This window comes from Streptococcus mitis (assembly GCF_001579045.1).
Classification (GTDB): domain Bacteria; phylum Bacillota; class Bacilli; order Lactobacillales; family Streptococcaceae; genus Streptococcus; species Streptococcus mitis_D.
This window is the reverse complement of record NZ_KQ970262.1, coordinates 61,714-106,092: the sequence shown is the minus strand read 5'-3', so window position 1 is coordinate 106,092 and position 44,379 is coordinate 61,714. Positions and strand designations below refer to the sequence as shown.

Annotated in this window: 45 protein-coding genes, 3 pseudogenes and 1 other annotated feature; of the genes and pseudogenes, 4 read left to right on the top strand and 44 right to left on the bottom strand. The window is 39.8% G+C overall.

The features are described 5' to 3' along the window. Positions 1–38 precede the first annotated feature (38 nt). The 29 genes and pseudogenes from sdbB to SMIDD28_RS03325 all read right to left on the bottom strand — a co-directional run bounded on the left by sdbB (position 39) and on the right by SMIDD28_RS03325 (position 26,036). On the bottom strand, positions 39–596 hold the full coding sequence (sdbB, locus tag SMIDD28_RS03470; protein WP_061424736.1) for a thiol-disulfide oxidoreductase-associated lipoprotein SdbB: 558 nt from the start codon (positions 594–596) through the stop codon (positions 39–41). A gap of 10 nt (positions 597–606) precedes the next feature. Then, the gene (ccdA2, locus tag SMIDD28_RS03465; protein ID WP_061424734.1) at positions 607–1,314 is read right to left on the bottom strand and encodes a thiol-disulfide oxidoreductase-associated membrane protein CcdA2; all 708 of its coding nucleotides are present in this window, start codon (positions 1,312–1,314) and stop codon (positions 607–609) included. 105 nt (positions 1,315–1,419) lie between these two features. After that, entirely contained in the window at positions 1,420–1,800 is a 381-nt protein-coding gene (locus SMIDD28_RS03460) for a lactoylglutathione lyase (RefSeq protein ID WP_061424732.1), read from the bottom strand. 58 nt (positions 1,801–1,858) lie between these two features. Further along, positions 1,859–2,218: a 50S ribosomal protein L20 gene (gene rplT / locus SMIDD28_RS03455; protein ID WP_000124834.1), complete on the bottom strand. Its 360-nt coding sequence runs from the start codon at positions 2,216–2,218 to the stop codon at positions 1,859–1,861. A 51-nt stretch (positions 2,219–2,269) separates the two neighbouring features. After that, the gene (gene rpmI / locus SMIDD28_RS03450; protein ID WP_061424731.1) at positions 2,270–2,470 is read right to left on the bottom strand and encodes a 50S ribosomal protein L35; all 201 of its coding nucleotides are present in this window, start codon (positions 2,468–2,470) and stop codon (positions 2,270–2,272) included. A gap of 32 nt (positions 2,471–2,502) precedes the next feature. After that, the gene (gene infC / locus SMIDD28_RS03445; protein WP_000848180.1) at positions 2,503–3,033 is read right to left on the bottom strand and encodes a translation initiation factor IF-3; all 531 of its coding nucleotides are present in this window, start codon (positions 3,031–3,033) and stop codon (positions 2,503–2,505) included. Positions 3,034–3,048: 15 nt separating this feature from the next. Further along, positions 3,049–3,180 (bottom strand) — a sequence feature (ribosomal protein L20 leader region). A gap of 160 nt (positions 3,181–3,340) precedes the next feature. Then, positions 3,341–4,525: a hypothetical protein gene (locus SMIDD28_RS03440; protein WP_061424729.1), complete on the bottom strand. Its 1,185-nt coding sequence runs from the start codon at positions 4,523–4,525 to the stop codon at positions 3,341–3,343. Between the two features lie 3 nt (positions 4,526–4,528). Continuing rightward, positions 4,529–5,116 carry an ATP-binding cassette domain-containing protein gene (locus SMIDD28_RS03435; RefSeq protein WP_061424727.1) on the bottom strand — a complete coding sequence of 196 codons (588 nt, stop codon included), beginning with the start codon at positions 5,114–5,116 and terminating at the stop codon, positions 4,529–4,531. A gap of 376 nt (positions 5,117–5,492) precedes the next feature. Then, positions 5,493–7,733 (bottom strand): DNA internalization-related competence protein ComEC/Rec2, encoded by a 2,241-nt coding sequence (locus tag SMIDD28_RS03425; RefSeq protein WP_061424725.1) that lies wholly within the window; start codon positions 7,731–7,733, stop codon positions 5,493–5,495. Next, positions 7,717–8,367: a helix-hairpin-helix domain-containing protein gene (locus tag SMIDD28_RS03420; protein ID WP_061424723.1), complete on the bottom strand. Its 651-nt coding sequence runs from the start codon at positions 8,365–8,367 to the stop codon at positions 7,717–7,719. Before SMIDD28_RS03420 ends, SMIDD28_RS03425 begins: the two co-directional genes overlap by 17 nt. Before the next feature lie 68 nt (positions 8,368–8,435). Further along, positions 8,436–9,005: pseudogene (locus SMIDD28_RS03415) on the bottom strand (GNAT family N-acetyltransferase). A gap of 211 nt (positions 9,006–9,216) precedes the next feature. Continuing rightward, positions 9,217–10,221: a PhoH family protein gene (locus SMIDD28_RS03410; protein WP_050252902.1), complete on the bottom strand. Its 1,005-nt coding sequence runs from the start codon at positions 10,219–10,221 to the stop codon at positions 9,217–9,219. An 84-nt stretch (positions 10,222–10,305) separates the two neighbouring features. Next, positions 10,306–10,521 carry a YozE family protein gene (locus tag SMIDD28_RS03405; RefSeq protein WP_001232083.1) on the bottom strand — a complete coding sequence of 72 codons (216 nt, stop codon included), beginning with the start codon at positions 10,519–10,521 and terminating at the stop codon, positions 10,306–10,308. 8 nt (positions 10,522–10,529) lie between these two features. Further along, the gene (gene cvfB / locus SMIDD28_RS03400; protein ID WP_049511759.1) at positions 10,530–11,384 is read right to left on the bottom strand and encodes an RNA-binding virulence regulatory protein CvfB; all 855 of its coding nucleotides are present in this window, start codon (positions 11,382–11,384) and stop codon (positions 10,530–10,532) included. Between the two features lie 59 nt (positions 11,385–11,443). Next, positions 11,444–12,001, bottom strand: a complete 558-nt coding sequence (gene frr, locus SMIDD28_RS03395; RefSeq protein WP_033684986.1) for a ribosome recycling factor — start codon at positions 11,999–12,001, stop codon at positions 11,444–11,446. Positions 12,002–12,009: 8 nt separating this feature from the next. After that, positions 12,010–12,747, bottom strand: coding sequence for a UMP kinase (gene pyrH, locus SMIDD28_RS03390; protein WP_031222472.1), 738 nt, complete (start codon positions 12,745–12,747; stop codon positions 12,010–12,012). An 83-nt stretch (positions 12,748–12,830) separates the two neighbouring features. Next, a complete protein-coding gene (gene trmFO / locus SMIDD28_RS03385; protein WP_061424721.1) occupies positions 12,831–14,165 on the bottom strand; it encodes a methylenetetrahydrofolate--tRNA-(uracil(54)-C(5))-methyltransferase (FADH(2)-oxidizing) TrmFO in 1,335 nt (444 codons plus the stop codon). 284 nt (positions 14,166–14,449) lie between these two features. Continuing rightward, positions 14,450–15,328 (bottom strand): 16S rRNA (cytidine(1402)-2'-O)-methyltransferase, encoded by an 879-nt coding sequence (gene rsmI / locus SMIDD28_RS03380; protein WP_061424720.1) that lies wholly within the window; start codon positions 15,326–15,328, stop codon positions 14,450–14,452. Between the two features lie 2 nt (positions 15,329–15,330). Then, complete coding sequence (gene yabA / locus SMIDD28_RS03375) at positions 15,331–15,648, bottom strand: DNA replication initiation control protein YabA (protein WP_000358227.1); 318 nt, start codon at positions 15,646–15,648, stop codon at positions 15,331–15,333. 39 nt (positions 15,649–15,687) lie between these two features. After that, complete coding sequence (locus SMIDD28_RS03370; protein WP_061424718.1) at positions 15,688–16,578, bottom strand: DNA polymerase III subunit delta'; 891 nt, start codon at positions 16,576–16,578, stop codon at positions 15,688–15,690. After that, positions 16,575–17,213: a dTMP kinase gene (gene tmk, locus SMIDD28_RS03365; protein WP_061424716.1), complete on the bottom strand. Its 639-nt coding sequence runs from the start codon at positions 17,211–17,213 to the stop codon at positions 16,575–16,577. The genes SMIDD28_RS03370 and tmk overlap by 4 nt, the downstream gene beginning before the upstream one ends. A gap of 228 nt (positions 17,214–17,441) precedes the next feature. Then, on the bottom strand, positions 17,442–18,239 hold the full coding sequence (gene proC, locus SMIDD28_RS03360) for a pyrroline-5-carboxylate reductase (RefSeq protein WP_061424715.1): 798 nt from the start codon (positions 18,237–18,239) through the stop codon (positions 17,442–17,444). 3 nt (positions 18,240–18,242) lie between these two features. After that, positions 18,243–19,505 (bottom strand): glutamate-5-semialdehyde dehydrogenase, encoded by a 1,263-nt coding sequence (locus tag SMIDD28_RS03355; RefSeq protein ID WP_061424714.1) that lies wholly within the window; start codon positions 19,503–19,505, stop codon positions 18,243–18,245. A 9-nt stretch (positions 19,506–19,514) separates the two neighbouring features. After that, the gene (gene proB, locus SMIDD28_RS03350) at positions 19,515–20,624 is read right to left on the bottom strand and encodes a glutamate 5-kinase (protein ID WP_061424713.1); all 1,110 of its coding nucleotides are present in this window, start codon (positions 20,622–20,624) and stop codon (positions 19,515–19,517) included. Positions 20,625–20,724: 100 nt separating this feature from the next. Then, complete coding sequence (gene cbpE, locus SMIDD28_RS03345; RefSeq protein ID WP_061424712.1) at positions 20,725–22,608, bottom strand: phosphorylcholine esterase CbpE; 1,884 nt, start codon at positions 22,606–22,608, stop codon at positions 20,725–20,727. Between the two features lie 5 nt (positions 22,609–22,613). Then, positions 22,614–23,681: pseudogene (locus tag SMIDD28_RS03340) on the bottom strand (MBL fold metallo-hydrolase); the annotation flags it as partial. A 111-nt stretch (positions 23,682–23,792) separates the two neighbouring features. After that, entirely contained in the window at positions 23,793–24,680 is an 888-nt protein-coding gene (locus tag SMIDD28_RS03335) for an RluA family pseudouridine synthase (RefSeq protein ID WP_061424710.1), read from the bottom strand. After that, positions 24,670–25,131, bottom strand: a complete 462-nt coding sequence (lspA, locus tag SMIDD28_RS03330; protein WP_061424708.1) for a signal peptidase II — start codon at positions 25,129–25,131, stop codon at positions 24,670–24,672. The genes SMIDD28_RS03335 and lspA overlap by 11 nt, the downstream gene beginning before the upstream one ends. Next, positions 25,128–26,036, bottom strand: coding sequence for a LysR family transcriptional regulator (locus SMIDD28_RS03325; RefSeq protein WP_061424706.1), 909 nt, complete (start codon positions 26,034–26,036; stop codon positions 25,128–25,130). The genes lspA and SMIDD28_RS03325 overlap by 4 nt, the downstream gene beginning before the upstream one ends. On the opposite strand from SMIDD28_RS03325, the pseudogene SMIDD28_RS12080 reads away from it, so the two are divergent. Next, positions 26,029–26,103 (top strand): annotated as a pseudogene (locus tag SMIDD28_RS12080) (AraC family transcriptional regulator); the annotation flags it as partial. The gene SMIDD28_RS03325 and the pseudogene SMIDD28_RS12080 overlap by 8 nt on opposite strands. A 175-nt stretch (positions 26,104–26,278) precedes the next feature. Here SMIDD28_RS12080 and SMIDD28_RS03320 read toward each other — a convergent pair. The 3 genes from SMIDD28_RS03320 to SMIDD28_RS03310 form a co-directional block, all read right to left on the bottom strand. Further along, the gene (locus tag SMIDD28_RS03320) at positions 26,279–26,689 is read right to left on the bottom strand and encodes a DUF5301 domain-containing protein (protein WP_061424705.1); all 411 of its coding nucleotides are present in this window, start codon (positions 26,687–26,689) and stop codon (positions 26,279–26,281) included. A 297-nt stretch (positions 26,690–26,986) separates the two neighbouring features. Continuing rightward, the gene (locus SMIDD28_RS03315) at positions 26,987–27,262 is read right to left on the bottom strand and encodes an HU family DNA-binding protein (protein ID WP_001284637.1); all 276 of its coding nucleotides are present in this window, start codon (positions 27,260–27,262) and stop codon (positions 26,987–26,989) included. A 107-nt stretch (positions 27,263–27,369) separates the two neighbouring features. Further along, positions 27,370–28,209: a DegV family protein gene (locus SMIDD28_RS03310; protein ID WP_061424703.1), complete on the bottom strand. Its 840-nt coding sequence runs from the start codon at positions 28,207–28,209 to the stop codon at positions 27,370–27,372. 141 nt (positions 28,210–28,350) lie between these two features. On the opposite strand from SMIDD28_RS03310, the gene SMIDD28_RS03305 reads away from it, so the two are divergent. Continuing rightward, complete coding sequence (locus tag SMIDD28_RS03305) at positions 28,351–29,199, top strand: YitT family protein (RefSeq protein ID WP_061424701.1); 849 nt, start codon at positions 28,351–28,353, stop codon at positions 29,197–29,199. 90 nt (positions 29,200–29,289) lie between these two features. Here SMIDD28_RS03305 and SMIDD28_RS03300 read toward each other — a convergent pair whose 3' ends face one another. From SMIDD28_RS03300 to SMIDD28_RS03280, 5 genes are all read right to left on the bottom strand, one after another. Further along, positions 29,290–30,207 (bottom strand): bifunctional riboflavin kinase/FAD synthetase, encoded by a 918-nt coding sequence (locus SMIDD28_RS03300; RefSeq protein WP_000587437.1) that lies wholly within the window; start codon positions 30,205–30,207, stop codon positions 29,290–29,292. 215 nt (positions 30,208–30,422) lie between these two features. Then, the gene (locus tag SMIDD28_RS03295; RefSeq protein ID WP_061424698.1) at positions 30,423–31,283 is read right to left on the bottom strand and encodes a methionyl aminopeptidase; all 861 of its coding nucleotides are present in this window, start codon (positions 31,281–31,283) and stop codon (positions 30,423–30,425) included. A gap of 15 nt (positions 31,284–31,298) precedes the next feature. Beyond that, positions 31,299–32,576, bottom strand: a complete 1,278-nt coding sequence (spxR, locus tag SMIDD28_RS03290; protein WP_061424696.1) for a CBS-HotDog domain-containing transcription factor SpxR — start codon at positions 32,574–32,576, stop codon at positions 31,299–31,301. After that, positions 32,569–33,120, bottom strand: a complete 552-nt coding sequence (locus SMIDD28_RS03285) for a GNAT family N-acetyltransferase (RefSeq protein ID WP_061424695.1) — start codon at positions 33,118–33,120, stop codon at positions 32,569–32,571. Before SMIDD28_RS03285 ends, spxR begins: the two co-directional genes overlap by 8 nt. Before the next feature lie 15 nt (positions 33,121–33,135). Next, on the bottom strand, positions 33,136–34,395 hold the full coding sequence (locus tag SMIDD28_RS03280) for a UDP-N-acetylglucosamine 1-carboxyvinyltransferase (protein WP_061424691.1): 1,260 nt from the start codon (positions 34,393–34,395) through the stop codon (positions 33,136–33,138). Positions 34,396–34,537: 142 nt separating this feature from the next. Between SMIDD28_RS03280 and SMIDD28_RS12075 the strand changes: the two genes are divergently transcribed. Beyond that, positions 34,538–34,708, top strand: a complete 171-nt coding sequence (locus tag SMIDD28_RS12075) for a hypothetical protein (RefSeq protein ID WP_231075128.1) — start codon at positions 34,538–34,540, stop codon at positions 34,706–34,708. A gap of 170 nt (positions 34,709–34,878) precedes the next feature. Here SMIDD28_RS12075 and eno read toward each other — a convergent pair whose 3' ends face one another. Then, complete coding sequence (eno, locus tag SMIDD28_RS03275) at positions 34,879–36,183, bottom strand: surface-displayed alpha-enolase (RefSeq protein ID WP_000022821.1); 1,305 nt, start codon at positions 36,181–36,183, stop codon at positions 34,879–34,881. Between the two features lie 163 nt (positions 36,184–36,346). On the opposite strand from eno, the gene SMIDD28_RS03270 reads away from it, so the two are divergent. Next, positions 36,347–36,793 (top strand): DUF1694 domain-containing protein, encoded by a 447-nt coding sequence (locus SMIDD28_RS03270; RefSeq protein ID WP_061424689.1) that lies wholly within the window; start codon positions 36,347–36,349, stop codon positions 36,791–36,793. Here the strand turns inward: SMIDD28_RS03270 and SMIDD28_RS03265 are convergent. Genes SMIDD28_RS03265 through glgB form a run of 6 tightly spaced genes read right to left on the bottom strand, consistent with a single transcriptional unit; the run spans position 36,790 to position 44,237 of the window. Next, entirely contained in the window at positions 36,790–37,905 is a 1,116-nt protein-coding gene (locus SMIDD28_RS03265; RefSeq protein WP_061424687.1) for a glycerate kinase, read from the bottom strand. The two genes, SMIDD28_RS03270 and SMIDD28_RS03265, sit on opposite strands and share 4 nt — an antisense overlap. Positions 37,906–37,914: 9 nt before the next feature. Beyond that, the gene (gene serB / locus SMIDD28_RS03260; protein ID WP_061424683.1) at positions 37,915–38,559 is read right to left on the bottom strand and encodes a phosphoserine phosphatase SerB; all 645 of its coding nucleotides are present in this window, start codon (positions 38,557–38,559) and stop codon (positions 37,915–37,917) included. 58 nt (positions 38,560–38,617) lie between these two features. Then, entirely contained in the window at positions 38,618–40,051 is a 1,434-nt protein-coding gene (gene glgA / locus SMIDD28_RS03255) for a glycogen synthase GlgA (RefSeq protein ID WP_061424681.1), read from the bottom strand. Next, entirely contained in the window at positions 40,048–41,187 is a 1,140-nt protein-coding gene (gene glgD, locus SMIDD28_RS03250; protein ID WP_061424679.1) for a glucose-1-phosphate adenylyltransferase subunit GlgD, read from the bottom strand. The genes glgA and glgD overlap by 4 nt, the downstream gene beginning before the upstream one ends. Continuing rightward, positions 41,177–42,319 carry a glucose-1-phosphate adenylyltransferase gene (locus tag SMIDD28_RS03245; protein ID WP_061424677.1) on the bottom strand — a complete coding sequence of 381 codons (1,143 nt, stop codon included), beginning with the start codon at positions 42,317–42,319 and terminating at the stop codon, positions 41,177–41,179. Before SMIDD28_RS03245 ends, glgD begins: the two co-directional genes overlap by 11 nt. Further along, positions 42,309–44,237, bottom strand: a complete 1,929-nt coding sequence (glgB, locus tag SMIDD28_RS03240) for a 1,4-alpha-glucan branching protein GlgB (RefSeq protein ID WP_061424675.1) — start codon at positions 44,235–44,237, stop codon at positions 42,309–42,311. The genes SMIDD28_RS03245 and glgB overlap by 11 nt, the downstream gene beginning before the upstream one ends. Positions 44,238–44,379: the final 142 nt, after the last annotated feature.

The following is a 44,379-nucleotide window of genomic DNA, read 5'->3' as shown; positions in this document are numbered from 1 at the left end:
AAAATCTGACTACATCTTGTAATCAGATTTTATCAATTCTAGTTCATTTCTTTAAAGGCTGCTTCTGCATCCGCATTGCTGATAGCACCAAATTGAATCTTCCCAATCTTTCCTTGGCTATCAATTAAATATTCTGTAGGAATGCTTCGAATTTGATAAGCTTGGAAGGTGGTTGCTTTGGTATCATAAAGCACTGGGATATCCTTATAACCTTGATCTTGGAACCATTGGGGGAATTGCTCAACAGTTTTTTCACCTTGAATTCCTGGTGCAATGACACTAAGAATTTCGAAATCGCGATCTGGTTTCGCCGCTAGTTCCATCAACTCAGGCATACTTTTCTTACATGGACCACACCATGAAGCCCAAAACTTCAAATAGACTTTTTTACCCTTATAATCAGATAACTTAACTTCTTTACCATCCATGGATTGTAAGGTGAAGTCTGGAGCTTCTTTTCCAACAGCGATTTGTTGTACAGTCGTTTCTTGTTTTGGCTGTTGTGGGGCTTGAGTTTTTTTAGTCTCTTCCTCACCACAGGCCATCAATACAACTATTGACAAGAGGCTTAAGGCAGCAAACATTACTTTTTTCATTTGTTCTCCTTTATTCAAAAATTCCAGCTAGAACATTTACTTGTCCCAGTATTAACAAAATTCCCATTAAAATAATGAGCAAACCACCAATTTTCTTCAGTAGCATCATATGACGCTTGATTTTACTAAAATATGGCATGACTACTCCTGATGCTAGCGCCAAAACCAAGAAAGGAATGGCCATCCCCAGAGTGTAAATAAGAGTATAGATCGCTCCTTGCCAAGCACCATTGCCCCCAGAAGCCGCAAGCGCTAAAACAGAACTTAAAACTGGACCGATACATGGCGTCCAACCGAAGCTAAAGGTAAGACCGAGTAAAAAGGCAGACCAATAACGATTGGCTGCTGATTTTTTGAAAGTAAAGCTTTTTTGAACCTCTAATTTCTTAAAATGAAAAATTTCCATCTGGTGAAGGCCCAAAATAATGATAATCGTACCCATGGTATAGCGAAACCAATTTGCATAGAGAATATGACCAAAGTAACCAGCACCAAAGCCTAGAATAAAGAAAATGAGAGAAATACCTGCGATAAAGCAAAGTGTTCGAATCAAACCCGACCAGAGAACCTTTCTCCCATACAAGGAAAAACTTTTTGCACTTTCCTGATCATCCAATAAAATTCCAGTATAAACAGGTAATAGAGGAAAAATACAAGGAGAAAAAAAGGATAAAACACCTGCTAGAAAAACGGAGATTGAAAATACTAGCGTTTCCAATAAAGAACCAACTTTCTTAAGATTTCTAATCCTATTTTACTATATTCAATTTTATTTGTAAGCTTTCTGCTACACAAATTGAATTATCCTGTATTTGAAAGAGCCTTATTTTTCACGAATGACTTCGACCTTGTAGCCATCAGGGTCTTTGACAAAGTAATAGTTAGGTGCAGTTCCTGGTAAACCATTTGGCTCAGTAACTTCATAGCCTTTGGCACTATGCTCTTGATGAAGCGCCTCAAGATCAGGTGTACTTAGGGCGATATGGGCAAATCCATCTCCAACCACATAAGGACCATGATCATAGTTATAAGTCAACTCCAACTCATAGTCGTCACCCTCAAGACCTAGATAGACAATCGTGAAGGCATGGTCTGGAAAATCTCTACGACGCAATTCTTTAAAAGCAAAAGCATCTTGATAAAATGCGATTGATTTTTCAAGATTTTCTACTCGTAAGCAAGTGTGTAGCATTTTTGAAGCCATATTTTTCTCCTTTATTTTTAAAAAGACTGGGACAATCCTGTTCCAGTCTTATCTGTTATTATTTACCAAGTTTTGCTTTAGCTGCATCTGCAAGAGCTGTGAAAGCTGCTGCATCGTTAACAGCCAAGTCAGCAAGCATTTTACGGTTAACTTCGATCTCAGCCAATTTCAAACCATGCATCAATTGTGAGTATGAAAGTCCGTTCATACGAGCTGCCGCGTTGATACGAGTGATCCACAATTTGCGGAAGTCACGTTTTTTCTGACGACGGTCACGGTATGCATAGTAGTAAGAGTTCATTACTTGTTCTTTTGCAGTACGGAACAAGATGTGTTTAGCTCCATAGTAACCTTTTGCTAATTTAAGAATACGTTTACGACGTTTGCGTGATACAACGCCACCTTTAACACGTGCCATGTTTTATTTCCTCCAAATATTTCCTAGAATTGTTTACTTACAGTCAAGCTATTATTTCAAGCGAGTAAGCATTGCTTTGATACGTTTGTAATCTCCTGAATGCACCATAGATGCTTTACGAAGATGACGACGTTGTTTCTTAGTTTTTCCGTGGAAACGGTGAGAAGTGTAAGCACGGAAACGTTTAAGTCCACCAGAACTTGTACGTTTGAAACGTTTAGCTGATGCGCGGTGTGTTTTTTGTTTTGGCATGATTTTTTCTCCTTTATTTAACTTTCTGACAATTATTTTTTGTCAGTCGCTGGCGCCAATTGCATGAACATTTGACGTCCATCCATTTTAGCACGTTGTTCGATGATGGCAATATCTTGAGTTGCTTCAGCAAACTCGGCTAAAACTTTTGCACCAATCTCTTTATGGGTAATCATACGACCCTTAAAGCGAATAGATACCTTAACTTTATTTCCTTTTTCAAGGAATTTGCGTGCATTGCGAAGTTTTGTATCAAAGTCACCCTTGTCAATCGTTGGACTTAGACGAACTTCTTTCACAGTAACAACACTTTGTTTTTTACGTTGTTCTTTTTGCTTCTTCTGGTACTCAAATTTGAACTTACCGTAGTCCATAATTTTTGCAACAGGTGGTTTGGCTTGGGGTTGAATCAATACTAGGTCAACATTAGCGTTATCAGCCAAAGCTTGCGCTTCACTGAGTGGCTTGATGCCTAGCTGTTCTCCTTCAAGACCAATCAAGCGAACTTCACGTACACGAATCTCATCATTGATGAATAAGTCTTGCTTTGCTATGGTTTTCACCTCTTTTGTTTTATTAGAGAAAAACAATAGCGGACTCGTAAATATACAAGCCCGCACGTTATGATAGCGTTTCTTAGAAACTTTTCATCCGTAGGGCCAGGCAACTTAATGTCACAAGGCGAGAAGCTCTCACTTCTGCTTTTCTCAACTTTTATATGATACCAAGTTTTCTAGCTCTTGTCAAGATAAAAAGTTATTTTTTTGAAAAGTTTGTGTTTATATTTTGACTTGGTTTTCGAATCAAAAAGAGAGAATCAAGTTGATTCCCTCTCTATGTTAGTTTTTACTTGTTTTCCGTATAGGAATGCTAGAATCTATTAAAAACTTCCCTTTTACGTGAACTTCCCCATCTTTCGATAAATAGGATCCCCACTAACAAAAGGATAATCAAGCAAGGAAGTAAGACTAGCCCCATACCCCAATTCAGATTGACATTATCAATTTGCTTAGGTAATCTTCCAGACAAAATCTCCACTGAGCGCAAGTAAGTAAAGGGAATCAGATGTGCAATCCTTTGAAGAGGCTGAATTGTTTGGATTCCAAACAATAAGCCAACAATCCCAATGAGTGAAAGAAAAAGGACAGGCATTTTTTGCTTGAAAAAGTAAGCAATCAAGTACACTACTTCCACAATGACGATAAAGGATAAGAAAGCTAAGAACAAGCCAGGAAATAACACATCTTGTATCTTTCCAATAGTTACCTCTTGATTCACTAAGCTATAAATCGGGTAGGGATAATCTAACTGTCCAAAACCACTTATCAGACTTCCCACTAGAAAAGAAAATCCGCTGATTCCGATAAACAGCACAGTTACATAGCCCACTCCAACTCCAAGGGAGGACATGGCAAATGCCACTTTTGAAAAAGGATATAATTGAGCTGTATCCAGATGATTTTGATATCTTTCTGCAAATAGTTGCGTTAGCATAAAAATAATAGCAACCACAAGCAAGCTTGGGATGATAACCTCTAAAATCCAGACAATCTGATCAATACCGTGGGTCGGATAAACTAAATTGTGCGCTTTTATGTTCAAGGGATACAGGGCTTGGTAAATCTTTCGTTGGCGGTCAACCGCCATTTTAAAGTCAGAGCTAGCAGTCGGTTCATTTGACATAACTTCATAATTCTTCTCTTCATCCTGCCACTGCAAATAGTAGGCTTCTTTCCAGCGTCCTTCTTTTAACAAAGCCAGAATTTCTTTCTTTTGAGTCAAAAGATTTTTTTGCGATTCTAAATTAATTTTAGCAATCTGGTATTCCTCCGAGTTGGTATCAGATATTTGGGAGAGATTCTCTTCATATTCATTGATGACTCTCTCATCTTTTACAAGACGGGTTTCCAACTCGCTCTCCAAGCTGACGGAGTTTGCAGTCTGACTATTAAAATAAAAGGTAACACCGAGTCCAGATACAAATAAAGCTAAGATAATCCAGTTTAAGCGACTTTTGAAAACTTTTTTTAATAAAAATAGACTAACATCTTTCATAAACTAAACCTCTTCTATCTGCCCCTGATGAATGGTTACTACTCTATCGCAGACATCAACCAACTCTTCCTTATAGTGGGAACTTAAAAGAACCAGCTGTTCTTGTCCATCGATTTGTGCTAGCCTATCAAAAAACTTCTGTCGATAATACTCATCTAAGCCATTTGTAATCTCATCCATAAGCCAGCATTTCGCCTGACTGAGGAAATACATGGCAATGACCAAGCGTTGCTTCATGCCTAAGGAATACTTGCGAATGGGAAGGCTGATATAGTCAGACATTTCCCAATAGGCAATTTCATCCCCCAAGTTCATCCCTGACTTCCAGATGTTTTTGATAAGACGAAGGTAGTCCATCCCACTTAAGTTTCCATCCAGCCATTCAATACTCTCATAATAAAACAAAGAAGGAGAGACTGCGATATTTCCGCTACTTATAGGAATTAAATTGCTAATGGCACGGAACAGTGTCGTCTTTCCAGAGCCATTTATAGCAAGAATACCATAAATCCTACCCTTTTCAAATGTAAAATCAACATCTTGTAAGATGACTTGTCGCGTTTTTAAGGTCACATGAGTAAGCTGCAACATATCTAGCCCTCCTTTTTATCACTCTTGAAAGATTAACAACCACCGTTGTAATAATTTATGTCTCTAAAAAATCGTAATTTCAACCACCATCAATGTTATACTCATATATATATTATAATGATACTGTGATAGTTCGTACTATATTCTCAAACAGTATTCCAATCATACCGATAAATTTTAAGGACGCTCACAGCAGATACACTGGACTGAAAAAGACCAACAATCAAAAATTAACTAATTAAACGACTTTTGAAAATTTTTAATGGTTTCATTGCATTTATATAATCGATATTGTAAACACTTTCATTGTATCGTATTTATCATTATTATGCAACAAATTTTCAGTTTATTTTAATATTCTATAACATTTTTCTTCCTAACGAACACTTTCGATTTTCCAACTATTCCACCCTTTAAAGCGTATAGCTCCATGCTGGTCAGTTCGATAAACTTTGCTATTGATACCTTGCAGTCGTGTCAAGGTTTCCTGATGGGGGAGTTTCGTTCGATTGCTCTTTCCAACTGAGATAAGAGTAAGCTCTGGTTTGAGTTTTTCTAGAAAGGCTGAACTTGATGATTTTTTAGAGCCATGTTGACCAGCTTTCAAAACATCCACCTCTAGGTCTGAATAGTGCTTCAGCAAATCCTTCTCTCCTTTCTCCTCCAAATTTCCTGTGAAAAGAAAATATTTATCCAAAAGTTTCCCATACAGAACCAAGGAATCTTCATGCCCTCCATCTCCAATTTTCCTTGGATATAGGACTTCTAACTGACTTCCGAAAATTGGCAAATTCTCTCCCACTATCACACTACGCACTTTAGTTTGAGTCGCCTGTAGTTCTGCTACAAATTCCTTCTGTTTCAGACTACCTTTTGACACTAAAATTTCGCCTACATGGAATGCCTTGCTAACCTCCAACAAATCTCCAATATGTTCCTTGTCCGTGTTGGTCAAAATCAGCTGGTTAATCTTGCTCACTCCTCGACTTTTAAGATAGGGTATCAAGCTTCTCTGGGCATTGCTGGTCGTCGCCTTTTCTTGCCATTTTTCGATTTTCTTATCAGATTCTGCCTTGCCACCAACATCTATAAGAATGGTTTTCCCAGTTACATCCCTTAGGAAAATACTTTCCCCTTGCCCAACATCCAGCATGGTAATTTCATTTTCCAGTGGATGCTTGGTCAAGAAAAAGAGCCCTGTAATCAACAAGCTCAATACTGCTAGCCTTTTAATGTTTTTCCTCAAATCATAAACTAAAGCCAAAGAAATTAACAATAAAATTAAAAGCCACGCATTAGGTTGTCCAAAGACAAGCGGTCTACTTGCCACCTGTGATACAAAGCGAATCATTCCCTCCAACCACTCAAAAAGAAAATTAAGCTGAATGACTGGATAGAGAAAGGAAAGGGCAAATAAAATAGACAAGAGCGGTAAGAAGACCAAGTCAAATAGAAAGGAAAAGACAAAGGTCAAAAGGATGGACCAAGGTTGAAATTCCGCAAAATAGAAGGACAGAATGGGCAGTATTCCCAAGGAAATGACTAGACTTTCTCTAGCAACAGCCTTAAGCCCCTCCTCTTCTTTGCTGGTCATAGTCAAGATAAAAGCATAAGCACATGACAAAACTCCTCCTGCTGTCAAGAAAAAGTTGGGCATGATAATAAAGAGGACAAGAACCGTCAAGGCAAAATTATCCAAGCCCTTAACACCATGTTGAGCCAGTAACTTTTGCAAGAGACTGCGAATGACTGATGCTGAAAATCCTGTTAGCCCTGAATAAATAAGAGAAAAAGGATAAATCAGCCATTTCAACTTTTCTTGGGTCAAGCCCAATCGCAAGAGAAGTTTCTTAAATCCATCCATGAAAAAACCTACCTGCATGCCTGATAAGGCAAATAGGTGGATAATTCCTAGACTAGAATAAAGCTCATTCATCTCCTCAAAGTCTGTATCCAGATGTCCTAATAGAAGCCCCGTCATGTAATTGCGCATAGGGTCTGGAAATTGTGTCTTAATCCAAACTACAGCCTTACGGCGTAAACTGGACAGGTTTTCACCTATATCCCAACTACCAACCTTTTGAAGTGACTTGATTTTTTTGATATTGAGAGTCTGGTAAATTCCCTGAGTCTTCAGATAGGCTTGGTAGTCAAAGCCACCAAAATTTCTCTGCCCTTCTGGCTCCGAAAGTTTTCCTTCAAGTTCTATCTCATGAAGGTTTGTTAAGGCTTGAAATTGCTCTTTCTCCTCCTCGGACTGGAGTTTATAATAAACTTGAAAAATGCGTCCATCAGACTTGCCACGAAAGGATAGACTGTCACCATTGACCTTAATAGTGTCTGGTAAAATCCGTACCCTTTCAACAGAATCCGCCAAATTTTGACTCGCTTGACTCTGTTGCCAAGTTTGAAACAGAAACCAGAAGGCAAAGATTCCGCAAATAACTAGAACTTTTCCAGCAAGTTTCCAAGGAAATTGGAAAAAGAGACAGACTAGCAGAAAAACGAAACCCAACAGCGCTAGATAGGACGCTGAGAAAATAGCGTAGTAAAGCCAAAGCAACAGAAAACTCAGGTAAATTAGGGGAAGGGGGAAATTCTTAATCCACTGTAACATAATCTTTTAGCTTTTCTATGGTCTTGGCACCAATGCCAGAGACTTTCTTGAGTTCATCAACCGACTTGAATTTCCCATTTGATTCACGATGGTCGATAATGTCCTGAGCTCGTTTTCCTCCCAGTCCCTTGACCTGTTTAAGCTCTTCCAGACTGGCCTTGTTAATATTTACCTTCTTTTCCTTGCTTGTTGAAGAAGCCGTCCCCGAAGCAGTCTGCTGACTAGCTACTTCTTCTCCCTTAGTTGGGACGTAAACCAGAGCCTCATCACTAACTTTCTGAGCTAGATTGAGCGACTTGCTGTCTGCTTGCTCATTCAATCCACCAGCTTTCTGAACAGCATCATTGACCCGACTACCTACTGGCAAGTCATAAATCCCTGGCGATTTGACAGCACCTTTGACATCTACTGTGATCAAATCTTGTTCAAGGGGTTCGTCCTTCTCTTCCTTTTTTATTTCCTTTTCGGATAATGAATCCTTAGAAACAGCTGCAACTTCTACCTGTAAATTCGTTTCTTTGACAGGTGTTTGTGGAGCTGGTTTTAGTAGGAAAAATCCACCAACAAGCAAGCCCAGACCAGTACAGATGACAATGATTTTATACTCTTTGATTTTCTCGATAATTGCTTCCATATTTTCTCCTCTCTTAGATTATTCGTAAGAGGAAGAAAAAAACAGTCGAAAAATTTCTTTTCAACTGCTTATTTATTTGCAAAATAGTCTTCCTTGGTCAAGACATAATGAACTCTTGTAACGATTCGGCCTTCTTCATGCTGGTCCATACAAGCATATGGTTCTGCATGAGAAAAACGCATGCCTGATTTCTCCATGACCTTTCCAGATGCAGGATTGTCCTTATCGTGTAAAGCAACTAACTTATTCATTCCTATCTTCTCAAAAGCTAGCTCAATTACGGCACGATTGGCTTCTGTCGTTAATCCTTGATTCCAATACTATTTATTGATAATGTAGCCAATAGCTGCCTTCTTAAGAACAGAATCAATCTTGTGCAAGTCAATGGTTCCAATAAATTTGCCATTGCATTTCAGTTCTATTCCCCAGCGTCCTAAGGGATTGACCAAGTAGAACTGGGCAATATTATTTTTGGTTTCTTCCAAGCTTTGATTGGTTGGAAAAGTGTAACGTGTATTATCCTTATCCGAGGCATACTCAAACATAGCTTCCGCATCATCCAAGGTTACAGGTCTAAGCAATAAACGCTCTGTCTCGACTATGGGATACTGAGCTAGTTTTAAAAAGATTGATTCCATATATTTCTTCCACTTGAAACCTTTCTAATCTAATACAAGGATATTGAATAAAACATTTAAAAGCAAACTTATAGTAGATTGAAATAAGATATAAACAAATCAATCAGGAAAGTCAAATTAATTTCTAGAAATGTTTTAACAGTCACAACGTACTATTCTAGCTTCAATCTACTATAGAGTTAGCATTGAGATAACTTTAAGTACAAAAGAACTATCCTTCAGATAGAGGTTGAGGATCTAATTCTTCACTCTCTTCTTTTTTAACCGGTGCTGGTTCATAAGCTCGGATAATCTGAGCGACAACTGGATGGCGAACCACATCCTTGGCTGAAAAATGAACAAAGTCAATCTGGTGAATGTTCTTGAGCTTTTCTTGGGCATCAATCAAACCGGACTTGACGTTACGCGGAAGGTCAATCTGACTGATATCTCCATTGACAATCATCTTAGAATTAAAACCTAAACGCGTCAAAAACATCTTCATCTGCATAATGGTCGTATTTTGAGCCTCATCGAGAATGACAAAGGCATCATCCAAGGTTCGTCCACGCATATAGGCAAGGGGCGCAATTTCAATAATTTCACGCTCCATGAGACGAGTCGTTTGGTCTTTTCCCAGAATCTGATACAAGGCATCATAAACAGGTCGAAGGTAAGGATCGACCTTTTCCTTTAGATCACCCGGAAGAAAACCTAGACTCTCTCCTGCTTCCACTGCTGGACGAGTTAGGATAATTCGCTTGACTTGCCCACGTTTAAGGGCAGTCACGGCCAAGGTCACTGCAAGGAAGGTCTTCCCTGTCCCTGCAGGTCCGATTCCAAAGGTCACATCATGCTGTTTGACACTGTCCACATAAAGTTTTTGACCTAAGGTTTTGACACGGATAGGCTTTCCTGTATTATCTTTGATGATTTCTTCTTCGTAAAGGGCGACAAACTTGTCAATTTCATCGTTTTTGACCATGCTAATCGCAGTCACCACATCTGGTGTACCGACAGTCATCCCACGGTTCACCAAGACCATGAGAGCTTGAATAACCTGACGAGCTTCCTCACAGGCAGTCTCTTCTCCCAAAACCTGCACAATCTCTGTACGGGCATGAATCACCACATCAAGCTCTTCTTCCATCAAACGAAGATGGCGTTCATTGGAACCAAAAAGATGAAATAAGTCATCTGGATGACTCAGTTGAATGTCTATTGAATGTTCCTTCAAATAAAGAACCTCTCTAATTCTTTTATTTCTTTTTATTATAGCAAAGGGCTAGAGAAATTACTAGCCCAAACTCAGTGAATCATGCTAGTGTTCTATGTATTCTTGCCAGATAGCGTCAAAGTCTCCTAAGTTGAAAGAGAAACTGGCATGCTCCTCTAAAAAGCGACTCACCTCATCAAAATCATCTGTGTGTTTTGGAAAGGCTGACTCTTCAAAAGCTAGGTCTGCCAAGATTGCTTTGGGACTGTTACTTTTAGGATTGCGCTCGGTCATGAGCCAAGTGTAAAATGATTTTCTCATAAATCTCCCTAAATCAACTCTGTCCCAAACTGGTCTTGCTTGATTTTACCAGCCTTCATAAGACCACCTAAAGCTTTCTTGAACTGACCTTTAGAAATGCCAAAGGTTGCCTTGATATCCTCAGGGGATGACTTGTCATTCAAGGTCATGAAACCGCCATTACTTTCCAAGTAAGTCAAAATCATCTGGGCATCATTTTCCAACATTTCAAAAGAACGTGGTTTGAGGGAGAGATTCAAGGTACGGTCCACTTCACGGAAACCAATGACACGCGCATCTAAGACTTGACCCAAACGTGGCTCTGCATAACGCTCGCTAGGATGAATAAAGCCAAGCATGTTGTTTTCTGGCAGATAAACAAAAGTTCCTGACAGCTTGAGGCGGTAAACAATGGCTGGCCAGTTTTGGTTCTGCATGTTGTTGTAGGCAGGACGAGCCAGACGTTGGAAGTCTTCTTGATAGGCCAATAGTCCCCAGATACGGTCTTTCTTGTCCACTTCAAGACGGATGTAGAGTTGGTCGCCCTTCTTAGGCCAGAGTTCCTTGAGCTCAGGGAGAATATCGAGTGACACAACGATTTCCTTGTCAGGAAGGCCTGTATCCACAAAGACACCCAAGTCCTTGCGCACTTCTGTGACACGACCCCAACCAAATTGATCCTGAGTGGCGGTCACTTCTAGAGTGGTCAGGCGGAGTTTTTGCTTCATATCCGTGTAGGCAAAACCTTTAACCGTATCCCCTACTGTATGTTGACCTTCTTCCTTGGCAAGCGCATAGGTCTGGCCATCCTTTTGTACAAAGTAAAAACGGTCATTTTCATCGATAATCAGTCCAACGATAAAACTTGCAAGATTTGTATTCATATTTCCTTCTTTCGAATAAAACTCAGCCAGCAATGCCAACTGAGTTTTTCTGTTTATTTTTAGACTTCCAAGAGTTCTTTCTCTTTGTTGGCAGTCATGTCATCGATGTGTTTAACAGCATCGTCTGTTACTTTTTGAATATCTTTTTCAAGAGTCTTCAATTCGTCTTCAGTGATTTCTTTTGCTTTTTCTTGTTTCTTAGCTTCATCCATAGCATCACGACGGATATTGCGGACAGCCACTTTAGCATTCTCACCGACCTTCTTCACTTCTTTAGCAAGATCACGACGAGTTTCTTCTGTAAGAGCTGGGATAACCAAGCGAATCACAGAACCATCGTTAGCTGGTGTGATACCAAGATCAGAAGCGTTCAAGGCACGTTCGATGTCTTTCAATGAAGACTTGTCAAATGGTGTTACCAACAAAACACGCGCTTCTGGAATCGTAATTGAAGCGATTTGGTTAAGAGGTGTTTCTACTCCATAGTATTCTACATGTACACGGTCAAGCAAGCTTGCATTGGCACGGCCAGCACGGATACCACCAAATTCACGAGCAAGTGAGTGGTGAGACTGGGTCATTCTCTCTTTAGCTTTTTCAATAATTGCGTTAGCCATAATCTTTCTTATTCCTTTTCTTCAATATTATTTGAAACAGTTGTTCCGATATTTTCACCAAATACGACACGTTTGATGTTGCCTGGTTGGTTCATGTTGAAGACAACCAAGTCAATGTCGTTGTCCATTGAGAGGGTTGAAGCTGTTGAGTCCATGATACGAAGACCTTTATTGATAACGTCACGGTGGGTCAATTCTTCAAACTTAACGGCTGTCTTGTCTTTCTTAGGATCGGCATTGTAAACACCGTCAACACCATTTTTAGCCATAAGGATAGCATCCGCTTCGATTTCAGCTGCACGAAGAGCCGCTGTGGTATCTGTTGAGAAGTAAGGTGAACCAATTCCAGCACCAAAGATAACGATACGGCCTTTTTCAAGGTGACGAAGGGCACGTCCACGGACATAAGGCTCTGCCACTTGTTGCATAGCAATAGCTGTTTGCACACGTGTATCAACCCCAACTTGTTGTAATGAATCTGCCATCACAAGAGCATTCATAACAGTCCCAAGCATTCCTGTGTAATCTGCCTGAACGCGGTCCATACCTGCTTCTGCTGCAGGTTCTCCACGCCAGAGATTTCCTCCACCGATAACAAGGGCAATTTCGATACCTAAGCTATGAACTTCTTCAATCTCTTTTGCGATTGTTTGAACTGTTTGGATATCAATCCCTACGCCTCGTTCACCGGCAAGGGCTTCACCTGATAACTTGATTAAAATACGTTTATACTTGGGATTCGCCATTTTCACTCTCCTTCTTTTATCCTACCTATTTTATCACAATTTCTAAGATTTTTATAGTATCATGAGCAATTCTTTGAAAAAAATTAGACTGTTAAAAATTCCTCTAAGTCAGCAAGGGCACGCTCTGCAATTTTTTCATAACGAGCCTTCTTGTCACGGATACGCTCGCCTTCCAACTCCTTGATGATCCCAAAATTGACATTCATCGGTTGAAAATGTTTGCTGTCAGCATGGGTGATATAATGAGCTAAGCTTCCGATAGCCGTCGTCTCTGGGAAAATAGCTTGACTTTCTCCCTTGAAAAGACGAGCCGCGTTAATTCCCGCAACTAATCCTGATGCTGCGGACTCTACATAGCCTTCCACACCCGTCATCTGACCAGCAAAGAAGAGATTTGGTTGTTTCTTAGAACGGTAGGTCTGCTCCAGAAGATTTGGTGAATCCATGTAAGAATTGCGGTGCATGACACCATAACGAACAAACTCCGCATTTTCAAGACCTGGAATCATTTGGAAGACACGTTTCTGTTCTCCCCATTTGAGGTGGGTCTGGAAACCGACGATATTATAGAGGCTACCAGCTGCATTGTCCTGACGAAGTTGCACAACCGCATAAGGTGTTTTAAATTCTCCATCACGAGGTCCTGTGTAGTCGTCTGGATACTCAAGACCGACTGGTTTCATAGGGCCATAAAGCATGGTTTTAATACCTCGTTTGGCCATGACTTCGATAGGCATACAGCCTTCAAAGTACTTTTCTTTTTCAAAAGAATTGAGCGGTGCTTCTTCCGCATTAACCAAGGCTTCATGAAAATCCATAAACTCTTGCTTGGTCATGGGCGCATTGAGGTAGGCTGCTTCTCCCTTATCATAACGAGACTTGAGATAGACCTTGCTTATATCGATAGTGTTGACGTCGATAATAGGCGCTGCCGCATCGTAGAAATAGAAGCCATCGCCATCATTAAGGGCATGAATCTTTTCAGCCAGGGCATCACTTGTCAAAGGACCAGTAGCGATAACCGTAATAACATCTGTCGGCAATTCTGTAATTTCATCACGCACTACTTCGATTAAGGGATGATTGGCTACTTTTTCGGTCACCATTTGTGAGAAACCATCGCGGTCCACCGCAAGCGCACCACCTGCAGGAACACGGGTTGCTTCAGCAGATTCCAAGATAACTGAACCCAAGCGACGCATTTCTTCCTTGAGGAGCCCAACGGCATTTGTCAAAGCATCCCCACGTAGGGAATTGGAACAAACCAACTCAGCAAAATTGTCTGTTTTGTGCTGAGGTGTTGACTTGACACCACGCATTTCATAAAGTTTAACTGGAATACCACGCTCTGCAATTTGGTAGGCTGCTTCAGAACCTGCCAAACCAGCACCGATAACATTGATATAAGATTGAGACACGACACTAATACCTCTTTGGGAGTATGAAGTTAAGATTCACATTGAAAAAGCCAATCGGACTTACGAGCTTTCGAGTTTCTTGGCTCAGGCTGAAAAAGTCCACAGGACTTACTTCGCTTTCAAGTTTCTTGGCTCAGGCTGAAAAAGTCCACAGGACTTCCCTCGCTTTCGAATTTCCTGGCTCAGGCTGAAAAAGTCCCCCGGACTTTTTCACTCCCACAAATCTTTCTAATTTTTTCTTCTACTAGTATAACAAAAAAAGGGAAGAAGGCAAACTTCCCTGTTTAGTCATTTTCTTGATTTTCTTCCCAGTCGTGGTAGGCTGCGTACAGCTGGCTTTTATTCCACTGGTAAAACTTAGCTACTTCCTTAATGGCTTGATTTTTCTTCATACCTTGCTGGATACGAGCTTGGATTTCTAAGAACAAGTCCTCCTCATCTTTTTCCTCCACATCCTGACTGGCACCTTCAACAATGATAAGGCATTCTCCCTTGAGTGGCGTTTCAGCAATGCTTTCTAATAGCTCAGAAATGGTACCTCTTTGGTATTCTTCATAGATTTTGGTCAGTTCCCTGACCAAAACTACCGAGCGGTCACCGTAGACTGCTAGCATATTTTCCAATGTATCCGCCACACGATGGGGGGATTCATAGAAAATCTGTGTTTCAGGATAGTCTTTTTTGGCTTCAAAAAATTGCTTTTGCTGGCCAGACTTTCTAGGTAAGAAACCATAAAAGATATGCGGTTGCGGGGCCAAACCACTGGCAATCAAGGCAGAAATCCCTGCAGAGGCACCTGGAACTGTGACAACAGCAATATCTTCCTCAATCGCTGCTTTGACCAAATCATGCCCAGGGTCTGAGATGCTAGGCAGACCCGCATCAGAAACCTGAGCAATACTTTGCCCTGCTTTCAGGAAACCAATCAAATCAGGAATTTTTTCCTTAGCATTATGCTCATGAAAACTGATCTGCTTTGTCTGAATGTCGAAATGCTTGAGCAAAAGACCTGTATTGCGCGTATCCTCAGCTGCAATCCAGTCCACTTCTTTCAAGGTCTGAATAGCTCGAAATGTCATATCATCTAGATTGCCAATCGGCGTTGCTACTAGGTACAGCTTCCCGTAGGAAGACTGCCCCTTAAAACTTTTTTGAATCTGCATGCCTACTCCCTGTACAACAACTCGTCACAGAACATACATTCCTCATCCTGCTCTCGACGTTGTCCATAAAAATCATTACATACGTGAAATCCATCTTTATAAATTCGACGGACACTTTCACGAACATGCTTAGCCTTGACAGGAGCGTCTGCTTCCACCTCACCCAAGCGTTCGCGCAACTTACTATTTTCCAAACGAAGAGCTGTATTTTCTTCTACCAGGCTCTTGAGATTTTTCTTGATGGCTTCCACATCGGCCAAGGTCACTAATAACTGTTGGGAAAAATCATCCAGCGCGTCAAATAATTCTTTTTTGTCCATAAAACAGCCCTTTCCTTTCTTTATCATTCATTTTTGAGTTTATATTTCTTTCAAGACCAGATATTCCATGGCATTTTGAAAGCTGACATTAGCTTGCCACATTTTTCTAGCTTCTAACAAATCTTGTAGAATCACCCTTACTCTTGCTTGTAGGATATCTTGCCCACAGAGGACTTCAAGAATCCGTAAAACCTGATCTTGTTTTTCCTTTTCATCTGCCAAGCTAGCTAGTTTGGCAACTTGCAAATAACTTTCTTTTTTCTTAGCCACTAACCAAGTCAGCAGGCGTTCACTTTCATCAACCAAGGTCCAAAAACTTGCCTGATTGGCTAACTTTTCTGCTTCAGCTCGCGATTGACTAAACTGGGCTAAAAGAGTTGCTTTTTTCTTGACCAGACCTGCTTGTTCTAATTGATGGATGAGTTTTTCTTCTTGCTTTTTAAAGTGGAAAATCTGGGTTCGACTACGGATGGTCGGTAACATCTTTTCCTCATCGCTAGTCAAGAAGAAAATATAAACCTCACTCTGAGGTTCTTCGATGACCTTGAGCAGGGAATTAGCCGCGTTAGGATGCATTTTCTCAGCTTGCTCGATAATAAAAACCTGTTGTTGGTTTTCAATCCCTGCTTGGGAAAACTGCCCCACCAATTCTCGAATGCGTTCTGTCTTAATGACCTGATTGACTGGCTTAATCAAAGTGACATCGGGAAATTCTCCCTGTTCAATCAGCTTACAATTTCGGCATTTCTCACATGGTAAAACACCTACTTTATCTGTACAAAAGAGGCTCTTAGCCAAAAACTGCGCCATTTCCAAGCTTCCAAAAAAACCTGAAAAAAGATAGGCGTGATTGAGCTGGTCTTGCTCCAAGATACGGACAAAACGGTCAAACTGATCTGGCTGCCAAGCCTTTAGTTGATCTTGTTTCATTTGGCCAAGCCCATTCTGTCAATCAAGACAGCCTTGGTTGTTTCCACAACTTGCTCCAATGGAAGACTAGCATCAATCTTGACAATCCGATTTCCTTCTTTATTCAGAAGAGAAAGGTATCCTTGACGGACTTTTTTGTGCAAGTCCAACCCTTCCAAGTCCAGACGATTGACCTCGCGGTCACTATTAGCAGCAATGCGAGCTAGTCCTTCTTCCACCTCGATGTCAAAATAGAGTGTCAAATCAGGTTTAAGGCCATCTGTCGCAAACTGGTTAAGCCAGTCAATGGCGTCAATATCCAAGCCACGACCAAATCCCTGATATGCAACGGAACTATCGATAAAACGATCCATAATGACCAACTTGTCAGCTTCAAGGGCTGGAAGAACTTTTTCCACCAAATGCTGTCTGCGACTAGCAATATAGAGAAGGAGCTCTGTTTTAGCATCCATCTGAGTATGACTTGGATCCAAAATCACTTCACGAATCTTCTCCCCAATCAAGACTCCGCCAGGTTCACGGGTCGTCAGCACCTCTACTCCTTTTTCCTCTAAAATTGGTAGCAGAGCCTCTAAAACACTGGTCTTTCCTGCTCCCTCTGGTCCCTCAAGAGAGACTAAAAATCCTTTTGACATGTCTAACTCATTTCTTTTTTACTACTTCTATTCTATCAAAAAAATAGGAGTTTGTGACAATCTTTTTGTCTTCTCATTTCATACTCAATGAAAATCAAAGAGCAAACTAAGAAGCTTGCCGCAGGTTGCTCAAAACACTGTTTTGAGGTTGCAGATGGAAGCTGACGCAGTTTGAAGAGATTTTCGAAGAGTATCAACCACCATAAAAGAGGCAGACAAATCCACCTCTTATTTACCTAGTTCTTGTGTTCGTTTGTAGGCTTGACCAACTGCCTCCATGACCGTTCCTCGAAAAGCATGCGCTTCTAGGCTCGCTACACCAGCGATAGTCGAACCTCCTGGGCTGCAAACTTGGTCTTTCAAAACTCCAGGATGTTGCTGACTTTCAAGGACCAATTGCCCAGCTCCTACCACGGTTTGAGCTGCCATTTTCAGTGCTATTTCTCGTGGCAATCCAGTCTGAACACCTGCATCTGCCAAGGCCTCTATAAAAAGATAGACAAAGGCAGGCCCACAGCCTGCAAGACCTGTCGCCGCGTCGATTAAGCTTTCCCCAAGTTCAACCAAGAGGCCAGCCTTGGTTAAAAGCTGACAAAATAGCTCACTGTCCTCAGCCCTGCAATTAGAAGACAAGGCATAACTAATCACTCCTTGTCCGATAGAAGCAGGGGTATTGGGCATCATACGAATAATTCTGTGCTGACTTGGAAGAAGACTAGCGAGTTTTTCCAAGGTCAATCCAGCTGCCATCGAAATCAAAAGAAGACTCTCTCGTTTTTCAAGAATGGTCTGGTATTGAGAAAGCAGTTCAGAAAATTGAGCAGGCTTCACTCCTAGAAAAATCACATCTGCTTCTGCGAATATTTCTTCATTACTAGAAGCCTGACCACCAAAGTCTGCAATGAAAGCATCCACCTTAGCTTGACTACGATTGGCAAGGAGAATCTCATCTGACGGTCTAGCCTGCAAGACAGACTTGGCCAAGCTAGCACCCATATTCCCCAAACCGATAAATCCAATCTTCATCTCTTACTCCCTTATCTGTCCATCACCAGTGACCACATACTTGTAGCTGGTCAACTCTTTCAAGCCCATGGGACCACGCGCGTGCAGTTTCTGAGTAGAAATCCCCATTTCACAACCCAGACCAAATTGGCCACCATCTGTGAAACGAGTTGAGGCATTGACATAAACCGCTGCAGAGTCCACTTGATCTGTAAAGTAAGATGCAGCTTCAGCATTTTCAGTCACAATGGCATCCGAATGATGGGTACTGTGGGCTTCAATATGAGCAACCGCGTCTTCTAAACTGCTCACAACCTTAATAGCTAGGACATAGTCCAAAAACTCGGTATCAAAGTCTTGTGCTTCAGCTGCTTGGCCTGAAGCAAACTGACTTGCTTTCTCATCCAAGCGGAATTGAATTGGTTCCAACCCAGCTTCTTTTCGATCTGCAACCAGCACTTGCTCCAAGCGAGGAAGGAAGCTTGCTGCCTTATCTTCATGAACCAGCAGAACCTCCATGGCATTGCAGACAGAAGGACGACTGGTTTTAGCATTATTGATAATAGACAGTGCCTTATCCTCATCTGCATCCTTATCCACATAGACATGGACAATCCCAGTTCCTGTCTCGATAACAGGTACAATCGCATTCTCAACCACTGCATTGATCAAACCAGCTCCCCCACGAGGAATAAGAAGATCTAGATAGCCCTTGGCTTTCATCATGGCATAGCTACTTTCACGGCTGGTATCTTCCACCAGTTGAATCACATCTGGATGAATGGTAGTCGTCTCCAAGCCCTTTTTCAAGGCTGTGACAATAGCATGAGCTGTTTGATAGGCATCCTTACCACTACGAAGAACAACCGCATTTCCACTTTTGAGAGCCAAAGCAGCCGCATCAGACGTCACATTTGGACGGCTTTCATAGATAATGCCAATAACTCCCATGGCCACCCGTTTCTTTGTGATAAGCAAACCATTTTCAAGATGATTGGTTTCTAAAACTTCACCGATTGGATCTGGTAAAGCAACCACTTCACGAATCCCAGTTGCCATTGCTTCTATACGACCTGCATCCAAATAAAGACGATCCAGCATCACATCTGAGATTTTACCCTTAGCAGATTCCATATCAAGGGCATTGGCTGCTAAAATTTCCTCAGTAGCTGCTAATAAGTAATCAGCCATGGCTAGCAAGGCCTGGTTTTTCACCTCTTCACTAGCTGTGTTGATCGATTTTTTAACAGCCTGTACCTGTTCAAATTGTTCTTGTGTACTTACCATAGTTTACCTCTAAAATTCTGTAAAGAGTAGTTGGATTTCAGGCGTAATGGAAATCCAGTCATCACGGTGAATCAAGACACCCTTGGCTTTTTGAGAACGCAACATATCCTCCAAAGCAGATGCCCCAAATTGCACGCGCCCTTTTCCAAGTGATTTTCCACTTTCCTTGTCAAATACTGTCACAATATCACCGTAAGAAAAGGCACCTTCTGCTTCAACAACACCAGATAAAAGGAGACTCTTGCCATGTTGAGAGAGAGCTTCTGCAGCCCCTTTATCAACCCAAATAGAACCTTGACTCTGAGCATAAAAAGCCAGCCATTGTTTCTGGGTACGAAGTCCCTTCTCTTGCGCAACAAAGTAGGAACCATCCTCGGTTTCCTCAGCTGCTTCAATCATGGCATCTGCCTTCAAGGATGAGCAGATATAAACAGGAACTCCTGATTCCGTCGCAATAGTCGCTGCTTTGATTTTGGTTAACATGCCCCCAGTACCGTTTGAAGAACCTGCTCCACCGGCCATATCAATAATCTCACGATTGATGGTCTCGATTCGTTCCAAGCGTTTGGCTCTTGGGTCTGAATTAGGATTTCCAGTATAGAGACCGTCCACATCTGTCAAGAGAACCAAAAGATCTGCTTGAACCATGGCCGCTACCTGGGCACTTAGAGTGTCGTTGTCCCCGACCTTGAGCTCATCAATAACGACACTGTCATTCTCATTGATGATAGGAATCGCGCCACGGCTAAGTAGAACTGACAAAGCCTGATGAGCATTCTTATAGCGGCGCTTATCCACAAAATCATCCTGAGTCAGCAAGATTTGTGCAGAAACGATTTGGCGTAAGAGAAGATTGGTCGTGTATTCTTCCAACAAAAGCCCTTGCCCTACCGCTGCTGAAGCCTGCTTATCAGCAATCTTAGTCGGACGCTTTTTAAATCCTAAGGCCCCAAAACCAGCCGCAATGGCACCTGAAGACACCAAAATCAATTCATGACCAGCCTCGTGCAGCATAGCCAACTGCTGGGTAATAGCCTTTACCTTACTACATGATAAACTTCCATCCTCATTCGTCAGAGAAGAAGTCCCTACCTTAAAGACAATCCGTTTGTATTTCATAGTCTCACTCCGATTCTTCATATTTATCCATTATAACATGAATGGCAGGAAATAGAAAAGAGTTGATAGGAAAAAGAAGGCCCTAAAACCTTCTTTTTTACTACTGTTCTGATTCCGATTTATTTGTACTTGTCTCAGAGCTTTTTGAAGTTGAAGAAGTCAAATCTTGACTAGTTGAAGCGCTTGTAACACCTTCATTCTGTCTAATTTCTTTACTTTCAAGATCTTTTTTCACTACTTCTTTCGATTCTTTTATTTCTGAATGACTTGTAATTTTAATTGTAGCAGATTTTTCGACTGGAACATCCACTAACCAAGCACCACTTGAATCAACAGTATAGCCTTCTGGTGTCTTACCGTTCACAAGCAATTGACCATTTTCTTTCAAGAAGTACCATTTATCCTTGTCTTTAATCCAACCAACAGCTCGTGAACCATCTTCCTTGTAGAAATACCAAGCATTTGCCTTTTTAAGCCAACCTTGCTTCATAGCTCCTGAATCTTCTAGATAGTAATGATGACCAGCAACTTCTATCTCGCCTGTCTTCATGACACCAGTAGAATCCATATAGTACCAGGTTTCTTTATCTTTTACCCAACCCGTTTTCATTTCTCCTGATTGAGCAAAGTAATACCATTGCCCCTTATATTGAAGCCAGCCTGTCTTCATAGAGCCATCGTTTGATAAATAATAGGACTGACCTCCAGTATTTACCCAACCAATTTCCATCTGATTTTCTTTGTTGAAATAATACCAAATTCCATCAATTTTCTTCCAATTTTTAGCAGAAGCACCAGAGTCTGTCAAATAGAACCAATGATTGTTCCATTTTTTCCATTGATTCTGTAACAAGATACCCGTTTGGTTGAAGTAATACCATTCACCTTCGATTTCATTCCAACCGACAGCATACTCTCCTGTAGAATCAGGCGCTTGATACCACCAATTCCCATATGCACTCTTATGCCAACCAGCTTGAAAACTTGGAATCGGCTTGTAGGAAGTTGAAATATTGACAAAACCGTCTTGTCGAATCTCAAAAACTGTCGCATCATAGTCTTTGCTGGCTGCGTTGATTCTCTCAATTCCTCGTTCTTTGAGCCAATTAACATACTCACTATCAACACCATTTTTCCAAGGTAGACTATCCGAAGTTTGAACAATCAAACTCGGACTCAAATGTTTAATGAAATCCTTGGTATTTGATTTGTTGGTATCATGGTGATGATTAAACTTCATCAAATCAACTTTTCCAATGAGAGGACCATACTTGTCTTCTGCTCCATGAACATTATCTAAGTCGCCCCCAAGGTAAATTTTCTTACCATTGACTTTTACTACGCTAATCAAGGAATTAGAATTATCATCCCAAATTTTCTTTAATTCACCTGATGAATCTGTTTCATTTTCATAATTATAGAGTTGAATATCCATGTCCCCAAACTGAAAATGAGCATCTCCCTGTGTGATGTTTTGAATAACTGAAACACCTTTTTCGGCGGCAGTCTGTAAAACCTTATCGTAGCCATACAGATTATCCCATAGACGTTCAGAATTAGTAATACGACTATCACTATATTTTTTAAGATAGACTCGGTCAACTGGATAGGTAGACAGTAATTCATCAACATTTCCAATATGATCACTGTGGGTATGGGTCACCAAAATAAAATCAAGTTTTTGGACACCCAATTCCTTCAAACGACGAAAGACACGGTCTGTTAGAACATGCTTATAAGACGTTTCAATTCCTTCTCTCCATGGATAGCGAGAATCACTACCGTCTGGGAAGTCATAATCTTCTCCTGTATCCACCATGGCAAAATGTCCATTGCTTTCAAGAATAATCGCATCACTGCCACCTTCTTGAACATTGATAAAGTGGATTTTATTTTCTGAACTTTCTTGAGCTTGAACATTCCCATACCATGACAAACCTAAAAAAGTGCTTGCAAGTGCTAAACTAATCAATTTCTTTTTCATTATTGCTCTATTAGAATTCCTTTTTGATTAAAATAATATCTTTTTCCATCAATTTCGTTCCAACCGATAGAATAATTTCCTGTAGAATCTGGTGCTTGGTACCACCAATCGCCATTAGATTTCTGATGCCATCCCGAAACAAACGATGGTATTTTTTTATATTGTTTACTTATATCAACTATGCCATTTTGTCTAATATCAAAAACAGTTGCATCATATTCTGTACTAGCTGCATTTATTCGCTTTATCCCTAAACTATCTAACCATGCTATATATTCAGGGTTGTCTACAATAGGACTATCATAAAAACCTGGAACAGCATCACTTGTCTGCACTATGATTTCTGGAGATAGATTTAATATAAAGTTTTTTGTATTTGATTTTTCGGTATCCTTATGATGATTAAACTTCATCAAATCAACTTTTCCAATAAGAGGACCATACTTGTCTTCTGCTCCATGAACATTATCTAAGTCGCCCCCAAGGTAAATTTTCTTGCCATTGACTTTGACTACACTAATCAAGGAATTGGAATTATCGTCCCAAACAGGTTTAAGATTTCCATTCTCATCATATTCATTTTCATAATTATAGAGCTGAATATCCATGTCTCCCATTGTAAAACGGGATTCTTCATTTGAAATATCTTGAATCAATTTCACCCCATTACGATTTGCAGCTTTAATCGCATTATCATATCCGTAGAGATTATCCCACAAACGATTTTTATCAGTTATACGACTATCATCATATCTTTTCATATAAATACGATCAACAGGGTATTTATCTAATATTTCATCCATATTTCCAATATGGTCACTGTGGGTATGGGTCACCAAAATAAAATCAAGTTTTCGGACACCCAATTCCTTCAAATGACGGAATACTCTATCTGTCATTACATGCTTATAAGAAGTACCGATTCCTGGTCTCAAAGGATATTTAGGATTACTACCATCAGGAAAATCATAATCTTCTCCTACATCAATCATGGCAAAATGACCATTACTTTCCAAAATAATAGCATCACTTCCTGCAGTCAGTACATTAACAAAATGTATTTTATTACTGGAAAAGCCAAAATATTTTTCTAGCGTTAACCCATTATATATATATATATATATATATTATAATTAAGATTGCAGTTACCATAATTATACTGGACTTCTTTTTACACTTCATTCTTACTTCCTCAATCTCTCTAATGTTTCCTTAAAAATCTCTGGGATATCTGCTGTAAATTCCAAGGGATCACCTGTTCTCGGATGAGTAAACCCTAGAGTCTTGGCATGAAGAAATTGCCCATGCCCTTTCAAAGTCTTGCGTGGACCATAGACTTCATCACCAGCGACTGGATGACCAATATAAGCCATGTGAACACGGATTTGATGAGTGCGACCTGTCTCCAGTTGTAACTCCACTAAGCTATAATCGCCAAAGCGTTCCAAGACGTGGAAACGAGTTACCGCAGGCTTCCCTTTAGCAGTCACAGCCTGTTTCTTACGGTCCTTTTCACTACGGCCAATCGGTGCTTCAATCACACCGCGATCATTGGGCAAATTTCCATGAACAATCGCCCAATATTTGCGTAAAGACTTTTTATCCTTGAGCTCTTGGGCAAGTGCTAGATGCGCCTCATCATTTTTAGCAATCATAAGAAGACCTGACGTATCCTTATCAATACGGTGAACAATTCCCGGACGCAAAACCCCATTGATACCAGACAAGTCCTTAATATGATACATAAGGGCATTTACTAGGGTTCCACTAGTATGACCAGCACTCGGATGCACAACCATCCCCTGAGGTTTGTTAACGACGGCCACGTCCTCATCTTGGTAGATGATGTCTAGCGGAAGATTCTCAGCCACATACTCTAAAACCTCTGGTTCTGGCACATGGTAAGTGACGACATCGCCCTCTTGGACTGTGTATTTAGCTTTCTTGACTTGACCATTGACCAAGACCTGACCTGATTTGATTTGTTCATTCGCGAGACTGCGTGATAATTCTGTCAAATCCGACAAAGCCTTATCCAAACGCAGGCCACCAGTTTCAATTTTAATTTCCATTTATTTCCTCTTTTAACATTGCAATCAATAAAATAATCACTCCAACAGTCAGATAGCTATCTGCCACATTGAAAATTGCAAAATTGATAAAGTCAAGGTGGATCATATCCACAACAAAACCCTGACTCACCCTGTCAATAAAATTTCCAAGACCACCTGCGATAATCAAGGTCAAACCCAAGACCATCCAGAGTGAGTCCTCCATGTGCTTATGTAGATACCAAATGGCACCTACCACGACGACCAGAGTAATGATAGCAAATAACAACTGCTGATCTTGTAAGATAGAAAAGGCTGCCCCTCGATTTTGCAGGTAGGTCAAGCTAACGAAATTGGGAATCCAGGAGCGCACTTCACCCAGTGGAATCTGTTGGACGATATAGGATTTAACTAACTGATCCAGCGCAATCAAAAGCAGTACAATGACTGCCACTATTCCTCTTTTTTTCATGATTTCCTCTTCTGATCAAAATATTCTTGCACGACTTCTACGAAAAGAGTTCCAGCCTGACTCAGCTCCACTTCTTCACGTTTAACATAGACCATGCGATTATCTAGGTTATCCTTGAGACGAATAACTGTGATGCCATTAACACTGTCACTATCTAAAAATCCAGACCCTGTCGCATAGGCGTCCGTCCGCTCTAAAATACCATTCAAGGTAGCACGGTCTGTCACATTAAACATCTGTGAGCTCGCGCTGGTATCGACAAAATTCTCTGAATAATAAAGGTACTCGTCTTTCTCTTGAGTAAAACGAACTGTCGGTAGATCCGCTAAATCCTCCATGACCAATTCCTCTTTCTGAGCTAAAGGATGACCCTCTCGAAGATAAATGTGGGTATGGAAGGGAATCAATTCAATGACCTCTAGACCTAGCTTTTCAACCCGCTGCATAATCCCCTTTTTATTTTGATTGTTGAGGTAGATAATCCCAATCTCACTATGCCCTTGAGCAACTTCGTCTAAGATTTGAACAGTAGTTGATTCAAAAATACGAAAGTTCTTATAGTCAGGATAGCGCTCTGAAAAAGCCGTAATCGTCGGTGGCAAGAAGTCATAGTGCTGACTGGCAATGGAAAATTCATCTTTTTCTTCTTCAGGATTGGCATACTGATTTTGAAAAACATCAAATCCTTTAACCAATTCTTGCGCTTTTTCATAAAATTCCATACCACGACGAGTCAAGAAAGTCCCTGAGCTGGTCCGACGAAAAATCTTAAAGCCCAATTCCTTTTCCAAATCACGAACAGAAATAGACAGACTCGGCTGACTAACATACATCTTTTCAGCAGCTTCACGGAAAGTACCACTATTTGCAATAGCCACAACATAGCGTAATTGTTGAATGTTCATCTTCTACCCCCAACTTCTTTATCTTTTCATTATACCATATTTTAGAAGTTTTCCAAAAAGGAAAAAAGTATGGAAATTTTCAAGACTCAATGAAGACTCTAACATCCCAATCCAAGAATTAGAATAATGTCTTTTTTCAGTCCTTATCTGATTTCAATCAAATAAAAACAGCAAATCTTTTTGATTTACCGTTTAAAACATAATACAAGAAAACTCTCTAAACATTTCTTGAATTCTATAAATCAACTAGAAAAAGTCTCTTCAATCCTATTAGCTATATCTGGATTTACTTCCCAGATACCAGCATAAGGTTGCTCAATATACTGTCTTTTCTTCTTAGTATATAGATAGACTACACTATCCTTTTCTTCATTCTGATGATAAAACTTGATAATGATGTAATCTTTAACATTTGTCGGTTGATCATTTACACTCTCCAAAGAGGTAGATTTTGACTGTTTCTGTATCTCCTTAATCAATTTTGAGATTTCTTCTCTCTTGTTGATAGTTTTAACATCTTCAGAGAGTTTTTTCTGCAGAGAAATTACAGAAATACTTTCAGGTTCAGGAAGAATAAGTTTTTTCTTACTAACGCAAGCAGATAGAACAAGAAATGAGATTGAACAGACTATTATGGTGATAAGATGTTTCATACAAGTTTACATCCTTTCATTCTTCTTACTTTTTCTCTGAGATACAATTATAGTATCAAACCTTAGCAATTTTTACAATATCTTATTCCCTTATAACATTCATTAATGTAAAAGTTTTATATTTTGCTATTTTATATTTGTAAAATAAAAGATAAAGTAGCCGATAAATTCGCTTCGTACATAGAATTTTTTCCGATACTAATTCATTCAGATTTTGCCCTTTTTTGCACCCTATACACAAAAAAAGCCTACTGACCAAGCTAGAAAGCTTGATACAATAGGCTTTTCAAAGGCTGATTATTTAACAGCGTCTTTAAGAGCTTTACCAGCTTTGAATGCTGGAACTTTAGAAGCTGCAATTGTGATTTCTTTACCAGTTTGTGGGTTGCGACCTTTACGTGCCGCACGCTCACGAACTTCAAAGTTACCAAAACCGATCAATTGAACTTTTTCACCAGCTGCAAGGTAGTCAGCTACTGCTGCGAATACAGCTTCAACTGCTGCTGCTGAGTCTTTCTTAGTCAATTCTGTAGCTTCTGCTACTTTAGCGATCAAATCTTGTTTGTTTGCCATGTTAATGATTCCTCCAAATTAATTTCTAATTAACAACTATAATCATATCCTAAAATCCCTTTTAGGTCAAGTTAAAAGTGCTATTTCTTCCCATTTTCTTTATTTTTTTAGGAGTGGTAACGTACCAAAATAGCCCAAGCGTTCTCACCCGTGTGAGTTTGAATAATGGAACCCGTTTCCAAAACAGAAATTGGCTGTTCAACATAAGCTTGTAAGCTTTCTTTCATCTCTTTTGCCCAATCAGCACTACCAGAATATGAAATTCCAATCTCTGCTACAGAACGGTCAGAGAGCAATGTTATCAACTCATCCAACCATTTTTTAAAAGTTTTAGCTCCACGCCCTTTAACCATTGGTTGCAATTCATGATCTTTCATCTGCATGACAACACGGATATTGAGAAGTGAGCTTAACAATCCAGTTACACGACCAATTCGTCCACCTTTTACTAGATTTTCTAGAGTAGAAACGCCAATATAGAGCTCTGTATGGTTTTTTACTTCTTCTACATGAGACAGAATTTCCTCCATATCTTTGCCTTCTTGTGCTAATTTAGCAGCTTCGACAACTTGGAATTTCAAGGCTTGGTCAGTGAAGGAACTGTCAATAACTGTTACGTCAGCAGTAGATAAACTAGCACCTTGGCGCGCTGCTTCTACAGTACCTGAAAGGGCATGGGACATATGAATAGCAAGAATCTGACTGACATCCTTGCACAAGTCTTCAAAAACTTCAGCGAAAACACCTACAGGTGGTTGACTTGTTTTAGGAAGGTTCTTACTTTCTTGCATCAACTGAAGAAACTTACCTTCTTCTTTCAAATCAGCATCAGAATAAACAACATTATCAATCATTACAGATAATGGAACAATTGTAATATCTAATTGCTTTACTAGTTCTGGTTCAATAGTAACAGATGAATCGGTTACAATCTTAATTTTTGTCATAGTATCAATCTTTCTATTTTAGGATTCAGATTGGTTTTCTTACTTCTAATTATATCAAAAAAAGATTAAAAATCCTAATGGAGTCACTCAAATTTTCCGTAAAAATTTGATATAATCAACTTATAAGAAAAGAGGTGTCCTATGATTAAAAAAATTTATCCTATTTTAACCATTTTACTAGGTGCTGCTATTTATGCTTTTGGGCTGACTTATTTTGTAGTTCCTCATCATCTCTTTGAAGGAGGGGCGACAGGTATTACCCTCATCACCTTTTATCTTTTTAAAATACCTGTTTCTCTCATGAACCTGCTGATTAACATTCCCCTTTTCATCCTAGCTTGGAAAATATTTGGAGCAAAATCTCTCTATTCTAGTTTGCTTGGAACCTTAGCCTTATCCGCCTGGTTAGCCTTTTTTGAGCGTATTCCACTTCATATTGATCTTCAAGGTGATTTACTAATCACAGCCCTTATAGCAGGAATCCTATTGGGAATTGGCCTTGGAATTATTTTTAATGCTGGAGGTACAACTGGCGGAACTGATATTCTAGCTCGTATTATCAACAAATACACTCATATATCTATGGGAAAGCTGCTCTTTATCTTAGATTTTTGTATTCTCATGCTCATTCTCCTAATCTTCAAGGACTTGAGATTGGTTTCCTACACGCTCTTATTTGATTTTATTGTTTCTCGTGTTATTGATTTGATTGGTGAAGGAGGATATGCTGGTAAAGGCTTTATGATTATCACAAAACGTCCTGACCAACTTGCTAAAGCAATCAATGATGACCTAGGAAGAGGTGTTACTTTTATTTCCGGTCAAGGCTACTATAGTCAAAAAGATTTGAAGATTATCTACTGTATTGTCGGAAGAAATGAAATTGTAAAAATGAAGGAAATGATTCATCGAATTGATCCTCAAGCCTTTATCACTATTACAGAAGCCCATGAAATCCTTGGAGAAGGATTCACCTTTGAAAAAGAATAAAAAGAGGTAATGTCGTGACCTCAAAAGTTAGACTTATTCATCTATCTTTTGGGTTACAAACAACCTCTTTTTTAATTACCCAAACTACTCTTAAGACCAATTCCGAGCAACTTCTTCATCTGCCTTTAACTGATCCACTAATTGGTCAACTGAGTCAAATTTGGTCATATCTCGAATGCGATCAAGCCAATAAACCATGACGGTTTCCCCATAAATATCTTGATTAAAATCAAAAATATTGACTTCAAAACGTGCTTCTTCTCCATCAAAGGTCACATTTTTCCCGACACTAGCCATAGCACGATACTTCTGTCTTTGAATCTCAACATCAACGACATAAACGCCATCTGCTGGCATATAAGTACGATCTAAAAGCACCAAATTAGCTGTTGGATAACCAATCGTACGACCACGAGCATTGCCATGAACCACCATCCCTCTTGATGGAAGCGGTGCCCCCAAAAGTTCTCCTGCTTCTTTCACATTTCCATCTAAAATAGCTTGACGGATACGAGTTGAACTAATCTTTCCTTTCTCATCTTCTACAGGTGGAACAATGATAACTTCTCCATCAAAGTAATCCTTTAAATCTTCTGCTGTTTTTTTGTCAGAACCAAATGTATAATCAAAACCTGCAACAATAATTTTGGCATTCATAGCCTTGATATAAGTTGCAAAAAATTCTTCTGCCGTGAGACTAGCGAATTGACTACTAAAATCAAGGAGATATAATTCCTCTACACCTTCACGCTTTAATTTTCTTTCACGTTCAGCAGGATTTAAAATATGTAAAAACAAATCTGGATGATAAGGCTCTAAAGCAATCTTTGGTGATTCATTAAAGGTCATAACCACGATAGGCAATAAATCCTTTCTCGCAGCCTTATTGGCAACACGAAATAATTCTTGATGCCCCTTATGTATGCCATCAAAATAGCCAAGAACAACGACTGAATCAGATGGTGTGCCAATATCTTTTTGGTTTTTTATAGGAATAGTAATAATCATAAACTAATTATATCATAGCGATAGCTATTTCTGGAACAGAAAATCTGAAATGTCATTTTTTTAACCTGAAGTGTACTATTTTAGAAGAATTTTATTTTTGAAATCAGAAAAACGCATTATACCAGGCATTAAAAGCTTGATACAATGCGTTTTTTATGAAAAGATTTAATGGGTTTTCTAACAAAATGAATTTCCAGCAGTATTTCCGCTTTCTATTAATAAGTTCCTTCTTCACCTTGGCTAGTCAAGATAACAGGTCCATCTTTCGTAATGACAAATTGGTGTTCATACTGACATGACAATCCACCGTCAATGGTCTTATGCGCCCAACCGGTCTTCATATCTGTATCAATTTCCCAGTCACCTGTATTAATCATCGGTTCAATGGTCAGTACCATGCCTTCACGAAGACGGAGTCCACGACCTGCAATACCATAGTTAGGAACCATTGGTTCTTCGTGCATGGTTGGGCCAACACCATGACCAACCAAATCACGCACTACACCGTAACCACGACTTTCAGCATATTCTTGAATAGCTGCACCGATATCACCGATACGATTTCCAACAACAGCTTGTTCAATCCCCTTGTACATAGCTTCTTTGGTTACATCCATCAAGTTTTTGACTTCTTTGGACGGTGTACCTACAGCATAAGCCCAACAAGAGTCTGCTAGACCACCAGAATAGCTCTGAGTGTATTTCTTCATTTGATCAACATTGTTGAAGTTTAATTTTGAGACATTCAGGTCAGATTTAGCAATTGGACCTCCCAAAACCATATCAACTTTGAGCAAATCACCATCTTTCAAGATATAGTGACGAGGGAAAGCATGAGCCACTTCATCATTAAGAGAGCAACAGGTAGCATAAGGATAGTCCATCATGGCACCATCAACCCCAATCTGAAGCGGAAGGAAATTTTCTTCCTTACAACGACGGCGGACATACTCTTCAACTTCCCACATATCTACGCCAGGCTTAATCAAATCACGTAAGCCGATATGAATACTTGCTAGAAAATCTCCAGCCTTGTCCATAGCTTCGATTTCACGAGCTGATTTTAATGTTATCATTATTTCTCCTAGTTTCTAATTAATTTTAACAGTCACATTTGCTTTTGAAACAATCTGGTGACCATTATAAATATCGTAATCAATAATAGCTGATCGTCTCGTATGATGGATAATACGTGCTTGAATGCGCAGTATATCATCTATCTGAACAGCCTGCAAAAAGTAGATCAGCATTTGCTCGATGATGAGATTGCGACCACTATTCACAACTAAATCTTGGGTCATGTGAGTCAGTATCTCCGCCAATACACCGTTAGCTAAAACACCGTTTTTCTCAAGCATAAAGGGTTCCACTGTAATCACTACTTCATCATGGTGATAAGAAAGTTTTTGACCAATTTGCTCAGAAAAAGTCGGTAGAGCAGAAACTTGGGAACGACTCATCTTCTCCATGACATCTCGTCGCGTCACAACTCCAAGCAAGGTTTGATTATTCCGAACAACCGGTACCATTTCAAAGTCTTCAGCAATCATCCGTTGACTCACATTGGCAATATTTGTCGATAATCCAACTAAAAATAGACTACGAGACATGACCTTATCAATTGTAGTACTTGGTGACTTATCACCAGCATCTCTCATGGTTACAACGCCAACAACAACCTGATGTTGGTTAATAACTGGAAAACGACTGCTACGATTCTTGCGTACCAAGTCCAAATAATCTTTAACAGTGTCTGTCTCTCTCAGAAAACCATATTCATGACTTGGACGATAAAGCTTCTCAACTGTCAAAATAACAGTCTTGATTTGGACATTTGACAAGGCTTTATTGATCATAGTCGCAACAGTGAAAGTGTCATGCTTGCTTCTCAGAACAGGAATTCCTTTTTGATTGGCCAGTTTAAGAACATCATCATGAACCTGAAATCCACCTGTAACCAGAACGGCATTTTCATTTTCAAGTGCTAACAGTTGGATACGGGTACGGTCTCCGACAATCAAGAGTCCCCCATCATGAAGGTAAGACAAAATATTTTGTTCGGTCATAGCACCGATTGAAAACTTACTAAATTCTCTCTCTAAACCTTCTTGCCCAGCCAGAATCTCAGAAGAAGTCACTTCTGCAATTTCAGCAAAAGTTAATCTTTCAATCGCAACTTTCTGGGATTTAACACGTATAGTACCACTTCTTGGTCGAGTCTCTACAATTCCACGATTTTCAGCTTCTTTAATGGCCCGATAAGCAGTTCCATCACTGACTCCCAGATGATTTGAAATACTACGAACACTGACCCTTTTACCTACTGGTAATTCCTCCAAATAGCTTAGAATTTCCTGATGCTTACTCATTGAATTCTCCTTTTACATACCGAAATTCAAGATAATCCCGCATTTTCCTTGTATAGCGATCACTTCCTTTAAACTGACGAATCAATCGAAATCCAGACTTAAGGGCAACCCGTTGACTAGCTTCATTTTCAAGATGGGTAATGATGGATAATTGTTTTAAGCCAAATTCCTCAAAAGAAAGCTGACAAATTTTTCTAACAACTTCTGTCATAAATCCTTGCGACCAAGCATCTTTTCTCAAAAAATAGCCAAGCTCAGCTTCTTTTTTGATTTCATCTAACTTCTCAAATTTAATAGAACCAATCATTTGTTGATTTTTCTGGTCACAAATTGCCCACACTCCCAAAGGGGACTTCATAAAGTAATTGGCCAGTGCATATTGACTTTCTTCCAGACTTGCCTGAGTCGGGAAAATAAATTGAAGATTTTCTGGATTCGAAGCTATCTCATGGAAGTCCTGACTATCACTAAAAAAGAAAGGACGCAAATACAAGCGATCCGTTTCAAAAAAAGAAAACATTGCTAATTTGGTCCAAATATTCATAAACACCTCTACGGTTTAATCCTCAACAAGTGTAATATCCGCTCCTAGATTACGTAATTTTTCGATAATATCAGAATAACCACGTAAGATAAACTCGATATTGGTAATTTCAGTTTGTCCCTCGGCCATCAAACCAGCAATAACCAAAGCTGCACCAGCTCTCAGGTCAGTTGCTTTAACACTGGCTCCACGTAAATCACGACCACCTGTGTACAAAATATGACCATTTGTCGTCGAAATGTCCGCATCCATCTTTGCTAGTTCAAAAACATGATTTACACGTTTTTCGTAAATCGTATCGACAATTGTACCACGACCATTCGCTCTTAGTAAAAGTGGGGTAATCGGTTGTTGCAAATCAGTTGCAAAGCCTGGGTAAGGAGCTGTCTTAATATTGATTGCTTTCAAATTAGACTGCTCTTCGACAAAAATGCTGTCTTCAGATACAGTCATTCTCACTCCCATTTCTTCCAGCTTAGCAATAAATCCTTCTAAGTGTTCGTAAAGAACATTATTTATACGAATTCCCTTGCCGACTGCAGCAGCTAAAGAAATATAGGTTCCAGCTTCAATGCGGTCTGGAATCACCTGATGACGGGTTCCATGTAATCTTTCAACACCATCAATAATGATGATATTAGTTCCTGCACCACGGATATGGGCTCCCATATTATTCAAGAGGGTAGCTACATCAATAATTTCAGGTTCACGGGCTGCATTTTCAATAATAGTACGACCATTCGCTTTAACCGCAGCAATCATCGTATTGATCGTTGCCCCTACACTAACCGTGTCCATGTAAATACTTGCACCATGAAGTCCTGTATCTTTAGCAGATAACTTCATGTTATCTCCCTCGTAGCTAACAGTGGCACCCATAGCTTCAAAAGCCTTAAGGTGTAGGTCAATCGGACGAGGACCAAGATCACATCCTCCCGGTAAACCAACTGTCGCTTCACTAAAACGGCCTAAGAGGCTCCCATAAAAATAGTAAGATGCACGAAGACTATTAATTTTCCCATAAGGCATTGGAATATTTTGAACACCTCTTGGATCAATCTCCAAGACATCGTCATAACGCTTAACAGTAGCTCCCATCAATTCCATGATTTCGACAAGACTTGCTACATCCGAAATATCTGGAACACAATCCAAAGTCACCACATCATCAGCCAAGATAATAGCCGGAATTAAGGCTACAACACTATTTTTAGCACCACTAATAGTGATTTCACCTTGCAGTGGTAATCCGCCATTGATAACAATTTTTCTCATTCTAAGTTTTCAATACTCTTTCAAGATTTCTAATAAGGTCTTTAAAATAAAGTATATCATAAATTTATCCTTTTTTCCATCCTTTTCAATTATATTGGATAAATCAAAGTTGACGAGTTAGTAACTGAATTACTAATACTCAATGAAAATCAAAAAGCAAACTAGGAAGCTAGCCGCAGGCTGCTCAAAACACTGCTTTAAGGTTGTAGATAGAACTGACGAAGTCAGCTCAAAACACTGTTTTGAGGTTGTGGATAGAACTGACGAAGTCAGTTACCTATACCTACGGCAAGGCGATATTGACGTGGTTTGAAGAGATTTTCGAAGAGTATAATCTTTCTCGAAGCGCTATTACCCCCTTTTTTGCCCCCTAAATACAAAAATAGCCCTTCGGAAAAAATCCGAGGGGCTAGAAACGTTGTTAAATCAACGGCCGAACTTTTGAATTTCAAGGTTCGGGATAAAATAGTTCAGTGAACTATTTTATTTTTTCAAGTTGTAGAATGATTTCAATCCACGGTATTCAGCTACTTCACCAAGTTGGTCTTCGATGCGAAGCAATTGGTTATATTTAGCGATACGGTCTGTACGTGAAAGTGAACCAGTCTTGATTTGTCCTGCGTTAGTTGCAACTGCGATGTCAGCGATTGTTGAATCTTCAGTTTCACCTGAACGGTGTGATACAACGGCAGTGTAACCAGCTTCTTTCGCCATTTCGATAGCGTCGAATGTTTCAGTAAGAGTACCGATTTGGTTAACTTTAATAAGGATTGAGTTAGCAGCACCTTCTGCAATACCTTTTTCAAGATAAGAAGTGTTTGTTACGAAGAAGTCGTCACCAACCAATTGAACTTTACCACCAAGACGTTCAGTAAGAGCTTTCCAACCGTCCCAGTCATTTTCATCCATACCATCTTCGATAGTGATGATTGGGTATTTGTTTACCAATTCTTCAAGGTAATCGATTTGTTCTGCAGCAGTACGTACAGCTGCTCCTTCACCTTCGAATTTAGTGTAGTCGTAAACTTTACGTTCTTTATCGTAAAATTCTGATGAAGCACAGTCAAATCCGATAAATACGTCTTTACCAGGAACATATCCAGCAGCTTCGATAGCAGCAAGGATAGTTTCAACTCCGTCTTCAGTTCCTTCAAAACGAGGAGCGAATCCACCTTCGTCACCTACGGCTGTTTCCAAACCACGAGATTTAAGGATTTTCTTAAGAGCATGGAAGATTTCAGCACCCCAACGAAGAGCTTCTTTGAATGATGGCGCACCAGCAGGTACAATCATGAATTCTTGGAAAGCGATTGGAGCGTCAGAGTGAGAACCACCGTTGATGATGTTCATCATTGGAGTTGGAAGAACTTTAGTGTTGAATCCACCTAGGTAGCTGTAAAGTGGGATTTCAAGGTAGTCAGCAGCAGCACGAGCTACAGCGATAGACACACCAAGGATTGCGTTTGCACCCAATTTACCTTTGTTAGGAGTACCGTCAAGAGCGATCATAGCACGGTCGATAGCTTGTTGATCACGTACATCGTAGCCAATGATAGCTTCAGCAATGATGTTGTTTACGTTGTCAACAGCTTTTTGTGTACCAAGACCACCGTAACGAGATTTGTCACCGTCGCGAAGTTCAACTGCTTCGTGTTCACCAGTAGAAGCTCCTGATGGAACCATACCACGTCCGAAAGCACCTGATTCAGTGTAAACTTCTACTTCAAGTGTTGGGTTACCGCGTGAGTCTAGGACTTCGCGAGCGTAAACATCAGTAATAATTGACATTTTTTACTCTCCTTATGAGTTAAATTTTTTACACCTCTATAATACCTTAAAAACCCTCCTTTTTCAAGAAAAAACGTTATCTTTGTGCAAATTTTCCTTAACTTTATAAAGTAATCGCTTTCTTTTGTCTGTTTTATTCTAACTTTTATGATATACTGTTTTCATGACAGATTTATCAAAACAATTACTTGAAAAAGCTCATGGTGGAGCAAAATTAAATCCGGATGAGCAAAGACACTATCTTGGTACTTTTGAGGAAAGAGTTCTTGGATATGCAGATATTGACACAGCAAATAGCCCTCAGTTAGAAAAAGGCTTTTTATCTATTTTAGAAAAACTTCAGGAAAAAGCAGATCCACTATTTGTGAAGATTTCACCAAACATCAAATTTGACAAGCAAGTTTTCTACTTGAAAGAAGCAAAAGAAACCAATAGTCAAGCTACCATTGTATCTGAAGAGCATACTTCTTCTCCTTTTGGCCTGATTATCCATAGCAATGCACCAGTTCAAGTAGAAGAAAAGAACCTTCGACTTGCTTTTGCAAAACTTTGGGAAGTTAAAAAGGAAGAACCAGCCAAAACATCCTTATGGAAAAAATGGTTTGGCTAAATCTTGCGCATATTTAATAAATGCCCTATATTGGCAGCCGTGCGCTCCAGATAGAGACTGGCATTTTTCAAACTATCTTCTAAAGGTTCGTTTTTCTCTAAAATAGAAAAGGCAGCTTGGATATTTTCAAATGGTAGGGATGGTAAATCTTCAGCAAGACTACCACAAATAGCAATGACAGGAACTCCGACAGGGGTTCTTTTTGCTACGCCTATCGGCGCTTTACCTGCTAAACTTTGACGATCTAGCCTTCCTTCTCCAATAATAACCAAATCAGCATCTGAAACTTTCTTATCAAAGTTGATTAGGTCCAAGCAGGTATCAATTCCAGACACGATATTTGCCTGAGCAAAGGCACACAAACCACCAGCAATGCCTCCACCAGCTCCTGCTCCTTTAATTTCCAATGTTACAGGTGAGACTTTTTCATAAAAATCTTGGATTGCCTGATCTACGACTGCAAACATAGTAGGATCTAAACCTTTTTGCTTTCCAAAAGTGTAAGTCGCACCTTGATGACCACATAAGGGACTCGCGACATCTGCTAAAATACGAATTTGAACATCTTCAGGAATTTCATAGCGATTTTCTGTTGAAACAGAAGCTAATTTTAGTAAGGATTGACCGCATGCAGGTAAGACATTTCCATCCGCATCATAAAATTGATAACCTAAACCAGCAGCGATCCCAATTCCTCCGTCATTACTGGCCGTACCACCAACGCCGATATAGATTTCTTTAATCCCTTGAGCAATGAGATGACGAATCAACTCTCCAATACCACAAGTCTGGATTTGAAGTGGATTTCGTTTCTCTATCGGAATTTTTCCAAGGCCAACTAAGTCAGCCACTTCAAATAGTGCCAGTTGTTCTTTTTGAAAATAGCGTATGGCTTCTTTTTGGCCAAAAGGGCCTGTAACTTGAATCCATTTTTCTTCTAGGTCAAGAGAATGTCGGATAGCATCTACAGTACCTTCTCCCCCATCACCAACAGGGCAGAGGAGACATTCTACATCTGCTATCGATTGTTGGAAGCCTCTTTTAATAGCTTCAGCTACCTCTTCAGCGGTCAAGCTTTCCTTAAACGAATCTGGTGCAATTACAATCTTCATATTTTTCCCTCATTCTAAAAAGTCAATCAAAGGAAGAACTTCTAAAAAATCCCTCTTGTCAACATGATGTGGTATTTCTTTTTTGAGTACCTCTTTGGCACAAAAAGCAATTCCCAGTCCTGCAGACTTTAGCATTAATAAATCATTAGCCCCATCACCGATTGCAATCGTTCTTTCTTTAGAAAGTTTTAGTTCCTTTCTCCATTGTTCCAGAGTCTCTTTTTTAACCTCGGGACTAATAATTTGTCCAACTAATTTTCCTGTTAGATGATCGTCTTTAACTTCAAGTTGATTGGCAGAGAAATAGGCAATGCCAAGTGATTTTGCTAATCTATCAACTATTGGTGTAAATCCACCAGACACCAGACCAACTAGGATGCCGTTCTTTTGGAGAATAGAGATAAATTTCTGGGCATTTGGCGTTAGATGAATAGTGTTGAAGACTTTATCAAAAACCGAAACAGGAAGACCTTCCAACAAGGAAACTCTTTTTCTTAAACTGCTTTCAAAGTCTAACTCTCCTCGCATTGCTCGACTTGTAATCAGCGAAATTTCCTCCTCACGACCTACCTCACTTCCCAAAAGATCAATCACTTCTTCTAGGATTAAGGTTCCATCAACATCCATAACACACAAGCCTTTTACTTGAAGCATCAGTTCTCCTTTCTAAACAGCCCAAAAATCGTATGAAGTCATCATACGATTTTATCTATTAATTAACTAAACTATGGTACAAATCAAGGTATGACCTGCAGGCTGTATCCCATGAGAAATCACACTCCATAGCTTGTTTTTGTAGGTTTCTCCAAATGTCTGGATTATTTCTATACAAGTCCAAAGCTGTTTGGAAAGTCCAATTTAACCAATAAGGAGATAGATTGTCAAAGCTAAAGCCAGTACCGTTTCCTTCGATTGGATTGAAAGCGCGAACTGTATCTCGCAAGCCTCCAACTTCATGGACCAATGGCAAGGTTCCGTAACGCATAGCCATCATTTGAGACAAGCCACACGGTTCGAAACGACTCGGCATGAGGAAGAGGTCACAAGCAGCGTAGATTTCTTGAGCTAGTTTGACATCAAAAGTGATATTTGCTGATAACTTGTCTGGGTATATTTGAGCAAACCATGAGAAAGCCTCTTCAAAGGCTGGATCACCAGTTCCCAAAAGAACAATCTGAACATCATTTTGCAAGATATGGTGAAGACTTTCGACCACCACATCAAAACCTTTTTGACGTGTCAAACGAGAAACAATTCCCACCAGTGGAACGTCAGCTCTAACTGGTAAGCCAACTCTTTCTTGCAAGTTTGCCTTATTTTTGGCTTTTCCAGACAAATCTTCCTGATTGAAATGATAGTCTAAAAGAGCATCCGTCTGAGGATTATAAAGATCAGCATCAATCCCATTCACGATACCAGACACCTTGCCAGACTCCATTCGAAGAATTTGATCCAAGTTACATCCGAACTGACTGGTCATAATTTCATGAGCATAGCTAGGCGAAACAGTTGAAACACGGTCAGCATAAAGAATACCAGCCTTCATCCAGTTCAGACAGTTGTTCCATCGAAGGGTGCCATCAGCATAACGTTCAAAGCCGACTCCAAACAAATCCCATAACATTCCTTCTGAAAATTGTCCTTGGAATTCCAAATTATGAATGGTTAAAACAGTTTTTATTCCTTGATAGGCTTGAATCCAACGGTATTTTTCCTTTAACAAGAAAGGAATCATAGCTGTATGGTAGTCATGAACATGGAGAAGGTCAGGAATAAAGTCAATCCTTTCCATAGCCTCAATGGCAGCCAGTTGGAAAAAGGCAAAGCGTTCTCCGTCGTCAAAATCACCGTAAACATGACCGCGGAAGAAATAATATTGGTTGTCAATAAAGTAGAAGGTCACACCATTTAGTACTGTTTTCTTAATCCCACAGTACTGTCTGCGCCAACCAACACTCACCTCAAAATGAAGAATATCTTCAATTTGATTTCCAAATTTAGCCTCTACCATGTCATAGTAGGGTAAAATCACTGCAACTTCATGTCCAGCTTTTACCAGTGATTTTGGAAGAGCGCCAATAACGTCTCCCAAACCACCTGTTTTTGAAAAGGGTGCACCCTCTGCTGCTACAAATAAAATTTTCATGAATGAATATCCTCTGTTACTTTGCTACCTTTCTTAACAACAACTGGATGTTCTGTAGTTCCACGAATCACAACACCAGGCTCAACTTCAACACCCTTGTCCAAGATAGCATATTCTACCTGAGCACCTTCTCCAATAACAACACGAGGGAAAAGTAAGCTATCTTTAACCAAGCTATCCTTGTGGACATGAATATTACGTGATAGAACAGAATTTGCCACTTGACCTTCAATGATACTACCAGATGCAAACTGAGAAGTACTTACCTTAGATGTATTAGCATAGTAAGTTGGCTCTTCATTTTTAACCTTTGTATAAATCTTTTGGTTTGGCGAGAAGAGAGAGTAGAATTTTTGCGATTCAAGCATATCGATATTCGCTTGATAATAAGACTCTACAGAATGAATATTTGCAAGGTAGCCTGTGTACTCGTAGGCGAAAGCTCCCTCTTTTGCAGCCAAATCCCGTAAAACATAACGCAACTTCTCTGGATGTTCTTTTTTAGCTTCTTCTTCCAAGCGTTCAATCAACCAAGGTGTATCAACGACAAAAATATCTGTAGACATATTGAACGTTTCAGCTGTTGACTTGCTATCAAAGAGTTTATGAGAAAGAACATGGTCTGTTTCATCCACTTCTAAGATTGCATTTACTTCTGAAATATCTTTCTTAGCTAGTTTTTTATAAACTACAGTGATAGGCCCTTTTGTTGTACTATGTAGGTGGAAAACTTGCTTCAAATCAATGTTAATCAAAACATCACAGTTGAGTGAAACTGTTTGGTTTGACCCAGAACGTTTCAAATAAGTGAGCAGCTGTTGGTAATATTCTTTTCCTACTGTGCTACTCTCAACGCGTGTATTGTAAATTCCTAGATAGTAATGGCTAAGAAGGGTTGACAAGCCCCACTCGCGTCCTGAACGAATGTGGTCAAAGACTGAGCTGATATTATCCTGCTGGAAAATACCAAAGACGCTGCGAACACCTGCATTAGCAAGGCTTGAAAGTGGGAAGTCAATCAAACGATATTTCCCACCAAATGGCAAACTTGCTACTGGACGGTGGTCTGTCAATGTTGACATATCGTGAAAACCAACTGTGTTTCCTAAAATGGCAGAATATTTATCAATCTTCATCTGTTGCTACCCCCACTACTTCATCATATCCTACTACTTCTACTTCCTCTGTTCCATCAATTTCGACACCGTCAGAAATAATCGCACCTTCGCCAATAATAGCTCGTTTAATCTTAGCTCCCTTACCAATGATGGCTCCACTCATGATAACCGAATCAAGGACTTCTGCTCCTTCACGAACTTGTGCCCCTGTTGAAAGAATAGAATGTTTAACAGTTCCATCTACAAAACAGCCATCCACAACCAAGGAATCTTCCACATCAGCATGTTCACCAAGGAAGTTTGGTGGTGAAATCAAGTTTCTTGAGTAAATCTTCCATTGACGGTTACGGCTATCCAAGGCATTTTCTGGGGAAATGTACTCCATGTTCGCTTCCCAAAGTGACTCAATGGTACCAACATCTTTCCAGTAACCACTAAATTCGTAAGCATAAACACTTTCACCTGACTCAAGGTAATTTGGAATGACATTTTTACCAAAGTCTGACATGTCAACTTTGCTCTTTTCAGCAGCGACTAACATATTACGGAGACGTTGCCAATCAAAGATATAAATCCCCATAGAAGCTTTTGTAGATTTAGGTTGAGCTGGTTTTTCTTCAAATTCTACAATACGATTATTGGCATCTGTGTTCATGATACCAAAACGGCTTGCTTCTTTAAGAGGGACATCTAAAACTGCTACTGTCAAACTAGCATTATTATCCTTGTGAGACTGGAGCATATCATCATAGTCCATTTTGTAGATGTGGTCCCCAGACAAAATCAAGACATACTCAGGATTGACACTGTCGATATAGTCGATATTTTGGTAAATAGCGTGACTAGTCCCTTCGAACCAACGATTTCCTTCACTTGCAGAATAAGGTTGAAGAATAGAGACACCAGAATTGATACCATCTAGTCCCCAGCTTGAACCGTTTCCGATATGATTGTTGAGAGCAAGGGGTTGATACTGTGTAATGACCCCCACATTATGAATCCCTGAGTTGGCACAGTTTGATAGGGCAAAGTCAATGATACGGTAGCGCCCACCAAATTGCACAGCTGGTTTTGCGATGCTTTGAGTGAGTTTACCGAGACGAGTTCCTTGCCCACCAGCAAGAATCAAAGCTAACATTTCATTCTTCATTTTCTACTCCTTTTTGGTTTTTACTTGTGACGGTTTTTGCAGATTTCAAACGGCGTTTGATTTTCCATACACTAGCTCCCATAGCCGGTAGGGTAAAGGTCAAGGTCTGCTCATAATCTTTCCATTGTCCTTCTTGCGTTTGAACAGTTTGATTATGTTCTTTCCAAACGCCTCCCCACTCTTCCAACTCAGTATTCCATACTTCTTCGTAAATTCCTGCAACGGGTATTCCGATTGTAAAATCTTTCCGTTCAACAGGTGCCATGTTAAAGATACAGACTAACATTTCTCCCTTTTTACCCTTACGAATAAAGGAAAGAACACTCTGGTCTCGATTATCCGCATCAATGATTTCAATACCATCATAGCTGGTATCGATTTCCCACAGACAACGATGATCTTTGTAAAACTGGTTTAGCTGAGAAGTGAAATACTTCATTTTAGCATTCATAGGATCTTCTAGGTTAGACCATTCCAATTGTTCCTCAGATTTCCATTCTAGGAATTGACCGTATTCGCTCCCCATGAAGAGCAATTTCTTACCAGGGTGACAAATTTGGTAAGTGTAGAGATTGCGCAAGCCTGCGAATTGATTGTAACGATCTCCCCACATCTTATGCATCATGCTCTTCTTGCCATGAACGACTTCGTCATGTGAAAATGGTAGGAGATAGTTTTCATTGAAAACATACATAAAGCTGAAAGTAACTAAGTTAAAGTCATACTTACGGTAAATAGGGTCTTCTTCGTAGAAACGGAGGATGTCATTCATCCAGCCCATATTCCACTTATAATCAAATCCTAGACCACCAAGCTCTTTCGTCCCCGTAATCTTGGTTGCTGACGAACTTTCTTCTGCAATCATCATCACATCTGGATATTCTAACTTAATAATGTCATTCAAGCGTTGAAGGAAATAATAACCTTCATAGTTGAGATTGCCCCCATCTTTATTAGGTGTCCATGGAGCATCGTCATAGTCCAAATAGAGTATGTTGCTAACAGCATCCACACGAATACCATCCAAATGATAGACATCGATCCAATGCTTAATACAAGAAATTAAGAAGGACTGGACTTCATTTTTTCCAAGGTCAAAATTAAGGGCACCCCAACCATAGTTATGAGCCTTATTATGGTCTTGGTATTCAAAAGTCGGTGTCCCATCATAATAGGCTAAGGCATCATCATTAATGGTAAAGTGACCAGGTACCCAGTCTACGATAACCCCAATATTATGGATATGACACTCCTCAACAAAATCTTGAAACTCCTCTGGTCGACCATAAGCATGCTCTAAAGCGAAGTAACCCATAAGTTGATAACCCCAACTCAAGCCCAGAGGATGGGACATTAAAGGCATAAACTCAATATGAGTATAGTTCATTTCAACGAGATAAGGAATGAGTTCATCCTTGAGCTGGGCAAAACTATAAGGACTACCATCAGGATTTCTTTTCCATGAGCCAGCGTGAACTTCATAGATATTGACAGGACGTTCAGCAAAGCCCCAACGTTTTCTTCGTGCCAGCCAAAGTCCATCCCTCCATTTCTTTTCTGGAAGCTCTGTTACGATTGCCCCTGTTCCTGGACGAGCCTCATATCTGACAGCAAAAGGGTCAATCTTCATCAGTTGATGACCATTTTGACGTGTGACATGATATTTGTAAATATGCCCTTCTTGAGCCATGTTGGTAAAGACTTCCCAGACCCCAAAGTCATTTCTTACCATTGGAATCTGACCTTCAATCCAGTTGGTAAAATCCCCCACCAAGTGGACAGCCTGAGCATTGGGAGCCCATACACGAAATGTATAACCATACTCTCCATTTAGCTCTTCCCTATGTGCTCCTAGATAATGCTGAAGGTGAAAATTTTCTCCTGTCATAAAGGTGCGCAAAGCTTCTCTTTTATCCATAATACCTCCTCTTTTCTGTAAGCGTTTTCTATAGTTTTATTATACTACCTTTTTAGAGAAGATTCAAGTGAATTACTATATTTGGTAAAAATTCTTTTGAAAATCTTCAACAAATTCACTGATGTGTCCACTTGTAAATCAA

Coding starts and splice junctions, on each gene's coding strand:
- SMIDD28_RS03245 (WP_061424677.1), bottom strand. CDS start 42,319: ATGAAGAATGAAATGTTAGCTTTGATTCTTGCTGGTGGGCAAGGAACT.
- SMIDD28_RS03425 (WP_061424725.1), bottom strand. CDS start 7,733: ATGTTACAGTGGATTAAGAATTTCCCCCTTCCCCTAATTTACCTGAGT.
- spxR (WP_061424696.1), bottom strand. CDS start 32,576: ATGAGTAAGCATCAGGAAATTCTAAGCTATTTGGAGGAATTACCAGTA.
- eno (WP_000022821.1), bottom strand. CDS start 36,183: ATGTCAATTATTACTGATGTTTACGCTCGCGAAGTCCTAGACTCACGC.
- tmk (WP_061424716.1), bottom strand. CDS start 17,213: ATGTCAAAAGGATTTTTAGTCTCTCTTGAGGGACCAGAGGGAGCAGGA.
- SMIDD28_RS03435 (WP_061424727.1), bottom strand. CDS start 5,116: ATGTTGCAGCTTACTCATGTGACCTTAAAAACGCGACAAGTCATCTTA.
- SMIDD28_RS03405 (WP_001232083.1), bottom strand. CDS start 10,521: ATGAGAAAATCATTTTACACTTGGCTCATGACCGAGCGCAATCCTAAA.
- SMIDD28_RS03420 (WP_061424723.1), bottom strand. CDS start 8,367: ATGGAAGCAATTATCGAGAAAATCAAAGAGTATAAAATCATTGTCATC.
- sdbB (WP_061424736.1), bottom strand. CDS start 596: ATGAAAAAAGTAATGTTTGCTGCCTTAAGCCTCTTGTCAATAGTTGTA.
- cvfB (WP_049511759.1), bottom strand. CDS start 11,384: ATGAATACAAATCTTGCAAGTTTTATCGTTGGACTGATTATCGATGAA.
- SMIDD28_RS03270 (WP_061424689.1), top strand. CDS start 36,347: ATGACAGATTTATCAAAACAATTACTTGAAAAAGCTCATGGTGGAGCA.
- serB (WP_061424683.1), bottom strand. CDS start 38,559: ATGCTTCAAGTAAAAGGCTTGTGTGTTATGGATGTTGATGGAACCTTA.
- SMIDD28_RS03295 (WP_061424698.1), bottom strand. CDS start 31,283: ATGATAACATTAAAATCAGCTCGTGAAATCGAAGCTATGGACAAGGCT.
- SMIDD28_RS03280 (WP_061424691.1), bottom strand. CDS start 34,395: ATGAGAAAAATTGTTATCAATGGCGGATTACCACTGCAAGGTGAAATC.
- rplT (WP_000124834.1), bottom strand. CDS start 2,218: ATGGCACGTGTTAAAGGTGGCGTTGTATCACGCAAACGTCGTAAACGT.
- SMIDD28_RS12075 (WP_231075128.1), top strand. CDS start 34,538: ATGAAAATCAAAAAGCAAACTAGGAAGCTAGCCGCAGGCTGCTCAAAA.
- glgB (WP_061424675.1), bottom strand. CDS start 44,237: ATGGATAAAAGAGAAGCTTTGCGCACCTTTATGACAGGAGAAAATTTT.
- SMIDD28_RS03355 (WP_061424714.1), bottom strand. CDS start 19,505: ATGGTAAGTACACAAGAACAATTTGAACAGGTACAGGCTGTTAAAAAA.
- SMIDD28_RS03320 (WP_061424705.1), bottom strand. CDS start 26,689: ATGAAACATCTTATCACCATAATAGTCTGTTCAATCTCATTTCTTGTT.
- frr (WP_033684986.1), bottom strand. CDS start 12,001: ATGGCTAACGCAATTATTGAAAAAGCTAAAGAGAGAATGACCCAGTCT.
- glgA (WP_061424681.1), bottom strand. CDS start 40,051: ATGAAAATTTTATTTGTAGCAGCAGAGGGTGCACCCTTTTCAAAAACA.
- SMIDD28_RS03460 (WP_061424732.1), bottom strand. CDS start 1,800: ATGGCTTCAAAAATGCTACACACTTGCTTACGAGTAGAAAATCTTGAA.
- proB (WP_061424713.1), bottom strand. CDS start 20,624: ATGAAATACAAACGGATTGTCTTTAAGGTAGGGACTTCTTCTCTGACG.
- SMIDD28_RS03300 (WP_000587437.1), bottom strand. CDS start 30,207: ATGATTATTACTATTCCTATAAAAAACCAAAAAGATATTGGCACACCA.
- glgD (WP_061424679.1), bottom strand. CDS start 41,187: ATGAAGATTGATAAATATTCTGCCATTTTAGGAAACACAGTTGGTTTT.
- SMIDD28_RS03335 (WP_061424710.1), bottom strand. CDS start 24,680: ATGGAAATTAAAATTGAAACTGGTGGCCTGCGTTTGGATAAGGCTTTG.
- SMIDD28_RS03440 (WP_061424729.1), bottom strand. CDS start 4,525: ATGAAAGATGTTAGTCTATTTTTATTAAAAAAAGTTTTCAAAAGTCGC.
- SMIDD28_RS03310 (WP_061424703.1), bottom strand. CDS start 28,209: ATGACAAAAATTAAGATTGTAACCGATTCATCTGTTACTATTGAACCA.
- pyrH (WP_031222472.1), bottom strand. CDS start 12,747: ATGGCGAATCCCAAGTATAAACGTATTTTAATCAAGTTATCAGGTGAA.
- rsmI (WP_061424720.1), bottom strand. CDS start 15,328: ATGCAGATTCAAAAAAGTTTTAAGGGGCAGTCTTCCTACGGGAAGCTG.
- rpmI (WP_061424731.1), bottom strand. CDS start 2,470: ATGCCAAAACAAAAAACACACCGCGCATCAGCTAAACGTTTCAAACGT.
- SMIDD28_RS03285 (WP_061424695.1), bottom strand. CDS start 33,120: ATGAATATTTGGACCAAATTAGCAATGTTTTCTTTTTTTGAAACGGAT.
- lspA (WP_061424708.1), bottom strand. CDS start 25,131: ATGAAAAAAAGAGGAATAGTGGCAGTCATTGTACTGCTTTTGATTGCG.
- SMIDD28_RS03315 (WP_001284637.1), bottom strand. CDS start 27,262: ATGGCAAACAAACAAGATTTGATCGCTAAAGTAGCAGAAGCTACAGAA.
- proC (WP_061424715.1), bottom strand. CDS start 18,239: ATGAAGATTGGATTTATCGGTTTGGGGAATATGGGTGCTAGCTTGGCC.
- yabA (WP_000358227.1), bottom strand. CDS start 15,648: ATGGACAAAAAAGAATTATTTGACGCGCTGGATGATTTTTCCCAACAG.
- SMIDD28_RS03370 (WP_061424718.1), bottom strand. CDS start 16,578: ATGAAACAAGATCAACTAAAGGCTTGGCAGCCAGATCAGTTTGACCGT.
- SMIDD28_RS03305 (WP_061424701.1), top strand. CDS start 28,351: ATGATTAAAAAAATTTATCCTATTTTAACCATTTTACTAGGTGCTGCT.
- SMIDD28_RS03265 (WP_061424687.1), bottom strand. CDS start 37,905: ATGAAGATTGTAATTGCACCAGATTCGTTTAAGGAAAGCTTGACCGCT.
- cbpE (WP_061424712.1), bottom strand. CDS start 22,608: ATGAAAAAGAAATTGATTAGTTTAGCACTTGCAAGCACTTTTTTAGGT.
- SMIDD28_RS03325 (WP_061424706.1), bottom strand. CDS start 26,036: ATGAACATTCAACAATTACGCTATGTTGTGGCTATTGCAAATAGTGGT.